Consider the following 54,661-nt stretch of genomic DNA (forward strand, 5'->3'; position numbering starts at 1 on the left):
ATTCTGCATCGAATGCTGCGACTTGCTCACATACTTCGTGTGTATACGACGGGAGGAAATTCAACATGCTGCTGGAAGCCATCTTTCATCAACCGAAACGGAACTGGGCCTACGCCTACGATAAGGATACCATTCGCCTGCGTTTGCGTGCCAAAAAGAATGATCTCACCGAGGTACATGCCCTGACTGGTGATAAATACGCCTGGGATCGCACCAAAGAGCTGGTTCCTTTAACCAAATATACATCCGATTCCATGTTCGATTACTATGAGGGGGAAGTAAAGCCTCCGTATCACCGTCTCAAGTACTCCTTCCTGCTGAAAAATGGCACAGAACAGATCTGGATGACCGAAACGGATTTCCAGACGCATGAACCCGACGATCCCGGTCACATGTTCCAGTTCCCGTATATCCATCCCGGAGCTGTATTTACACCGCCTGCATGGGTGAAGGATGCGATTTTCTATCAGATCTTTCCTGAACGATTCGCCAAAGGCAACCCCGATCTCGATCCAGAGCATGTGGAACCCTGGGGTGGGGAACCAACCCCGTTTAACTTCTTCGGCGGTGATCTTCAGGGCGTCATCGACCATCTGGATTACCTTGAAGAGTTGGGCATTAACGCCATTTATTTCACACCAATCTTCGAGGCAACGACCAATCATAAATACGATACCGAAGATTATCTGCGAGTAGATCGGCATTTTGGCGATGCAGATACAGTCAAACGGCTTGTTGAACTGTGTCATGCACGCGGAATTCGGGTGCTGCTGGATGCGGTATTCAATCATTCCGGCAAGACGTTCGCGCCGTTTGTCGATGTGCAACAGAACGGGGAGAAGTCCAAATACAAGGACTGGTTCCATGTGCATGAATTCCCGCTGGATGTGAAGGATGGCATTCCTACGTATGAAACATTCGGATTCGAAGCCCACATGCCGAAGCTGAACACGGAAAATCCTGAGGTGAAGGCGTATTTGCTGGAGGTGGCCGAATACTGGATTAAGGAAGTGGGCACCGACGGCTGGCGGCTGGATGTCGCGGATGAAGTGGATAATGCGTTCTGGCGCGACTTCCGCCGTGTGGTTAAGGCTGCGAATCCGGATGCCTATATCTTGGGTGAGGTATGGAATGAATCCTCCTCCTGGCTACAAGGCGATCAGTTCGATGCTTCGATGAACTATCCGTTTACGGAAGCCGTAAATCGCTTTTTTGTAAAAGATGTCATGCACGCTGAGCAATTCGTGAGCTCCATCGGTCGACAGCTGTCCCGCTATCCGCTGCAAGCCAGCGAAGTGGCGTTCAATCTGCTGGACAGCCACGATACACCACGGCTGCTCACCTTATGTGAGGGCGACCAGCGGAAGCTGAAACTGGCCGCGCTGTTCCAATTCAGCTATATGGGTGCACCATGCATCTATTACGGTGACGAAATCGGGCTGGACGGCGATCATGATCCCGGTTGTCGGAAATGTATGGAGTGGGATGAGACGAAGCAGGATCGCGAGCTGTTCACCTATTATCAGAAGCTGATCGCACTTCGTCATGCCCACCCTGCCCTGCGTGCAGAAGGCAGCATTCGATTCCTGCAGGCCCGTGAAGGCGGAAGCCAGCTTGTGATGGAACGACAGGATGATGAGGAGCGTATTCTGATCCTGTTCAATCGTTCGGAAGAAACGGCTATCGTCGAGCTGGAGGTGGGCGCCGGGGAATGGACAGAGTTATTTGGCGAGAATTATCGTACAGCCAAGGAAGAGGGAATCCTGGCCGTTGAGCTGCCCGCATATGGATATGTTGTACTAAGTACAGATATCGCGTAGCTTCTTCATATTGTTGTATCCTTTGCAATTCCAACGCATTGAAAGCAACGCCGAAAAAGCAAAAAAAGCCGATATGCTTCTTCACCAGGAAGAATTCATATCGGCTTTCAAATTATGATGGGAGCTTGGATCATTACCGTTAATGATCCAAGCTCCACGAATTAAATTCAGTTCATGTACGTTCATGGATGTTATGCCTTGGTTTCTGGTTCATTTTCAGCAGGAGACTCAGCTTCAATCTCAGGCTCCGCACGCTTCGCCTTCGGTTTGGCAAGCTTCTCCATCATTTTCCGTCCTGTCGGCGTTTGAGCAAGCCCACCTTGGGCCGTTTCACGGTGCCTGCTCGGCATCGCACTGCCCACTTCCAGCATGACATCAATGACTTCGTCAGACGGAATGGCGCTTCGTACCCCAGCCAGGGCCATGTCGGCCGCAGCCAACGCGGTTACGGCACCCAGTCCGTTACGGACGATGCACGGAATTTCCACGAGGCCTGCGACAGGATCGCAGATAAGGCCCAATGTATTTTTTAACGCGAGGCCAACCGCATGAACCACTTGCTCCGGTGTCCCTCCACGCAGCTCCACCATAGCTCCAGCGGCCATACCGATGGCAGAACCCACTTCAGCCTGACAGCCGCCCTCGGCACCGGAGATAAATGAATTGTTGGCAATGACATAACCGATCGCTCCCGCACAGAACAGACCGTTTACCAGGTGCTCGTCACTCCAGCCAAAACGCTCCTGGGAGCTGATAAACACACCTGGAATGATGCCGCAAGAACCGGCTGTCGGTGTCGCTACGATCCGGCCCATGGAGGCATTCACTTCCGATACACAAAGGGCATATGCCATGGCTAGTGCAGAAGCATCTCCAGAACAAGTCTCACCTTTACGAATGTACTCGGCCATTTTTTTGCCGTCTCCGCCAGTCAAGCCGCTGCGTGATGTCGTATCTTCTGTCAGCCCTTTGTGTACAGCTTCTTTCATCACCTGATAATAATCCGACATCTGCCGCACAACATCCGCTTCCGGGATATTCGTCTCCTGAACCTGCTCTTCGATCATCAGCTCGGCAATGGTTTTGGACTCTGCTGTACAGATGGTACTCAGTTCATGTAGATGTTTAAACCGCATCCGGCTCGACCCCTCTCTTCAAATCAATCACGCGAATGTCCAGCATATGATCCAGCGACCGCAGACGGTTCAGCATCTCAGGATTCGGCACACCATCCATCTCCATTGCTGTCAGCGCTTCACCATCCCGGGCTTTCCGATCCACTTGCATATACCCGATGTTCACCCCTGACGAACTGATTGTCGAGGTTACGGAAGCGAGAACCCCTGCTTTGTCCGAATGTCGCAGCACAAGTGTCGGAAACTCTCCGCTAATCTGTACACGGAAGTCATTCAATGCATGTACCGATACACTGCCACCACCAATAGAAGCACCGATCAGTGAGCATTGACGCTCACCATGCCACAGCTCAATCTTGACCGTATTGGGATGAGGAGCAGGCAGGCCACTTGTGAAAAACTCTACCTCCATACCCGCTTCCTCTGCGTATTGTTCTGCATCCGGTATACGTGGATCATCAGTTACATAATCAAGCAGGCCACCGATCAACGCGAGATCCGTACCATGTCCCTGATACGTGTCGGCGAACGAGCCATACAGAGTTAGCCGGGCGCGTTCAGGCGTGCATCCCAGCCACTGACGGGCAATTCGCCCCAATCGTGCCGCTCCAGCCGTATGTGAACTTGATGGACCTGTCATGGACGGACCAATAATTGAAAAAACGTCTTTAAAACGCATCGCAAACCCTCCATTTATAATCGTCATTTTCATCCAGATGCACACCCATAATGTTCCTTTATTACTGAATGATGACATAAGAAAAGGACAGAAGAAGGCCCTAGGCCCTCTCTCTGTCCTCGATACCTGAGAGTTTCATGATAAGCAGCGCGGCGGATTGATGCATTCCCTGTATTCACAGGTTATGTCACCCTGCACACCGTGCTGCTTGACCATATACCCCTTGGGTGGCGCATGTCGCGCACTCTCCAGAGTTGCGTCCAACGATGGTACATTTACCTGAGAGATTAACCGCTGCGCCGGGTGCGTAGCAGCTTGCTCCTTCGGTGCCCGACAGCTGCCATTGTACTCGGCATGCCCAGGTCTCTCCCGCTCGCTATCATTCGCTGTATGGAACCATTCTGATATGTTGTACCAGAATGATAATTGAAGTTTTTAATACTTTCTCATTAAGATTAATCGACCGGAAGATCAGTGTCAACAAACTTAACGATTTCTTTGTGAATACTTCCTTTTTCCCATTTTATACACAAGATAAACTAACGAACTGTAAACTTTCATCACATGAATGAGTTAATGCGTTTCATTTCGAAAGCGTATACATTATTCGTTTTCTACTGGTCAGTATCTGTGATTAATACTATCTATGTTATGTTCCACAGAACGGTTCGGGTAATCAGGCAACCATTATTCTGTACTAGAATTGCCGTATTTTGCCTGTCACCCCACCATCGCCTTAGGCTTCGCCGGTTCATCGAAAAACCTGCTTCGGGAAGGAAGCATACTCGTCACCCACAATCCAAACGCTGCCAACACCATGATCCCAGATACAACCGTATATACCATACGAAGCGACAAATGTTCTGCCACTACTCCTGCAATCAAAATGGAGGCCACCTGCAGCACACTTAACACCAGTCCAAGTACACTGCTCATTCGCCCCATCAGATCGACAGGGATATTATTTTGGTAAAAGGTAACCAGGCCCGTATTCGCCAGTGCGGAGCACAGACCGAGCAGAATAAAAGCAATCGCCGCCAGCTCAAACGAGAATGAACGGGCGAACAGGAAATAACCCAGCGCGACCAGAAGCACACCGCCACCCATCATGTGACGGATCGGCAAATGTTTGGCGAACAGCCAAACCAGCATGGAGCCTGCCAAATAACCGATCCCGGTGATACTCATTAATGCTCCGTACTGCGATTCAGGCAGGTTCATCACCTGACGGATAAACACCACTTCCTGGGCATCGAGCGACATGCCGACCACCAGAATAATCTGGAACAAGGCATATATTCCGACCACGTAGCCGGACTTCCGGCTGAAGCTCAGTACAGCTCTCCAATCCTGGGCAATCATCCGAGGTGTCAGTCTGCTTCCCGTCCCTATATTCTGTTCTCCAATGCCCAGTTTGGGAAGAAACATTAGAATTAATGCAGAAGCAGCAAAGGAAGCCGCATTGGCATAAATAGCTGCCGCCGGAGATAAATAAATCAGCATCACTCCTGCAACTGCCGGGCCGGTAATAAATGCCCCTGAGCTAATCAGGGCTTGTAGGGAATTGAAACGCTTACGCCGTTCAGCAGGTACCAGCCGGGTAATGTACACCTGAGAGGAGGGGACAAATATAGATGAGGACATGCTGATCAGAAACATCACTGCGTACATCATCCATAAGCTGGACATCAGAGGGAGCGTCGCCACCAACAATGCCCGTAGCATATCGGCCCCAATCATCAGCTGTCGCTGATCATAACGATCAATCAGGCTGCCTGACCAAAACTTAGTGCACACCGAAGCAATCGGCGAGATAATCCATAACCCTGCAACTGCCGCTGGGGACTGTGTCATATTCAATACCATCAGGTTAATCGCCACAATATATATGAAATCACCCAGATTAGATATGCCCACTCCGCTAAGTAGCAATCCGGCATGCTTCCAGCCACCAGACTGACCCTTCGCTGCAACTCTCTTTGCACGAATGTTCTTCATAGCGCTACCCACCCACTAGAAATCACAAATTATAACTCATAGAAAATACTCTCGTTCTGTACATATGGTTTGCAAAATTTGCTGCATATAAGAGGCATTCGCTCTTTCATCCATTCGTATCTGGACTCGTTTTCCATCTGAAATGCGAAATAGCCGAACGTAAAGATCAGCATGAATCCTTCCATTAACCGAATATCACGCTTCGTCAGTGGTCCTGTCTGCTCCGTATAACCCGATAGGAAGACATCCCGTTCCTCCCGATTGAAAATCGTAGCTGCACCTCCGGCATCAAACAGATAGTAGCCATAACCGTATAAACAAAAATCAATCATGGATATGCCCTGATCCGTCACTAACAGATTGCCGCGGGTAATATCCCCGTGAATTACTCCCCATGTCTCAGCATTATGCGGATACGTCTCTAGCTGATCGTTAATGTTCTCAAACGTCTCGCGAATTAGATCGAAATCTTCAGGAGTAAAGATGCCACGTCTAACGCCTTCCTCCAATTGCTCCAACATGACAAGATTCTCTTTGATCGATCCGTAGGCTGGTCGTACTCCTGCTTGTCCCATGGCAGGGCTATTGTTATCGGTATATACCTCTGAGATGATTGCCTGATCAGCATGCTGTTCAACGTCATTCGCCCTCTGTCCGCTTTCAGATTTCTGTAAACCTGCCTGTGGCTTGGAAGCTTCCTTTGGTCGTCGTCCATATTGATGCAATATCTGCAACTGTACGCCCAAATCATGAATCTGTGCTGTTGTCAGACGTTCTCCCTGCTTGATATCCCTGCCTTCAATCCATTCCAGAACGGTACAACAGATCTCTTCTCCTGTTTCGTCCAACCAGACGGTGACCCACTCTTCCGATGTATTGCGTACAGGTGTCTGCACTCGCAATGGGCTAGTAGCCCGTAATTCATGAAGTAGATTCATCTCTGCTTCAAGTGCAGGTCGTGTATGCTGGATGCCCGTCATGCTTGCAAAAGCGGCTTTATGTATACGCAATAGGTACTTCTGTCCGGTTAATTGATCAACCACCTGATACGTTAGATTTTCATTATGTCGGATAAAGGAAATTTCAGGTTTTTCTATGGAATAATGCGAGATAATTTCAGTTGCCATGGTGTCATGGGATATCTTATGGGTAGTTATGATCCACATCTCCTTCTCTTGTCAAATGAAAGGTGGTGCTCACGAATATCGTAGCATGATTGTTTTTATTTTGGCAAACTATTCCATATACGTGATGATGTAAAAAAGCATAACCCCCGAACGACCTCGCCCGGGTGCTATGCTTCCTTCTATCTCTATAAATCTATCTCGATCTCATACTCTATCCAATATAACAGTTAACCGAAACGTCCCATAATATATTCTTGAGTCAGACGATTGTCCGGGTTAGTGAAAATATGCTCCGTATCCCCGTGCTCAATCATGCTTCCCAGATAAAAATAAGCCGTATAATCCGAGATGCGTGCCGCCTGCTGCATATTATGGGTAACAATCACGATCCGCAGCTCCTTCTTGAGCTCCGAGATCAATTCCTCCACCTTACCCGTAGATACCGGGTCAAGGGCAGATGCCGGCTCATCGAGCAGCAAAATCTGCGGATCAACCGACAACGCTCGGGCGATACAGAGCCGCTGCTGTTGTCCACCCGAAAGGGCCAGGGCAGACTCGTTCAGTCTGTCCTTCACCTCGTCCCAGAGCGCAGCGCGGCGCAAGCTTTTTTCCACAATTTCATCCAGTGCCTTCTTGTTCTTGATACCACGGTAGCGGGGGCCAAACGCGATATTGTTGTAAATGGACTTGTGGAACGGGTTCGGCTTCTGCCACACCATGCCTATTTTCTGACGAAGCTTGATCACGTCTGTGCCCGGCTCATTCAGATCATTGCCGTCCATCCAGATATGTCCTTCCGTGCGGGAACCGGCGATCTCGTCGTTCATCCGGTTGAGCGACCGCAGGAACGTGGATTTACCACAGCCGGATGGTCCAATGAGCGCCGTTACACTGGCTTCGGGAAACGTCAGGCTGATCTGTTTAACGGCCTGAAAATGCCCATAATATATGCTTAACTGTTCCGTACCAAAAGGTATGGCCATGTTGGTTCCTCCTTATTTCGAAGCTGTCATACGGCGGTAAACCACCCGACCGATCCAGCGTGCACTCAGATTGAACGCCAGTACAAGAAGTACAAGCACGGCTGAAGCGCCAGCTGCTACTTCTTTGGAATCCGGGCCAATGCCTTCACTGTTTACTTTCCAGATGTGCACGGCCAGTGTCTCTGCCGGACGCAATGGATTGATCGGCGATCTTGGACTCGTTGGATTCCAGTCTGTGAAGTCCAGTGGTGGACTACTCATACCCGCTGTAAACATCAGAGCTGCTGCTTCACCGAAAATCCGGCCCGATGCCAAGATCGTACCCGTGATTAAACTGGGCAATGCCACAGGCAGCAGAATGGAGGTGATTATTTTCCACTTGGACAATCCGAGTGCTAGACCCGCTTCCTTCTGCTCTTTCGGAACGGCCCGAAACGCTTGCTCTGTTGTCCGCACCATGAGTGGAAGATTGAATATAGCCAAGGCCATGGCCCCCGATAACAGGGAGAATCCCAGACCAAATGTATTAACAATTAACAAGAGTCCGAACAAACCAATAACGATAGACGGGAACGAGGATAACACTTCGACAACCAGTCGAATAAAGCTTGTAATCCGGCCCGGCTTGGCGTACTCGGCCATATAAATACCGCCGCCCCATCCGAGCGGAATCGTAATAATCAAGGTCAGAACAAGCAGGAATATCGAGTTGAATAATTGCGGTCCAATCCCGCCTCCACCTTTGAGCAACTGTGGTGCACTGGTCAGGAAGTGCCAGTTAATCTGCCCAATCCCACGTACCAGAATGAAGCCAAGCAAACCGAGCAAGAGAACAACAATGAACAGGGCCAGAACAACGATAATGGATGTGGCAACTTTATCTACCGTTTTAGCCTTCATTTTCATACCCGGTTCCTCCTTTCAAGCAGGCGAACCAGAATGACGAAGACAAAGGTCATCACCAGCAGGACAAGCGCCATACTCCACAGTGCATTATTATGAACAGATCCCATCGTGGTGTTACCCATACTCAGGGTGATTACACTCGTTAACGTTGAAGCGGATTCGAGCAGTGATGTCGGTACATGCGGTGCATTCCCGATGACCATCTGTACGGCAAGAGCTTCACCAAATGCGCGGGCCATACCTAGTACAATCCCTGTCAGCAAAGCTGGAAGAACTGTCGGGATAATGACACGATAGATCGTTTGCCAGCGAGTTGCCCCCAGTGCGTAGGACGATTCACGCAGACCTTTCGGCAGTGCAGACAGTGCATCTGCCATAATGCTTGTTACGGTAGGCAAAATCATAACAGACAGAACCAAACATCCGGCTGCAATCCCGACGCCGGCTCCGCCAAACATGCTGCGCAACAAAGGAACGATAACACTGAGACCGATAAACCCGTACACAACGGAAGGGATACCGGACAGCAGCTCAATCGCAGGTTGCAATATCTTTTTACCTTTACCTGGTACAATCTCGGTCATGAAGAGCGCTGCACACAAGCTAAGCGGACTTGCAATCAGAGCTGCAAGCAATGTTGTTATGAATGAACCTGTAATGAACGGCAACGCTCCGAAGGCAGCGGGTTCCCCCGTTGGGTTCCACGTTTTTCCGGATAAAAATTCGCGCAAACTTACGCCATTCTGGAAAAAGGTCGACAAGCCTTTGGACGCTACAAAATAAACGATGGAAAACATGACAACGATCAGGAAAACGACACAAATCGACGTATAGATCCGTCCTGTCCACTCTTCCCAATAATGCTTCTCTCTCAAGGGCCGGCGCGGTTTCAACTTGTTGTTCATTACCGTTCCCCCTTCGGTCTGTTCCATAACAACCATCCTTCTATAGTAGAATTCATGCAAAATATGGGATTATTCCAGAGCAAACCGCGCAAAGAGGCAGGACCTGGGTCCGCCTCTCTCGCTGTATGCGCAAGTTCAAAGATTATTGAGTCACAGTGCCTGCTGCGTCACGTTTTACTTTCATGCCGGATACTGGGATATAACCAAGCTCCGTCACGTCGTTTTGTTGAATTTCGTCACTCAAGATGTAGTCGAGGAATGCTTTTGTTGCTGCATCCGGGTCACCTTTGGTGTACATGTGCTCGTAAGCCCATACCGGATAAGTTCCTGCTTCTACGTTCTCAACTGTTGCTTCTACACCTTCGTATTTCAATACTTGCAGGCTGTCATCCAGGTAGGACAGAGCCAAGTAACCAATTGCGCCCGGAGTTTCAGCTACGAGCTTTTTAACTGTACCTGAGGAATCTTCCTGAATGGAACCTTGGATATCTTCCACTTTTGTTCCCAGTGCAAAGTTCTCGAATGTTGCACGAGTACCCGAGCTGCTAGGACGGTTTACGATAACGATCGATTGATCTTTACCGCCAACATCTTTCCAGTTTGTGATTTTACCAGAGAAAATGTCGATCAGTTGTTGCTTCGTCAAATCTTGTACACCTGCATCTTTGTTGCTTACAGGAGCGATTGCTACAACAGCCACTTGGTGATCTTTCAGTTCGCTTACTTTTGCTGCGTCATCGATTTTCTCTTCTGCGAATACGTCAGAGTTACCGATTGTAGCTTGTCCGTCAGATACTTGTGTCAAACCAGTACCACTACCGCCGCCTTGCACTTGTACCGTTACTTTCTTATATTCATCAACTGCCATAAATTTTTGTCCAGCTTGCTCTACCAGAGGTTGCAGTGCTGTTGATCCAACAGCCAGAATGTTACCGCTAAGTTCAGTAGCAGTTTCTCCTGTGGAACCATTGCTTCCCTCTGTACCAGCGTCATTTTTCGATCCGCATGCTGCGAGCACCAGTACGAACGTTAAGGTCATCAAAATGAACGGCAACTTTTTAAACATGTTTTGTTTTCCTCCCCCAATTTAGTGATGGTGATTTGCTTTTATTTTTGTTCACCATCAACTCTTTTATCATTGTAGTTTCGTTATGTCATCTCAAAATCAATGTTTTGTAAACGCAATGTTAAAAATGTTGGGCTGTGTATTAGAAAAAGCTGGAATGGTATTTTGGCGCTGGTTGGCCGCTTCGGGAACGGACGTTGTTTCAATCGCTGTTATCCCCGGATTTATATGATTTACTTTTCTCAAGGAATACATCCGGGGATAAAGGCGAACGCTTCGCTTTTACACAATCGTTCCGTTCCCTGCGCTGTGTCAGCGCTGGTTGTTTCCCAGCATAGCAATCCTCAGCCTGGGAGAAAGCAAAAAAAGGCCAGCTCTATAAAAGGCTGGCCTTGTGTAAATACTTAATGTAGATATTGAATCAATCCGATATATAGAACAAACAAAAAACTGCCTCACAGCCAGTGCATGGCACCAGCTGGTTAGAGAAGTTATGCAGATTTCATAGTGGTTACGGCTTTCTTTTCTGATGGCTCGTTTGTATTACTCTGTGGTTGGTATACAGGTTTCTTTAACAATCCAATCATACAAGCTGTAATGATGGAACCTACTAAAATACAGACAATATAAAGTAATGGATTACTTGCCGCAATCGGAATAACAAAGATCCCACCATGAGGAGCTTGTAACGAAATACCTAGAGCCATACACATTCCTCCACCAATCGCTGCGCCTACAATATTGGATGGAATAACTCGCAATGGATCATTTGCAGCAAACGGAATCGCGGCTTCTGTAATAAACGATGCACCCATAATATAAGCTGCTTTGCCCGCATTACGTTCTTCGATTGAAAATTTATTTTTGAATATTGTTGTGGCTAATGCAATACCCAGTGGTGGAACCATACCTCCAACCATTAGAGCCGCAGAAGGTTCAAATATCTGATTGGCAAACATCGCCAGTCCAAAAGCAGACGCTGTTTTGTTAATCGGTCCTCCCATATCAGATGCCATCATTCCTGCCAGAAGCGCTCCTAATAAAATAGCATTCGAGCCTGTTAAGCCATTTAGCCAACCTTGTAACGACTCATTGATCCAAGCCATCGGACTGTTGATTACAAAGTACATAATCAAGGCGGTTATAAATGAACCTGCTAATGGCAAGATCAGCACAGGTGACAGGCTTTGCAGTGAATCGGGAATGCCTTTGACTAATTTTTTCAAAGCTAGGATCGTATAACCGGCGATAAATCCAGCTAGCATACCTCCCAGAAATCCTGAACCTCCAAGAGTTGCCAGCATCCCACCAATCATACCAGGTGCTAAACCTGGACGGTCAGCAATACTATACGCAATATACCCTGCTAATACAGGAACCATCAATGCGAAAGCAGCACTACCCCCTGCTGTACTTAAAAAAGCGGCGAAAGCATTATAGTCCGGGCTAGTTGGATCAGCCGCATGAATACCAAACATAAACGAAAGCGCAATCAATATACCGCCTGCGACTACAAAAGGAATCATAAACGATACACCATTCATAATATGGCTGTATATTTTAGGCTGCTTTAAGCGTGTTTTTTCTTTTGCTTCTTTAAGATTATTGTTGCCTTGATTCAAAACGACACCTTTTCCAGCAATCGCATCTTCAATTAACTCTTGTGCATGATGAACTCCATTTTTGACAGATGTTTTGATCACTGGACGATCGCCAAAAACATCCATATCGACTTTGACATCTGCCGCCACAATAATACCATCAGCTTCAGCAATATCTTCAGGAGTCAATTGATTTCCAACACCTGTTGATCCATTGGTTTGCACTTTAATGTGTACACCGAGTTCTTTAGCCGCATTTTTCAATGCTTCTGCTGCCATAAACGTATGAGCGATTCCTGTAGGACAGCCTGTTACTCCAACCACTTTTTTGCCAGCATACTTTTTAGGACGATGAAGCGCCTGCGCATCTTGCTCTTCTGCCTGTTCAAATAAGCAGACAATTTCTTCTTGATCTCGAGCAAGAATAAGCTTCGCTCTAAATAGTTCATCCATCAAAAAGGTCGAAATTTTGGATAATGTCCGCAAATGCTCTGATGAAGAGTCTTGATCCACTGCAATCATAAAAAATAAATTACATGATTCGATACTATATTTTATACCGCTTAATGATCTGCCCATAATAATGGCAGGTGACTGTACTCCAGTAGACTTGGCATGCGGAATGGCTATTCCGAACCCCACTTCTGTAGGAACCTGTTCTTCACGTGCCCAGATATCCTTTTTAAATTGCTCGATATCGCTTAAATAGCCGTTATCGTTTAACTTTTGCGACAATTCATCTATTAATTCAGCTTTGGTCGTAGCGGTGACATCTAATATGATATTTTCTGGTTTTAAGACATTAGAAATCTTCATGATGGATCTCTCCTCTTAAATTTCTCCCAGTTTATAAAGGGATGCTTTACCCGTAGAACCGAACAAATCCATTTTTTTCTTCACCAGCTCTGTTGCCGCTTTGGTCGCTTCGGGCATCAGTTGATCCGGTTCATATGCATTCGGATTCGCATCGAGTGTCGCTCTTAATTGGTTGTAGAATGCTCGCTTCATATCGGTTGATAAATTGATCTTCGCTATCCCATGCTTCACTGCTTCTCTAATCTCTTCATCAGGATTATCTGATCCACCATGTAGCACTAACGGAATTTTTACTTTTTCATGAATTTGTTTCAAACGATCGATTTTGATCGAATGATCTTTGGATTGAGGATAAATACCATGTGAAGTACCTACAGCGACAGCAAGTGTATCGATACCTGTTTGTTCTACAAAAATCGCCGCTTCTTCTGGATTCGTATACAAAATCTCGTCGGCTCCACCTTCTGAACTGCCTTCATTACTCCCGATCGTACCTAGTTCACCTTCTACAGATACATCGACCAGATGAGCCAGTTCAACCGCTTCTTTGGTTGCCGCAATATTTTCCTCAAAAGGTAAGTGCGATGCATCCATCATGACCGAGGTATAGCCGTTACGAATCGAGCGCGTAATATCTTTGATACTGGCTCCATGATCCAGATGAATGACAAAAGGAACTTTAGACTTGGATGCCGCTTCGCGTACATAAGCTACAAATCCGTCAGTGACTAGATCGATTTCATTCGGGTGAATTTGCATAATAGCTGGAGAATTTTGCTCTTCTGCGGCATTGATCACTACTTTCACAAATTCACTATTTGCCACATTAAATGATCCGACTGCAAATTTATTCTCATACGCTACTTTAAGTAAATCTTTCATATTGATTAACATTTTGATTCCTCCTAAATTTTACTTGGAAGACCATACTTCCAAAAATTCATCGTAATTTGTTATATTGAGCAATTTTTCTGTCATATTGGTCTGCTTGAACACATCGTAAATTTCTTCAAAAAACTTGGTGTTATTCACTTTTTGATTTTTCGGCGGAACAAACAGGAAAATAATCTGAGCCATCTGATCGCCCCACAGCATTTTTTGCTTATTGATTGCGACCAGCACTCGTAATTTTTTGTTATCTCCACAATCAAATGGATGGGGCATAGCAACTAAATTACCGATATTTGTACTGGACATTTTTTCTCGTTCCAGAATACTGGTATATAAATGTTGAATATCGCCTAGTTCCGTAAGGGCTTTCAACAAATCGATTGGATTATCCTCGTCTAAGAAAAAAACATCATTTGGTGATAAATAATATTTGAGTAGTCCACGATTTAACTGAATCGAAATATTCTTCATATCATCGCTGGTAATCATTTCGCTTACCAGAATGATATTTTGTACATTGAACTGTTGTAGCTCCGCAATCTCGCTCGTTGCAATAATCGTTTCGATTCCTTCGGGAAGAAGATGTATTTCATGATTAGCTAGTAGACTATCGATTTTAATATTCGGAAAGTAGAGATTAATCTTACGCTCCAACAGCTTGCCGACTAATAGATTTTTGCCATAAATAATCGCAATACGTTTTCTGTTATCTTGAGAGTTCTCAATAATGCCCATAATGTGTAGCGTCAAGTAACCGATCTCATTTTCAGGTATTTTGATATTCAAGCAAAATTGCAATTCTTTTGCCAACACAACCGCGACATTATAAGCATTGGTGTATTCTGATTTTATTTGAGCAATAAAAGGATTTTCGACAGGGAAATAATACTTTAATGGGTATAATAATTTGGTAATATGCGCTAATAATCGATCAAATAACTCTTCGTTTTTGTGGCTGATAAATCCGTATTGCTCTCCAACTTTTTGGATCACTAATTTGATTTTTTGTTCAATTTCATTACCGTGTTCATGCCCAATTTCTTCATTTTTTTTAGGTAAGATCTGCAACGCGATAAGCAGGTAGCCTAAATACTGATACTCATATTCATCAAAAGGAACATCCATTTCTTGAGCCAGACGGATCAGAATAGATTGGGCTATCTTTAATTCTTCAAAACTTGTATGATCCAACCTCATATCTTGTTCAGTTATTTTTTGTGCAAGACTTACCCGTTTAAGACTGATCAAAACATTCACACAGATCGAGAATAATTCTTGAAAACTTAGCAATAAATTATACTCGGCAACCTCTTCTTCAATACAAGCGTAGATAAAATGAATAGAAGATTCGTTGAACCAATCGCCAAAATAGTATTGCAGTGCTTCGTCTATCGGCATGTGTTTGAGACAATCGGTAGTGACTAGTTTTTTGAGCAAAATCCGTTTCTCGACTTCGCTTCCTTTAAGCCGGATGCCTTGAAAAATAATAGCTTCAATCTCGATGTTCTGCTTTTCTGCTTGAATCGTTTGTAATAATTTTTGCACGTCTTTACGGATTGTTTGAGTCGAAAAATAAAGCGTTCTAGCAAGGTCTTCATACGTAATAAAATCAGTCTGCGATAACAGTGCTTTGATAATATGAAATGCTCTTTCTTCGTAATCATCTTCATTTTTATGCAGGCTGGATAAATCCCCGACTAACTTGTATCCTTTGCGAGTATTGCCAGTAATAATTGCTTTATCTAAATAATTTTCATTCATTTCTTTGATGTCATTGCGAATCGTTCTAGTCGTTACACCAAATAGATTAGCTAATTCGCTTCCACTCACAAAATCATGCTCAGATTGTTTTAAATGCTCTAATAGCTTAATGTAACGTTTTCTCATTTGGTTTTCCTCCTCGCATTTATACTAATGCAAGCGCTTTATATTCACCAAGGCTATACTCTTTCCTAATAGTTAGGAAGTGATCGTATATTCGTTTAATGCTACCCTAAAATCTAAGTTAGTATACTATTCTAGAATCGTTTGGGAAGGAAAACAGAACGCAAAAAAACCAACCTTCTGCAAAGGTTGGTTTCTGTATATAGTACCACTACGCCAATGACAATAAGCGCGATCCCTACAACACTACCTGTATTGATCTTTTCTTTCCAGATCAACACAGAAATTAATGCTGTTGCTACAGCACCTACTCCAGACCCTTAACGGTCTGTTCTACTTTTGCTAATGTAAAATACGATTTTATTAACCCAAAATCCATAACCATAACGCCAATCCGGCCAAGGTAATTAAGAGTGTGGGAATGGTTAAGATGATGCCTGCCTTGAAATAATATCCCCATGTAATCTTCACACCTTTGCGGGACAGCACATGCAGCCACAGTAATGTGGCAAGTGAGCCGATTGGTGTCATTTTGGGACCCAGATCCGAACCAATAACATTGGCATAGATCAGTGCCTCACGCACAATACCTTCGGTATGTGCACCCTGAATTGCCAGTGCGTTAATTAACACGGTGGGCAGATTGTTCATTACGGATGACAATACCGCTGCAATCATGCCCATCCCTATTGAAGCAGCCAGCAGGCCATGGTCTGCGATGGCCTCAAGCCAGCGGCTTAGGTGATCGGTTAATCCGGCATTACGCAGTCCATACACCACGATATACATGCCCACCGAGAACACAACAATGGACCATGGGGCTTCCTTGATCACGCGTTTCAGGTCCACGGCTTCGCTTTTTCTTGCCAAAATGGCGAACAAAAGAGCTACTGCACCGACGATAACCGATACTGGAATCGGCAAAAATTCACTGGAGGCATAGGCTACGAGCAGCAGCACCAGCATGAACCAGGCGATGCGGAACATCCGTGGATCACGAATGGCTTCCCGTGGATCACGTGCTGCAGAGATATCGTAGCGAAGCGGGATGCTTTTGCGATAAAACAAGAACAACATCCCCGTACTCGCCACGATGGAAAAGAGATTGGGTATGATCATCCGCACCGCATATTCTACAAATGTAATACCGAAATAATCCGCAGATACGATATTCACCAGATTGCTAACAACCAGCGGTAACGACGTTGTATCCGCGATAAATCCACTGGCCATGACAAAGGCAAGCACCATGCGCTCATCGAACTTCAATGCACGTACCATCGCGAGCACAATCGGGGTGAGAATTAGCGCTGCACCATCATTGGCGAAGAGAGCGGACACCCCCGCCCCCAGCAAAATGGAATAGATAAACAGTCTTCGCCCATTCCCTCCGGCCAACCTCGCCATATGAAGAGCTGCCCATTCGAAGAAACCTGTCTCATCGAGTATTAATGAAATCATAATAATGCCAACAAAAGCGAGCGTTGCATTCCATACAATGGATGCCACATCAGAGGCATCATTCAGACTGACGACACCACACATCAATGCTAGCAAAGCCCCGCCCATGGCGGACCAACCAATACCCAATCCGCGTGGTTGCCATATAACCAGTGTGATGGTCAGTACAAAAATCAGAATTGCTACATATGTCATAAAGCCTCCTGCGCCGCTATATATTCATCATGATTCGAGCAAGATATGAATCGCCTGCCAGATCATAATTACACCGCAATTGTTGCGGATAAACCAGACGCTATAGTTATACATGGCTGCAGGAGAAATGTCTATCTTTATTTCCTTCTAATTTCTATACAAACTGCGGTGGAGGATATCGTCTACTGGTTAGGATTTGTCCCCATCCTTCGGTGCGCCCTCTACCATTTTGAACATACCCAACAACCCTTGTAATTGCTCCGCCATACTGTTCAGATGTGCTGAAGACGAAGCGATTTCCTCCACAGATGCCAGCTGTTCCTGAGAAGATGCCGAGACAGATTCCGTATTCGCAGCAGATTCTTGGGTCACGATCGAAATATCGTTCATTGCTTTGGCAACGTGGGAAGCACCACTCTCCAGCTGCTTCGTTGTTTCAGACAAATCATCCAGCGTATGAACAGCATCCTCCACAGCCTCCCGAATCTGTGCAAAGGATTGTCCAGACGTATTTACAGCCTGAATCCCGTCTCCAACCCGAGTCTGAGCAGCATTCATAGCGTTCAGGGCCGCATCCATATCCTGACGAATATTATGAACGAGTTCACCAATCTGCGCAGCTGAGCTACCCGATTCCTCTGCAAGCTTCCGCACCTCTCCCGCTACGACGGCGAAGCCACGTCCAGCGTCACCCGCTCTTGCCGCTTCAATGGAAGCGTTCAGGGCCAGCAGATTGGTCTGTTTTGAGATCGTGGCAATCACATCTACCATGCTGCCAATCTCAACGGACCGTGCATTCAGTGACTGAACCACCGTTGCCAGCTGTTCTACCGTTTCCTGAATGCTATTCATCTGCTCTACCGCTTGACCCGCAGCTTCATTGCCTGAATAGGCTGCTCCGGATGTATGCCGCATGTTCGTTGTAATGGATTGCACACGCACAGACATCTTGCGAACATCTTCCGCCATTTGGCTCATTTGTCCCGATCCATCCGTTACACTCTTCACTTGCTGCTCGGCACCCTCGGCAAGTTCCTGGATCGCCATCGTTGAATGCTCAATGGCCTTGGTTGTTTGATCCGCACTGGCGGACAATTCCTGCGAAGAGGCAGAGACCTGCTCTGCCGTTTCCTGCACACCCAGAATCATCATGCGCAGATTGTCGACCATCCGTTCGAAGTACTTCGCCAGGTCGCCTACCTCATCTTTGCGTCTTGTTTCCATTTTAACCGTCAGGTCGCCTTTACTTACGGCTCTAGCGGATTCCTGCAGACGTTTGATCGGACGCAGCATCGAACGTGTAAACCAGATAATAAATATCAGCGTTAAGAAGGTTGCTGTCAGAATGACCAGCAGGGTTGCCATCCGAATGTCTTTACTTGCATTGGATACTTCACTTCTCAACATCGTGCCGCCAATCTTCCACCCGGTTTCCTCATTAGTAGAGAAAACCATGGTTTTTGGGTCATCATTATAGATGTAGCTGAACTCGCCTTCCTTGCTTTCATACATTTGATCCAGCGTTGTTGTTTGTTCTTGTGTACCAGCTTCCACGACTGGGGATACGACATAATTTTTGTTCGCATCCAAGATGACGACATACCCTTCCTTGCCAACCTTAATGGATGCCTGTTTTTGAAGCTCTGTTAGATCCATGGACAAACCAACGACACCCGATTGGTCATCAAGCGTTTTGGAGACAAAGACAACAGCAATGCCGTCTGTATTTTTGGATACAGGTGAAACTACTGGAATACCTGGCTTCTTCATCGCGAGCTTGTACCATTCTCGTTCCCGGGGATCATAAGCGGACCCTTGTGAACTTCCCGCAGATTCCTTACCGCGAACCATGACTCCCTCTTTGGTTCCTACAAAAATATTTAAAGCATCCGGATGCAGTCCAAGATACTGTTTTAATTTCGTCTCAAGCTCAGGGCTTTCATTTTGTCCTTTAATCATGTCAGTCACAATCAAACTGGCAAAATAATTGACATCATGGATCTTCGCATCCACATGTGTCCCAATGATTGAATTCGTTGTGTCTACACTTTGTTTGGCACTGTCCATCAACTGGTCTTCCACCGTATTATCAGCGATAAGCAGCGTAACAATCCCAATGGTTAGACTCGGCAAGAGCAGAACCGCCAGGAAGGATACCAATAATTTGTTCCTTATGCTCCAGACGAAGCCTTTTTTCTTTTTGTTTTTCTTTTTCGGTTTATTATCCTTTGGCTTAGCTTGCTTGATTGCTGCCTTTTCTTGCTCATTCCCCCGACTGTTCCCCATTTTGCTTCTCCCCCTCCAAATATAAATCTGCCCTTTTTTCTTTTTATGTAGGACCTCTCCAACCTGATTAAATAAGGTTTCACATAGACACCGATCTAATCTAAAGGCCTATCCTATATATCGGCTGAATGAGCATATTTATTTGATTGAAAAAAATTACATGGCATCTCAAACAAGCCACTCCGATTATGCGAAGTGACTTGTTGGTACATCCTTATTTTATTGCATTCATGCAGAGGTTTTTCCGTAGGGACCTTGTGGCGGATATGCGGTTGGCTTACCAAAATAATATCCTTGTGCCAAATCAATACCCACGGATCGACAGAATTCAAATTCCTCGATGCGTTCAATGCCTTCGGCAAGTACCCGCCCGCCAAATCGACGCGACATCTCAACAATATCGATAATTTGCCGCTGTTTGTTCAAATCATGATCACAATGATCAATGAGACTCCGATCTATTTTGACAAAATCCGGCTCCAGCCGATTCATTACTTCGATCGTCGAGAATCCGGCCCCCACATCATCCAAGGCAACCGACATTCCATGAGAACGATACACCTCAAAAATATGCTGCAAGATGGACATATGCTGAATCTGTTCCGTTTCCACCACTTCAAACACAAAATCCTTAGGGTCTAGCGAAAGGCGTTCAATCGTCTCAAATGTGTGCGTCAGGCAATATTCGGGGTTATAGATGGAGGAAGGCAGGAAATTCACAAAACGTTTGACACCATGCGGTAAAAGAACGGCACTCGTCTCAATGGCAGCAATACGTGCTGTCCGATCCAGAAAAGAATGCAATCCGGTATCCCGTGCAACTTCAAATAATTCATATACACTGAAGGGTCTGCCCTGTTCAGCAGGACGAAGTAAAAATTCAAATCCGATAATCTGTTCCGAAGCATCTACGATCGGCTGCATATGACTGCTAAATTGATGCTCCAGGATAATGGAAACCAGATCAGCATGTTTGAGGCGAGCTTCCTGCATGGAGAGACTAATCCAGCTATCAGCATCTGCCTGGCTATACAGTGGAGTAACCTGGACCGTTAACGGATCTGGGAGAGCCGCCTCAATTTTCCGAATATCCTCCATACAGCACTGTAACGATTCAAGATTCAAAAAATGCATCCAGATGAGTTCATCCGAATGTTCGACATGTCTTCCCTGCGTTTGCAGTGCTTCCAGCAAAGCGGGGGAGATGGGACGCATATACAGGGTACCTTGATCCTCTATAGGATGAATTGGACTGCAGCCACTGCAATTCATGTAGAACCCCCTTGCCAGTTTGTGATTCTATCTCATTAATGTTTACTGGTATATACCCAAAGTTTGTAAATATTATAGCATGGGTCTTCAAATTTATCTCTACTGTTTTGATGACTTCAACGATGATGGTTACTGATGCATGAACGTATCAGCATAGCATGAAAAAGACCGACAGTCTGATGACTGTCGGTCTTCATTTACCGCTAATTAATCTTAAGAAGCGGGAATTACGATTTTCTGTCCAACTTTAAGATTGTGCACATTTGTAATTTTGTTTGCGGAAACCAGCTTGCGCCAGTCCACACCGTATTTCAAGCCGATACGGTAGAGGTTATCTCCTTTTTTCACTACATATACCACTTTGCCGCCTGCTGGTTTCTCAGGTTGTGGCTTGGTTGTAGGTTTAGTTGGAGTTGGGTCTGGCTTCGTAGGCGTTGGAGCAGGCTCCGTACCTGTTTCTGGAGTCGTTGCTGCTTCTCCTGTCAATTTCAAGCCATACTCAGCAAAACCATCTTTGTTAGTCCCAATGAAGGACATCGCCGGGTTCGCTTCAACCAATGCTTTGGCATCTGGGGAAGACGCGAACACCACTTCAAGATCGTTAAGTGCTGCTGCCGTCACCCCTGCAGAAGGCTTAATTGGCGCAAACGACCAGTTGCCGTCTGCTGTCGGATTAATCGTTTTGTTCTCACGGATGTAATCAATGATCACTTGACGGTTCTCATCCGGTGCAGCCAAGACGATACGTTTACCATCCGGGTTAGCCAATTTGGACGAAGAAGCACGATAGTTATTCGTTGCCACGATGAATTTTTGTGCTGGATCAACCGGTTTACCATTGAAGCTCAGGTCTTTAATCCGGTTAGCTGATGCATTTACAATCGTTGCTTTGCCATCGTATTTCGCTGGTTGAGTTACATCAATTTGGTACGTAACACCATCGATAACGTCAAAGTTATACGTTGGGAAGTCCATATTGACCAACTGTTGTTGCCCGCCTTTTGCCGGGTCAATCTGGTTAAATTGGCCAGCAGACCATTCCAACCATTCTTTCAGCTCAGCGCCATTAACCAACACGGCATGTACCGTATTTGGATACACGTACAAGTCAGCTACGTTTTTAATCGCAATGGTGCCTTTAGGGATATTCGTATAATACGAAGCACCTGAACGTCCGCCTGCTTTGAACGGAGCTCCCGCAGACAATACTGGAATATCTTCATATTCTGTTCCTTGCATATGTTTTTCAACATACCATTTCTGTGCATTCGTTACGATCTGAATGGATGGATCATCCTGAACCAGTGCAAAGAAACTGTTGATTGGAGCTGTCGTTTCGCCAACTGGGCCACGTACATATTCAAGCGTACCTTCATGCTCGTCATGAACAGCATCAACGATCTCTTGATCAGCATCTACCAGAGCTTTTTTGTTAGCTGTGTCATAGATAGGGCGTGCCTCCACTTTGGAGTCTGCCACTTTCCATTTGCCGTCTACCAGTTCAAGGTCCAGATCGATAATACCGAGGTGGTCACCCCAGAAGCCTGGTTCAACGGAAGGAACACCATTGATTGTACCTTTTTCAAGGTCTACACCTTTTTTACCGGCAAAATCAGCGCTCGGGAATACTTTGTGGGCATGTCCGAACAGAATGGCATTAATGCCTTCAACCTGGCTCAGATACAATACCGAGTTTTCCATCAGATCCGTTTGTGGAATATCTTCAAAACCGGAGTGAGGAATAGCTACAATAATGTCGGCACCTTCAGCCTTCATTTTAGGAATGAATTTTTTCGCAGTAGCGATAATGTCTTTGGCAATAACTTTGCCTTCCAGATTAGCGCTGTCCCACTGCATTACTTGTGGAGGTACAAATCCGATGACACCCACCTTGATGGTGTGCTCTTTGCCACTCTCGTCGGTCACTTTTTTGTCTAGAATTTTATATGGGGTAAAATAGTTCTTGTCATTCGTCTCATCGTCGTCACCGTCATCTACATATACGTTGGCATTGATGTAAGGGAAGTTCGCACCTTCCAGCGTCATGTCAAGGAAATCCAAACCATAGTTAAACTCATGGTTACCGATGTTTCCTGCATCATAATCCAGCAGGTTCATCGCTTTATATACAGGGTGAGTCTCACCCTTTTTGAGTGGATCAATCTTCGCTACATAATCCCCAAGCGGGTTACCCTGGATCAGGTCACCGTTGTCGAACAGCAGGCTGTTCTTTGCTTCATCACGGGCTTTTTTGATCAGCGTAGCCGTCTTCGCCAGACCATACTGGTCTGTCTCTTTGTCGGAATAGTAATCATAGTTAATCAGGTTGTCGTGAATGTCCGTTGTTTCCATGATCCGCAATTTAACCTTGGTAGCGTCCGCAGCCGATACAGGTACCGGAAATACCGCAAGCACGTTTAATGCAACCAAAGCGGCAGTCAGGCTTGATAATACTTTTTTACTCTTTCTCAAAATAACCCCTCCCGGTTATGTACATTGAATCATGCATTAGTGAGCAAACGAATAAGCGCAGAAATGCGAAAGATCTCATGGGTTGTGCGTACTGATTTTCTGATCATATATATCAGAATTTCAGGTTAGTTTATCTCACATGAACATCTATTCATATCTGTGCGTATCGTTTACATTCCAAATCATAACGCAATGTTCAGCCATTGAAAAGCATTATTTTTTACGTTATCCGCACATACCTGCTCCAGTTTACAATATTATGCGTGATTTCGACATCTTTTGCATGTTTTTGGATGAAAATAGTTTACTCGCGCTGTTAAAAACGTATATTACATGTGGCTTACATCTATATCCATATTAGCTGAATCGGTTCATATCAAAAAACCGTGAAGCCTTCTGGCGTTCACGGTTGGCTATGTCTTTTCCGAATAGTTGGCACGGCCGTCCATTCAGGAAAGGTGATTTTCAATCTCTGAAATTACTGCTCCCACACCTGATGCTCATGATCTTTGCCGGTGTATTCAATCGAGTTGGGGTGATGTCCAGAATGACATAATTGGGATCGTTCAGACCGTCAAACCAAGCTTTTAGTTCATCATTCCATACCTGTTCGCGCAAACCTTCATTTTTCGTAACTTCGCACGTTCCTTCAATCTCGACCACTTCCTTGGAGCCACCCGCTTCATAACCTAGCAAAAGGCTGACGTTCGGATTATTCTCCAGCTCCTCTACCTTGTGCGTACGACGGTTTGTCGCCAGATGAATGTTCATTCCATCGTTGAAAAGCGCCATATAGCGGGATTTTGGTTTACCATTCTCCACCGTGGAGAAACTACAAAAGGGGTTGTTTTCCAATGCTTTTACAATGTTTTGTTCCAATTCAGTCTGGTTCATGGGAAATGCTCCTTTCGATTTGGGAGATATGTTTAACGAGCAGCATGGCAGCCGTTACGGGTGCGGATCGTTCTTTCGATCGCTGTTATCCCCGGATTTTTTTGAAATCCTATTTCATAGGATAAAATCCGGGGATAAAGGCGAACGCTTCGCTTCTACAGAATCGATTCCGTCCCCTTCACTACGTCTACTGTTCTTTCAAATTGAGGAGTGGGTAAGCTAAAGTTCAAACCAAAACCTGTCGTCGCCTCAACTTTGCAGGTTTTGCTTCTTTAGGTTTTATCCGCTCCGCTGCCGTGTATAAGTACAGTCAGCTTACGTTAGGTGTAATAAGCCTGTACTTATAGTGTACCCACCTCATCTATGGTGAATCCATGAACCCATTCGTAAACGTGACAGTTTTGGAAAAGTTGTTTATAAAAATGTTTACATAAAGGATAAGCCTTATTCTGATTTTGGCTGATTTTAATTTAAATCCCCAAGGTAAATGCGTGATGAATTCTTGTTCTGCAACAACTCACCAATTGTTTTCGGATATAAACGAACCTTGGACAGCTCTTCAAGAGAAATCCATTCGACGGCTACCTGATGGTCGTCTGGACTGGAGCCTTCAAAGATTGTAGCTTTCGGATCAATCAATCTGCATTCAAAATAAAATTCAACCTGGTGCACATCGGCATCCCACTCGGCAAATTCGTGGTTTTTTCCAATATACTCCCGGATATGGAGCAGTTCTCCCACGTCCACCGCCTGTCCAATCTCCTCCAGACATTCACGGGCAACGGAATCCTTGAGTTCTTCGCCTTTCTCCTGTCCTCCACCAGGAAAAACATAAGCTGCACCATATTGATCCTCCAACCGGATCACCAGCAAACGTTCGTCCTGTACAATGACGGCCTTTGCCGAATTACGTATCGGTTTCATGCTCTACTTTCACTCCTTACAAATTCGTATAGTTCGACCTCTGGCCCTCTGTTACTGTAGCAATCATCTAGCAATTCCAGGCGCAGACAGAGTAACTCCCTCAGATTCAAGCAACGTGTGTATCTCTTGAGCAAATGCAAGGGCATGCGCACCGTCGCCGTGGATGCAGATCGTCTCTGCCTTTATGGATACAGGTGTACCTTCCGTCGACACAACAATGCCCTCTTTCACCATACGCAGCACTCGAGCAAGAGCTTGTTCCGTCTTCTGAATGACAGCCCCGGCCTGACTGCGCGGTGTTAGTGTCCCATCCGGTCCATAAGTTCGATCCGCAAAAACTTCACTCACACTGCGCAGTCCAATACGATCCGCTGCCTGTATCAGCGCACTTCCGGCCAGGCCGTAGAGATACAGATCCGGTTGTACTTTATAAATGGCCTCCGCGATTCCCTCAGCGAGTCGATCATCTTCAGCAGCCATATTATACAAGGCTCCATGAGGCTTCACATGATGCATACATCCCCCGCATGAACGAACAAACGCATCCAGTGCACCCATTTGATACACAACCATGTCATAGGCTTCCCGTGGTGAAATGTCCATACGTCTTCTGCCAAAACCCTGCAAATCCGGCAGACCGGGATGGGCGCCTATTGCGACTTGATGCTCCAATGCTTGCTGCACCGTATGACGCATGGTTGCCGGGTCACCCGCATGAAATCCACATGCGATGTTGGCTGAAGTGATCAGCGGCAGAATCGCCTCATCCGACGCCATCCGGTACACCCCGTAACTTTCGCCCAGGTCACAATTGATATCCACCGTGTTCATTAATGGTCCCCCATTTCTGCCAATCTCCTGCGAATCAACTGATCGGTTAGCCGCCACTCCAACTCCTGCTCCAGGAATAGTTGCTGTGCTTCTTCATATGTAATCCGTTCAAAAGCAACCCGTGCCCCCGGCCTAGCCTGTGCCAGTATCGGCAAATCTACTCGGGCCACCTGTGCGATCACAGGATAGCCCCCAATGGTCTGATGATCAGCCATCAATATGATGGGCTGACCATCTGCTGGCACCTGAACTGTGCCATAGGTGACGGCTTCGGACAGCCGATCCATCCGTTGACCGAGTTCCAGCTTTGCACCCTCCAATCGATAACCCATCCGATCCGATTGGGGAGAGATCACATATCGTTCTTTGTGGAATCGTTCCAGACTATCTTCATTAAACTCCGCACTGTCTTTGCCCGGCATGACACGAATAACAGGTTCAGCATGGTAGGCGGGCCATTCCTTACTGGACAAATACCAGGCAGGTGCATGCATCCGCCGGTTGTTTTTTTCAGCTTCTACACTCCATCCATGCAACGCCGCTTGCGCTTCACAAGAAGCTTCCCCCGCAGACAATCTGTCGCCCACCTTCAAGGCACGCCCTTCAAACCCACCAAAACCAGTCTTAAGTTCCGTGCTGCGACTGCCCATGATCTCAGGTACTGCGATTCCACCAGCAATCGCCATATAAGACCGCACGCCGGAACGGCATCGCCCAAATCTCAGCACACTTCCAGCAATCAACACGACTGGACGCCATAGCAGAACAGGCAGACCATCCACAGTTGCTGTCAGATCGGCACCACATAAAGAGATCAGCCGAGTCTCATGGAAACGAAGCTCCGGTCCCGTCATCGTCATCTCCAGCACAGCCGTATCACGGGAATTCCCAACCAGTGCATTGGCTGCTCTGGCTGCATAGGTATCCATAACTCCGCCCGGATGAATCCCATATCGGCGAAATCCCGTTCTCCCCTCGTCCTGGACGGTGGATAACAAACCTGGGCGAATGACTTCAATACTCATCGTTCGCCCTCCTTCTGTTCCAGATACTCCTGGATTGATATCGACACAAAACGAACACGATCACCCGCTGCAAGCAGGCTTGGCGGATTTTCCATCGGACGAAATAGCGCCAGCGGCGTGCGGCCGATACATTGCCATCCGCCGGGAGTAGCCACCGGGTAAACTCCCGTTTGTTTGCCACCAATGCCCACCGTTCCCGCTTCAACCCGAAGCCGAGGTGTAGAGCGTCTGGGCGTAGCGATCTTCTCCGATAATCCGCCCAGATAAGGAAAACCCGGTGCAAATCCGATCATGTGTACCAGGTAATCCCTTGATGTGTGAATAGCTATGACCTCATCTGGCGTAAGTCCATGTTCAGTAGCGACATATTCCAGATCGGGACCCAGTTCACCACCATAACATACGGGAATAATGATCGTTCTGGGTTGATTCAGCGTCGCCTCTTCCATCTTGTTCAACTCATGAAGCAGCATCCCGCATACCTCGTGGTACGGAGAAATCAACGGATCATAGAACAGTGTGACCGATGAAAATGAAGGTAACCATTCCAGGATGCCCGGCAGTTGGCTCTTTTCCAGCAAAGCACATACCGACATCACCCTCCGGTGCACCGCTTCAGATATTGTATCCCCACAACGGATCATAACCCCTGTTTCGCCCAGAGGAGACAGCACATCCTCAGTCCATAAATACGGCAGTTCAGTCATGCTATCACCCTCCTTGTCCACAAGTTTATAATCCCTTTATCATTTTTTCTCCAAAGCCTGCAAAATAAGTGAACGAACAGTGGGAAAGGGCTCTGCTTCTTTTGTCTATCACAACTCCTTGGAGGAATCCAGATGTACGCTACAATTGTATAGCTCACATTGCCAGGATTCCGTTTTCCAAGAAATCCGGGTGATTGACGTGTTGGACAGCTTCGCGCTCACATCAAGTTCAGGCACCAGACCTCGCAGTGTATTACGAAGAATGGCGCCATGGCTGACAACGATCACTCTTCCATTGGGATGCTGCCGTACAATATCTTCTAGCGCGGCACTGCCCCGAATTGTACCTGCATCCGCAAGCTCCCGACCCAAATCGAGATCACTCCAATCCGCTCCCCATTGGGCTACACGTTCAGCTTCGGTCGTACCCTCCACCTGCCCACCGCCCATTTCACGCAACCTCGGGTCCAAATGAATCTCCTGTATTCCCAAACGATCTCCAATGATGCGAGCCGTCTCACTTGCACGCTCCAGATCACTTGCATAGATGGCATCCCACGTTTCCTCACTCAGTCTTGCAGCAAGCAATAGTGCCTGTTCTCTTCCTTCCTGATCCAGCGGATTATCCGTCTGTCCCTGCGAACGTTTTTCCTTATTCCACGCCGTGCTTCCATGGCGAATCAATGCGATCTGTGTCATTGCTGTTCCTCACCTTTACCTTTTTCTATGCGTAATTCATCATCTGTAAAATGTTTTCGTGCCTTCATCTTGGCAAATTTGCCACCATTATATTGATCCGAACCGTTTCTCGGAATGGAAAGACTGTTCCACGAGGTTTCTTTGAGCATTTTGGCTGCATAGATAATCTGCCCCACATGATAGGGGTAATGCGCCAATTGCCGGATAATTGCTTCCATGACGGTATGTCCTTCATTGCGAATATATATAATATGAGACAGTTGCTCCGGTGTAAAAGAACGAATGGCTCCAAGCAGACAGTTCCAGCCTTCCTCCCATTTGGCGAGCAGCTCTTCCCGGGTCGAGGTATCATTCACAAATTCCGCATCACGTTCACGCCATGGCTTTTCTCCATCGGTTGTCAGCACATCCGTCCAACGGGACAGCATATTGCCCCATAAATGCTTCACAATAACCGCAATGCTGTTGGCATCTTCATTCCAGGATTGAAATAGCTGCTCGGACTCCAGTTGCGCCATGGCCTTTTCCCCAAGCTGCTTGTAATACAGAAATTGCTTCTCGGCTGTATCCAGAAATACCTGATTCATCTCCACGCGTTCACAACCCTTCGCAAAATGTCTTTATTCAGGAAAAGAAAACGTCCCGTCCTCATTCGGTTCAAAGGAAATGACTTTCCGTACAGCATCCAGATTAAGTTCACCATAGATATGTGGAAATAGTTCATTCAATTCGTATAGGTCCTCATACACCAGTTCCGGCTTCAAGGCCCTCTCATCAATGCCAAGCAATAACAAATCCGTACGCCCTTGATAATATTGAGCCGCTACCCATGGAATCTGTTCTTCAGTGGAACAATGAATGAAACCGTCCGTCTCCAGGCTATCCGGTGCATACACGCTCTGCTTGGATACCTGCTCCCATACCGCTTGGGAAATAATACTGTAGATCATCGTTCCGCCTCCTTCAATTTCTTCTATGTATCCTGCATGTCATTGGAAGTATTATAGATCATCCCGGATACGGGAGTACAATTTTTGATCTGTAAACACACCTTTGATCTTCAATTGTTTACGCAGCAAACCCTCAACCGACATGCCCAGCTTCTCCATCACTCGTGCAGAGCCGATGTTGCCTGCATTGCATTTCCCCTCCAGCCGATTGCAGTCCAAGTCCTGAAAACAATATTCAACAATCGGCTGCATCGCTTCTGCTGCGAGGCCTTTGCCCCAACAACTGCTGGCAATCGCGTACCCCAGTTCAGCACTTTGCATGGATTCATTCAGATGAAAAATGCCACCTCGCCCGATCAGCTTCCCCGTTTCCTTTAGAATAAAGGCCCATAGATAAACCGTTTGCTTCTCATAATTGTCCAACACTCTTTGAATATATTGAACGGAGTCGTCCAACGTCTCATGGCAGTTCCACAAACTTTGCTGACTCACTTTCGGATCGGAGGCAAACATAAAATAATCATCGAGGTCGTTGAGCGTAAGTCGTCTCAGTCTCAACCGCTCTGTCTCAAACTCGGGTGATTCCGCAAAAAGCTTCTCTATATTCATCTAAGTCACTCCCCTTCATCAAGCCTTCTTATTTCTCAGGAAATAACGATCAATCCCATACACACACAGAATGCCGACAACATACCTCAGCAGATCCATCACCAGAAATCCACGTCCCAAAATAAGCGCACCCAGCACCGTTGAACGCACTTCGTTCAGCCAAGGAGTCTGAATCATTTGTGAACACTCGACGACCCAGCTAAAAAGCAGGCTCACCATCAGCGCCAACTCTCTGCTGCGATTAATCCAAACCAAGCGTACCCCAAAATAGATCATCCCTGCCCACAAGGCATCACCGAAATGCTCATGTACAAAATCCGGTAAAAGTTCACCAAAGCGTCTGGACGCTAGTCCTACCGCCATGGTTAAGATAACTGCGATGAAATAAATCAGCCTTCCTTTGAAAAATGCCGTTATCATGAATCAAATGCCCTCATCAAGAACTTGTAAAATAAATTCCGTTTTGGCAGCGGTATAAGCTTCCCTGTCGTCCTTATTCTCATCAGCAAGCTTAACTTTCAAGGCCGAGTAAGCCTCTACCAGATCCGGGCGCTGTCTCAGCACATCCCGAAACTGGATTTGGCGATCCCAACGGTCCTCTCCTTGGCGCATCAGATGAAGATGTACAGCCCTCTTGCCATCTTTTACTCTGACCCAGAAACGTCTATATTCCCGACCATCCAGTTCAGGCGGAACGTAGTTCCAGCCTACCGGATTCAGCTGATCAGCAATCAATTCCATGTCCTCCCATGACTGCACCTCTCCCATCAAGTCAATAATGGGCTTGGCTGGCAATCCCGGAATGGACGTGCTTCCGATATGTTCAAATTTATGAATATTGAGCTGCTGTAATAGATCTCTGAGCTGGCGAATCTCTTCCTGAGCCTGTGAGCCCCACATAGGATTGGCCTCTACAATCTCTACCGATTCTGTCGCCCACGCAGGCCAATTTTCCGGTTGCAGGTGGTCTGTCATTCGGATGCTCACTCCTTTACGTGATTACTTTTTAGAATTTTTTATACCTAAAAGGGGCGTATGTCTACGCCCCATCTGTTTCTGTTCACGATGATGAAATAACCTCAATTGGATATGCTTCATTCGTTGAAAATTTATTTTACCGTCACCGGTATGGTAACTTTTTTATTGCCCCATTTAGCTGTGATCGAAGTTTTTCCTTTACCCACGGCCACAATCTTGCCGTCCGTTACTGTGGCTACACTTGGTTTGGTGCTGCTCCACACGGCACTGCTCGTTACAATCGTGGTTTTGCCTGTATCATACTGCGCCATCACACTCAGAGTTGTACTTGCCTGCGGCGATAACACGAGTGTTTTCTGGCCTGTAATGAGCTTTTTGAGCAAAGGAACAACGGTAACCTCTGCCTTTATTGTCTGATTTTGATAAGTTCCTGTCAAGGTGGCTTGTCCTTCCGTCAGTGTTTTTACTGTGCCATTTTTCACGGTTGCTACATTATTGTTGGAAGAGGTCCACGTCACCTGTTTTGAAAGATTAATCGTTTTCCCATTGGCATATGTACCGATTACCTTCAACGCTTTCGATTTTTTAATATTCAGCTGCATGACAGCAGGTGTTACTTCGACTTTGGTAATCTCGTCCGTGATGGCTACGGGAACTTTAACCGTCTCTGAGCCATATTTGCCTTGTAACAGCACTCTGCCAGGCGTAATTCCTTTAATTTTACCACTCTCCAGCACCGCGGAAGCACTCGATACCGTCCATACAATCTCGGATGTAACATCTTCTTCCTTGCCATTAGCGCGTACAATGCTTACTTTGGGCAGCGTACTTTCACTACCTTTGACAAAATTATAGGAACTTGGCGAAGCTTTGATGCTTTTAATTTTATCCTGAACCTTAACAAGCAATTGCGCTTTGGCTCCATCTACCTGTGCGTATATCGTCGCTTCTCCCGCTGCCACAGCCTTCACTTTGCCTTTAACAATGGTGGCGACTGCTTCGTTACTCGTGGACCATGTGACGCCTCCCGTAACATCCTGCTTGTTATCAAATCCTTCAATAACCGCCATCACTTGAAGCGTAGTTGTCTGGGATACACTCATCTGTTGCGGACTGCTGTTGGTAATCTCGATGGATGTCACGTCACCCGTGGCTGCTAGGGCAAGCGAAGGAGCCAGTACTGCCAATACTAAAATAAAGGCCAAGGTGCCTCGTATTGCTAATTTCATTCCATTCATTGCAATTTTCATCTCCTGTAATCCAATATTTTACTTCTATTATATTATATCGGAAACTCATTACATAAAAGTGAATCATGTTGGAGCAGAATCTCGGATAAGAGGAAAATTCGACATCTTCCTAGATGGTGGTGGGAAATATTGTTAGTAGATGAACTCGCAACCCATGATTGAGGAACAATTTTAAAATTATCAGTGTATAATGAATACAGGTGGAGTAATACTATTTTAGTATAAACCTCAAATGATTGGAGGGGATGTACATGATTGAAGTGAATTTACTTGATATGATGGCCCATTCTACTGATGAAAACAGCTCGCAATCGTTTCAAAAAAAGCCTTGAATCCGAACGAATCGAAATCATTAACGAGCGAGAATGGAAGCTGCGTTAAGAATATGGGTGAACTATGGACCGAATAGAAACGCCTGAAATGCAGGAAAGAATCAAGTGGGCTAAACAAAAGCTAGCGGAACTTGCAGGGGATATGGCAAGAAGTGATTTAAAAGAATTCTATGTAATGGGCATTATTACTCCAATCCTTGATGATTTAGATGCAGATCCTGCTATTATTGTAGGAGGACATGCTGTGGAACTTTATACTTCTGGAAGTTACAAAACAGACAGTCTCTGAACTGGACATCCCAATTGAAATTCCTTCTGATACACTAGAGGGTTATTGCTATGTAATTGGGATAGATGACCTTATTTGGGATCGTTTAAGAGCATCCGAATATTGGAGTGATGCTCGAAGTTTAGAGTGGGCACGTTACCTGATTTATAGCCAATTTGAGTCTATAGACTTAACATACATGAGAGAAGTTGCAGCCAAGGAAGATCCCAAGCTTGCAGCGCGATTTGAACAAGAATACCAATGGGTCACACTCCATATGTTTAAATAACAGGAACCCCAATGAAGGGGTTCCTGTTTGCTTTCTATTTTAGCTGACAACCTTTTAATTCTCTTCATCCTGCTGCGGCAAAAACAAATATTCGGCACCGCTCATATAGGGCTGAAGTGCGGCTGGAATGCGAATGCTTCCATCCGCCTGCTGATGATTCTCCAGCAATGGAATCAGAATGCGTGGCGAAGCCACAGCCGTATTGTTCAACGTATGGCAGTATGCAAGCTTGCCTTGGGCATCACGACAACGAATATTCGAACGCCGAGCCTGGAAATCATGCAGATTCGACGACGAATGTGTCTCTCCGTACGCATTGCGACTTGGCATCCAGGTCTCAATATCGTACTGTTTGTACGTTTTCTGCGACATATCCCCTGTACACACAGCCACCACACGATAAGGCAATTCCAGCAATTGCAGCAATTCCTCGGCGTGTCCCGTAATTTCCTGCAGCATTCGCTCCGATTCTTCCGCATCCGGTGCACAGAGAATGACCTGCTCCACTTTGGCAAACTGATGCACCCGGTACAATCCGCGTACATCCCGCCCGCCTGAGCCAACCTCACTGCGGAAACACGTCGAAACGGCAGCCAGCTTGATTGGCTCTTGCACATCCACAATCTCATCTGCATAATACGAAACCAGCGGCACTTCCGATGTCCCCACCAGCCACTTGTTCTCGCCTTGCAATTCATAGACCTGATCCCGTCCTGTTGGGAAGAACCCCGTGTTCAAGAGAGTATTCTCCCTCACCATCAAAGGAACCTCCATTGGCGTAAATCCATGCTTCAACAGCAGATCAAGCGCAAGCTGCTGTACAGCCCGGTGCAGGAGCAATCCTGCTCCTTTGAGCACATAGCTTCGTGTTCCGCCGATTTTCACCCCACGCGGGATATCGATTAGATCATGCCGTTCACCAAGTTCCACGTGATCCTTGGCCTCATAATCGAATACCGGAAGCTCACCCACACGTCTCAGCTCCACATTATCCTCATCCGATGCGCCCATTGGCGTATCCGGCGATACGACATTGGGTACCAACCATTGCAGCCGTGTCACTTCCTCTTGCACAACGGCAAGCTTGGCTTCAACATGCTCCAACTGGTCATTCAGCTGTTTCACCTGAGCCCTTAAAACCTCGGCCTGTTCACGCTCGCCAGCTTGCATCAGCTTACCGATATCCGCAGATAACGAATTACGTACTCTACGCCCTTCTTCCGTTTCCAGTAAAAGTGCTCTGCGCTCTTCGTTCCGTTCCAACAATTCACGAATACTGATATCCATTCTCTTGCCGACTGCCGCAGCCTGCACCTCTTCTGCATGCTCCCGAATCCACTTCATTTCCAACATGGTCACCGTCTCCTTTGGCTGTAAAAATACAAAGAGCGCCCTCATCCCTTGGGACGAGGAGCGCTCTGCTCGCGGTGCCACCCAACTTGCCGAACCAGAATATTCTGGTTCAGCCTCTTGGTCCGCGATAACGGGCGGTTCCGGTTAACTTGGGGAATGGTTCGCTCCCCTGGCGAAAACGCCTCCGAGTTGGATGCTCTTCAACGGCATGGTCCGATCTGTAATTGTTGTTTTTCAGTATATACGAACTTTCGGTTCCATTGCAAGTTATCCGTGCAGACCCATACATGTCCTGTTATGATAGAGATTGTTTGTTTTTAGGAAATGCTCCTGAATGGCAGACTTACTACATATACATCATATTTAGAAGGAGTTTTTCTTCATGAAAAAATTACTTTGGATTGGATGTTTGTCCTATTTCCTCATCGGACTTGCCCACGTGGTTCTCGGCTCCATCCTACCCGTTGCCCTTGAACATTATGGCAAGGATTATAGTCAGGGAGGCACACTGATATTTGCCCAATTTGCCGGGTTCCTGGGTGGTGTACTGTTATCTCCGTGGTTGAATAATCGCTTTGGCAAACGAGGCGGCCTATTAATTGCCGCTGCTCTGCTCTGCATTGCAGAGTTATCCTATATGCTGCTGCCTCCTTGGGGCTGGATGTTCGTCATTGCACCCGCAGCCGGATTCGGATTCGGAATGATCGAGGCTGTCATCGGTACAATCATCATTGCTGCAATTAAAGATAATACAGCGGTTGCCATGAGCCGACTTGAGGTGTTATTTGGTATTGGGGCCATGGTCATGCCGCTCATTGCCAGCGGTCTGATTTCTGCCGGGTACTGGCGTATGTCGTTTCTCGTGGTTGCCGTCTGTGCAGCGATGACTTTTATCTTCTGGGCCAAAAGTTCATTCGGTGAGCTGGACAGCGAGCTGAGTCGACGCAGCTCAGACCAGACTCCTGGACGCGCTCACGCTGTTGAATCGCCAAATGGAACGAATCCTGGAGATATTAAGTCAACTCGTTCAACCTATCATGGCCGCAATTTGGCTCTTCTGTCTTTATTTGTTCTATTTTTCTTTCTCTATGTCGGCACCGAAATGAGCCTTGCCAACTTCATGCCAGCCATTCTGATTGAGAAAATGAACATGAAGGAAGCAGGTGCCGCGCTTAGTGTTACCTGCTTCTGGATCGCCATGTCTGTTGGACGACTGTTTGCCGGATATATTGCGGAGAAATTCCAATATCGCGTCTACGTTCTGTACAGTTGCCTTGCAGCAGTTGTACTGTTGATGATTTTTCCTTTTACCAACCAGATCTGGTCGGCATTTCTAATCATTCTGTTACTCGGGCTTGCACTATCGGGCGTTTTCTCCATTGCCCTCGTCTTCGCCAGCAAAATGCTGCCTGGTACAGAGGAATCGACACCCAGCATCCTGATTGCATCAGGTGGTGTTGGCGGTGCCATTCTGCCTTTGGTTACAGGCTGGAGTCTGGATCATCTGGAAGTGAACCAGTCCGCATGGATGCTTGCCATTTTTGCAGTCGGTCTGCTCATTATCAGCGTGATCGCGTATCAATGGCAGCGCAGGCATACTGTAAGCTCAGCATCGTAACATCTACGGAACAGATGATAAATTAGATCCAATGAATCTTAGCTGTAAAAAGATAGGCTTCGTAGCGATGAATGCTATGAGGCCTTTATTAATTTAAAAATGAACAATTCCTTTTTTATCTTAGAGCAGTTGACGATTGCCCAGGAAATACTTTCAGGTGATTTAAATCGGAACTAACGTTATTTACGTTGAAGGAACTACACGCCCTTTATCCTTAATGAATTTACTGAATACATATCGAACGAGCGGTCCCAGAATAATAATTTGGTAAGGAAGCGCCAGGCTGAAATTACGAGCAATCGTATGAAGATACGTACTTAGTACGGATGCTCCACTTAACTGATTCGCAAGATAAGCGGAAATCATTCCGTACAAGGACATGATCAGGACCATCCCAATAACCATGAAAAATGACATAGCGAGCACACCCAAGATTTTGCTGGACTTGTCAAAAGGTAAGGAAAATGCAATTTTTCTCGCTACAGGTCCGACAATGAAGGACTCCACCAGGAACGCAATGATAAAGCACAATATGAACTGAAGCAGTATTTCAAGCGCGGACATCTTGCTCAATAACCCATTGTGCCATAAATTGAAGGTCATCATGACGACGACCATCCCTGTGCACATCATCATTCCAAAAACAATCTGTTCTTTCTTCGTTGTTGGCAATTCTCTCATCCTCTCTGTTTACCTTCGTAATTATAGAGATGACGAACCCCTCCACATAAGTGAACATTCTGTGAACAAATATAATTTTTCCAAATTAAAATCGGATTTGACAACCTCGTATTAGAGCCCTATCATATCCCTTAAAATGGTAGAATTATTCTCTACATATAAGGAGGATTTGGATAATGAGTTTTCAAAAGCGCATTGACCACGTCGGCATTGCCGTTCGTGATCTGGAGACCACGCTGCGTTTCTATACGGAGATTGTTGGTCTTGAATTGAAAGACCGGGTAACCCATACCAACGGTGTCATTCAGCTCGCCTTTCTCGGCTTCAACGGAAGCCATGAGACCGAGATTGAGTTGATTCAGGGATACAGCGACAAGCTGCCTTCCGAAGGTACGGTGCACCATTTTGCCATCCATGTCGATGACCTTGAGTCTGAGTACAACCGCATTAAGGAAACCGAGGCCGAGTTTATTGATGGAGAGATTATTACACTGCCTAACGGTTACCGTTATTTCTTCATCTATGGACCTGAAAAGGAATGGATTGAGTTCTTCCAGCGTTAAGAATTGGAGCTGATTTATGAACATTTTAATTACCGGCGCAGCCGGAAAAATTGGACGTGACTTGTCCCAACACTTGTCAGAAGCATTTCACCTGCGACTAACGGATTTGAATATCGATAGACTGCATACGTATCAAGGGACAAGCCATGAGATTATGACACTGGATGTGACAGATCCCGAAGCCTGTCAGCACGCTTGCGAAGGCATGGATGTGGTTGTACATCTGGCAGGCGATCCTTCCCCGCATGCCGGGTTCTATGAATCGTTGTTGGATATCAATATCAAGGGTACATTTAATGTATTCCGTGCAGCTCAAGACCAAGGTGTGCGGAGAATCATTCTGGCAAGCAGTGCACAGACGATCGAGGGGTATCCCATTGATGCTCAAGTCTATCCGGACATGCCGACACGCCCACGAAATTTATACGGGGTTAGCAAATGTTTTGGAGAATCGCTCGCTTCCTATTTTGCGTATACCGAAGGTTTACAAAGTGTAGCAATACGTATAGGTGCATATGATGATTTTCAACCGGATGGACCAGCGCTGGAGGCAAGGGATATGAGCGCGTATATTAGTCCGGCTGACTTGTGTGATTTGATGTTCAAAGCAATTACAGCTCCAGATCTGGAGCCCTTCACCATACTGCATGGGATCTCGAATAATCGGTTTAAACGATTGAATCTGGAAACCACTCAGAAACAGGTAGGCTATGACCCGAAATCCGATGCTTTTGCACTCAGTCAGATTTCCTTATATGATTCGCCACGATAATTATTGAAAATAACACATCTTAACAGGCTGTTATACACATGTATGATGGCCTGTTTGATTATCGCATCCATCTCCTCTATCCAGTTCCTGACTGGACATGCATGGGCCTCTGGCCTATAATTACACCTAGTAATGCCCGTAACTTCATAGTTTCCCAGGGGAGTCGGAATAGGCCGGCTGAGAGTGTATCCCACCAAGATACTGACCCTTAGACCTGATCTGGATCATGCCAGCGTAGGAATCGGAGTATATCGAATTGGCCCAGCCTCTTTGCTGAGTGCCACATCTCTAACGCCTGCACGCGTCCCGGATTACCGGGGCGCTTTTTTAATGTTCTTTTCTATAGTCAGAGAGCTAAAAAAAAGTGACGTCATCCGGATCATAGCTGGTATAAATCTGTTGATTTATGCAAGAAGCTTGGATATGAAGCCAAGGAGTACCCCGTGCCACTGGCCGGACAACATGAAGGAGAGAAATGAAGATGAGATGGCGTAAAATGATGGGCCTAATGCTCTTGTGCGTACTACTAGTGGCTGTGGCCGCATGTGGCGGCAAAGAAGCTGCACCTTCAGGAGAAAATGGCAGCAGCAACACCGAAAACAGCAATGAAGGTGACAACGCAGCCCTCAAGGACATTAAAGTGGTGCTGGACTGGACACCAAATACGAATCATACCGGCCTGTATGCGGCCGTAGATCAAGGTTTTTACAAAGCCGAAGGCTTGAATGTAGAGATTGTACAGCCAGGTGCCGGAGGCGCGGATACCATGGTGGCTTCGAACGAAGTGCCTTTTGGCGTAAGTTATCAGGAGAGTGTGACCCAGGCCCGCACACAGGGCGTACCGCTCGTGTCCATCGCTGCAGTCATTCAGCATAACACGTCCGGATTTGCCGCTCCGGTAGATCGGAACATCAAGTCTCCCAAAGATTTTGAAGGCAAAACTTACGGTGGCTGGGGCTCCCCGGTAGAAGAAGCCGTGATGCAGTCCATTATGGAAGGCGAAGGCGCTAATGTATCCAAAGTCAAAAATATTAATATGGGCGATGCAGACTTCTTCACCGCTGTAAAACGCGATATCGACTTTGCCTGGATTTTCTACGCGTGGACGGGTATTGAAGCCCAACTGCGCGGCGAACCGATCGACATGCTATATGTGAAGGATTATTCTGAAGCGCTGGACTACTACACACCTGTACTCGTGACGAATGAACAGACGATTCAGAACGATCCCGAGCTGGTTAAAGCGTTCTTGAAAGCAACTTCCGAAGGATATCAATATGCGATTGAACATCCCGAAGACGCTGCCAACATTCTGATCAAGGCCGTACCGGATCTGGATAAGGACCTTGTGCTGGCAAGCCAAAAGTGGCTGAGTCCGAAATATCAGGATGACGCACCGCGCTGGGGTGAGCAGAAGCAGGAAGTATGGCAGAACTACACGGATTGGATGTTTAGCAAAAAGCTGCTCGATGAGCAGGTAGATGTATCCAAGGCGTATACAAACGAGTTTCTACCCCAATAAAAATTGTTTAAGTTTAACTTTTATTACACCAGAACGAAGAGTGCAGAACCCATCTGAAGAAGCGAAGCGCTCACCTAAAAGCTTTCTGAAAGAAAGCTCCTTCGAAAGCATATGCTATCCCCGGATTTCCTCCGTTAAAAATCGTTAAAGAAATCCGGGGATAACAGTGATCGGAAGAGGGTACTGCAATCGGAGTGGGAAAGTGTAAAGCTGGTTTAACTCATGCAATTTAACCCGAAAGGAAGCGTGATCTTTCATGGCAAGTACACTACTCAGCATTCAAGTCATTCCCAAAACGCCAAATGGCGAAAATTCTTATCCTTACGTTGATCGTGCCATTGAAGTTATTCAGCAGTCCGGCTTGAAATATCAGGTTAATCCACTGGATACCACGATGGAGGGAGAACTGGAGGAACTGCTGGAGGTTGTCCGAAAAATGCACGAAGTTCTTGTGGAAGCCGGCAGTCCGAGCATCATCTCACAGATCAAGATCGCCCATAGCCCAAGCGGCTTCAGCATGGACACCCTGACGGAGAAATATCGCTAATGCATGCCTATTGGAAAAGCGTATGGCCGCCCTTTGTGGCGGTTATTCTCTTTATAGCGATATGGCAGGGAGCCGTCTCCCTATTCCATATTGAGAAATGGATGCTGCCTGCGCCTTCGGACATCGCCCATGAAGCAGCGTCCCAAGCCGATCGACTTGGCATGCATGCATGGGCAACAATCCAGCTGACATTGATTGGGTTCGCAGCAGGTACGCTCGTGGGATTACTGATTGCGATGGTGCTGCATTTGATTCCATTTTTGAAATCTGCACTCTATCCATTACTTATTCTTAGTCAAAATATACCGACCATCGCGCTTGCTCCGCTCTTGCTGATCTGGTTCGGATTTGGACTGCTGCCCAAACTGATTACCATCATCCTGGTCTGCTTCTTCCCGGTGGCTGTAGCTGCCATGGACGGGTTGACCCGCACCGATGCGGCGATGATGAACTATATGCGCATGGCTGGTGCAAAACGTGGCCAAATTTTCTGGAAGCTCGAACTGCCACATGCGCTGCCTTCGGTGTTCTCGGGGATTAAAATTGCCGCTACGTACAGCGTCATGGGTGCCATCATCGCTGAATGGATCGGTGCAGATAAGGGCATCGGCTATTATATGATGCTGCAAAAATCGGCCTATCGGACGGATCGTCTTTTCGTGGCAATCATGATTATTGTGGCATTGAGTCTGCTGCTCTTCCTGCTCATTGCCCTACTTGAGAAATTGCTCGTTCGCTGGCGGCCGCAGAAGCGATAATGTTGAAATATGCCCCATCTAAAGGTTAGGAAGTGATGACAAAATGACACCCGAACACAACGAGCGGGTAACTGCTGCCCCGGATGAAGGTGCAACCACTCCAACGCGTAACAGAGTTCCTGAACATGGAGCCGTGACCTTAAATGCACATCATTCATCACCAGCGTTAGAAGTGCTGAGCGTGCATGCTTCGTTCCGCGAGCGGCGCAGCATTTTACCCGTTCTGGATGACCTGTCCCTGACCGTGGAACAAGGGGAATTCGTAGCCATCGTCGGCCCTTCCGGCTGCGGCAAAAGCACCCTGTTTCACATCATCGGCGGCCTGCTGAAACCACAGGAGGGCCAGATCCTGATGAATGGTCAGGATGTTACCGGACAACGCGGCAAGATTAGCTATATGCCGCAGCAGCCTGCCCTCTTCCCATGGCGTACCATTGAGGACAATGTGCTGCTTGCAGGTGAAGTGTCTGCGGATGCACCACCCCGGGCTAAGGCGCTTGCAGATGCCCGGGAATGGCTGGGCAGTGTCGGACTGGCCGGATTCGAACAAGCCTATCCGCATATGTTATCGGGCGGCATGCAGCAGCGGGTTGCATTTCTGCGCGCCCTGCTCAGTCCGCAGGAGCTGATGCTGCTGGACGAGCCTTTCAGTGCGCTGGATGCACTGACCCGCAGCGACATGCAGCGCTGGCTGCTCGATATCTGGGAACAGAACCGCCGCTCGGTGTTGTTCATTACGCATAATATCGAGGAAGCATTATTGCTTGCTGACCGTATCTATGTTTTATCGAATCGGCCTGCGGCTGTACTTCACGAGGTCGATGTTCCCTTTGATCGTCCACGTCGCGAAGCGATTACGGAGGAATCTGCTTTTCTTGAACGCAAACGGCAGATTTCCCAGTGGATGAGAGAAGAACAGCAGAAAACCCGCCTATCTAAATAGTGCGGGTTTTTAAGTTATTATTCCCCTTAAATGGGTGATCCAAGACAAACTACTCTGCGTATCATTGATAAAAGACAAAAAGGAGGGGTCCATCCATGCAATCAACAGCTTTTGCACCCTTGATCGATGCTCATCTTCACCTGGACAAATATACACCTGAAGAACAACGTGAGATGCTGCATTCCTTCTCATCCCAGCAGGTTGAAGCCGTCATCGCTGTTTCCATGAATTTGGCGTCTGCCCAGACCAACCTGGAACTAGCTTCACAATACCCCCGCACCGTATATCCGGCCTTTGGTTTCCATCCCGAGCAGCCCCTGCCGTCCCTGGCAGAACAGAATCTGTTCTTCGAATGGATTGAAAAGCATATGGGACAAGCCATAGCGATTGGGGAGGTCGGATTGCCTTATTACAACCGGCAGGAAGCCGAACAGATGGGACAACGCTTTGATCAGAGCCGCTATATTGATCTGTTGGAGCAATTTATCCAGTTGGCGAAACGGCACGGTAAACCGATTGTACTACACGCTGTATACGAAGATGCCGATATCGCCTGTGACCTGCTGGAGCAATATCATCATCGTCGGGCCCATTTTCACTGGTTCAAAGGTTCGACGCAGACTGTTCAGCGGATGGCTGACAACGGCTACTTCGTCTCATTTACACCGGATATCATATATGAAGAGGAAATACGCGAACTGGCCCGCCGGTATCCTGCCGAGCAGGTCATGGCAGAAACCGATGGACCTTGGACCTTCGAAGGGCCTTTTCAGGGAAGAATGACTCACCCTGCCATGACCCGACAGGTCATTCAGGCGTGGAGCGAAGTGACCGGTATGGGAACCGAGCGGGCTGTGCGTCTCTTTTATCAGAATACGAAACGCTTCTACGATCTGCCTTAGATGCATTCGCAGCTCGTGCGAACGAACGGATAAGATAGCAAATCATGATTCAACTTGGCGTCTATCCTTGTGCTGACTTCTCAACGTAATAGGTGCAGCACCAAAAAAAGAAGTCAATTCGGCATCCACCGAACTGACTTCTTTGAGGTTCACCCTTAACGTTTCAAGAATCCTTTGCCTTCGAGGAATGGCTTCATCTGTAGACGTGCCGGCTCTGTGAGACGTTTAGCCATCAATTCGGACCACGGTGTAGAACGTTCCCCTTGGGTGCGCTCCTTCATGTAAGCAGCGGTCGTTTCATCATAGCTCTCGACGCCTTTGAGGGTCTGCTCGGCGTTATAGCGGCCATGGTGTAAGACGGCATCAAGCGGTAGACGCGGACGAATGCCCGTCTCCTGATCAGCAACACCAATACACATGCCGTATACTGGATAGACGCCGTCAGGCAAGCCCAATACTCCGCTCACTTCCTCAATGCGGTTACGCAGCCCGCCAATATATACAATCCCGAAACCCAGTGACTCTGCTGCAAGCGCCGCATTTTGCGATGCGAGTGCAACATCGATTGTGGCCACCATAAAGTTTTCAGTGGAGTCCTCATAGGATTCCTTTTGGGGCAAATGGCGCTTGGCAGCATCACTCAGCCGATAAAGGTCAGCACACCATACGAGAAACACAGGGCATTCGTTGACGTAAGACTGATTGCCTGCCAATTCAGCCAATTTGGCCTTCTGCTCCTGTTCGGTAACAGCAATTATAGTATAGGCCTGCACACTACTTGAAGAGGAAGCCATCTGCCCGGCCGCCACGATTGCTGCCAGCTGCTCCTCACTTACAGGGTCTGGCTTGAATTTCCGCACAGAGCGGTGTTTCATCATCAATTCAATGGTTTCGTTCATTGCTATTCACTCCTAATCCTCGTAGTACGAATTCAATGGTCTGCTCGGCCAGCTCATCTGTGTTCATGTCCTGATAGTCAAAGCTAAACCGTGAGTTCTTGGCCCGTTTGTGTGCCAAAGCCACACCCATGACCTGAAGCATCGCATAAGATACGGACTCGATCTGAAACACGCCCTGCTCCTTGCCTTCTTGCAGCAGTTCCCTCACTTTGGTCCAGACGGGGTCCAAAAAACGAAACACGGTAGCTGTGCGATGGGTACGCAGCGTAATTTCAAGCTGCACAATATCGCTCATCTCCCGGTCCGTCATTGTGAACTTTACAACTTCACCAATGATTCGTCGGATACCCTCCACGGGGGAGGACATGGACTCTTCAGCCAACTCGTTCATCATATGATCAGGAAAAAAGTGCTCAAATAATGCTTCAAACACCTTTTCTTTTCCGCCAAAATGATACGAGACCAGCGATACATTCGCACCCGCCTCATCACAGATTTGACGAACACTTGTCCCGTCATACCCCTGCTGTGCAAAAAGCTTCTTGGCTGCAAGCAAAATCCTCGTTTTTATATCCAATTCCGGTTCCGTCATTCCGTCCGCTCCTCTTGTCCGTTCTATTCATTTGCTCCAGCTCACCGGGCTGCAGCGAGACTACTCTATCGTTTCATTATGAAAGTTTGTGCATCAAAGCGCAAGGTGTGCCGCCTGTGGTCCTGCAAACCTAGCCACCTCAACCTACTATTAAACCAAGCACCCCGGTGAAAATCACCGGGGTGCTTGATCATATCCTATGAAGAACAACCATTATGTCTGCAATATTAGCTGTTCATTTGAGCCGGGCTTGGTGCCCCAGCTGGCATGCGTTGTTTTTTCAACAACGTCACCACCAGGGAGAGGGCTACAGCAACCAGCAATACAATAACAATCGAGCCAGCAGCGGATTGAACTCCAGGTCCGCCCAGTTGAGCGCTCAGAACACCTTGAACGGCATATGTGGCTGGCAGATACTGACCAATACCACTGTAGAAGCTGTTCAGCAATTCACGTGGCACCATTGCACCAGAAGATACCAGTTGCAGCGACAGTGAAATGATGTTGAACAAACTTCCCGCCGGTCCAAAGCAAATCAGGAAGAACTGGGAGAAGAACATGAATGTGCAGAGGAACAACGCCTGGAACAACCAGAATGCGATAAATCCTTGCTCGATCTGTCCGCCCAGCGACACAATCAGTGACGATCCCAGCAGGGAAACCACAAGAGCAGACCCGAGATTAATAACCACTCTGGCACCGAACAATGTCCAGCGGGAGTGAGTAGCGGACAGCATACCCATCGCTGTCTGCAGGTTCATACCCATAATCATGGCTCCCACATAAGAAGCGAGTACCATCATCATCGGCACCATCTGGTTGTTCATGCCGTTAACCGGATTCATGGAAGTGGTTGTCCCTTCCACACGGGTAGTCAGGTTGGCAGCAGCTTCAGCTGCCTGATCTGCAGGAGCTCCGGAAGCCGTAAGAACAGCCTGCACACCTTGAGCTGTTGCTTGCTTGTTAATCGTGTTCGTCACGCTTTGCGAGACGCCTTGCATCATGCTTTTGATCGTAACCGGGTTCGCCTCGTTAATGGTGTACTTAATTTCGGCAGTGGAGCCGGCTGTCTGAATCAGCTCGTTAAATCCTGCAGGAATATTCAGCACCATATGAATCTTGCGATGGTTTAACTGGTCAAGTGCTTCAGCAGCACTCAGATTCGTTACGGTATGAAAAGGAAGCGTCTCAGCCATACGATCTGCGATCCCCTTGGACTGCTCTCCATCCTCATTGACAACGGCAACCGTCAATTCATTCATCCGGTCATTCACTCCGGAATATGCTGTCATCCAGATCACGCTGAAGATCACTTGGAACATAAGTGCCGTCACGATCCCCACAATTACTGGCGGTTTTTTCAACAATATACGTAAAGCCTGCAACATAAATGATGTCCTCCATTACTTATTAGTTCGAATTTGATGTAAACGATTGTTTAAATCAAACGATCGTTTTAAATTTTAAGTCTATATGTCTATATTGTCAATCTATTTCTGAAAGGTTCAGAAAGATAAAGATGTGTTTCACAAACAATGAATTCCATTTCATAAGAGGACATCACTTGACATCCTCACCTCTGTTAACAAGGAAAGGACAGCTCCTTTAGCATATCTCAACCATCTTTCTCCAACAAAAAAAGCACGGTCCGCCGTAGCGGACCGCACCCTATGCTTAATCTTGAGCATAATGAAAAGTTGAATCACGTCCCTCAATGGACATTAGTCATTGCTTTTCAGTTTCATTCGTTGCAGACGCAGCGAATTCAGTACAACCGATACAGAGCTGAACGCCATGGCCGCACCTGCCAACCAAGGAGCCAGGAATCCCACTGCTGCAATTGGAATCCCAATCACGTTATAACCAAGTGCCCAGAATAGGTTCTGTTTGATATTACCCATGGTGCGTCGGCTCATCTCGATCGCATCTGCAATACTGTTCAGATCGCCGCGCATTAGCGTAATATCTGCTGCTTCCATCGCTACATCGGTACCCGTTCCAATGGCCATACCAATATCGGCTGTAGCAAGCGCCGGAGCATCGTTGATTCCATCCCCAACCATCGCTACCTTGAGGCCACGCTCCTGAAGCTTCTTCACTTCAGCCGCTTTACCTTCAGGCAATACCTCAGCCAGAACTTTATTGATTCCGGCTTGCTCCGCTACAGCGCGTGCTGTCCGCTCATTGTCCCCCGTAATCATGATGACATCAATGCCCATGGCATGAAGCCGCTGAATGGCTTCCCGTGAAGTTTCCTTGATGGTGTCAGCTACAGCAACAACCCCGGCCCATTGACCATCCACCGCGACCAGCATCGCTGTGCGCCCTTGTTCTTCAAGGCTGTTCATCTGTTGCATGGTTTCCTCGGATACATTCACCTTCGCATCCGTAAGCAGTCGGCGTGTCCCGACCAGGACCTCTTGTCCCTGAACCCGGGCTCGCACGCCATATCCCGGAATGTTCTCGAACTGCTCTGAGTGGATTATCTCCAGACCTTTACCTCGGATTCCTTCTACAATGGCCTCAGCCAAAGGATGCTCCGAACCCTGCTCTGCTGCTCCCACTCGTTGCAGCAGCTCTGCTTCCGTCCATTCAGGAGCCGTCACCACATCCGTAAGCACGGGCTTTCCTTGGGTGACTGTACCTGTTTTGTCCAGTACAACGGTCTGGATCTGCTGTGCCGATTCCAGATGTTCGCCTCCTTTGAACAACACACCATATTCAGCCGCACGTCCTGATCCAGCCATAATGGACGTTGGGGTCGCAAGTCCAAGCGCACAAGGACAGGCAATGACAAGTACAGCAATCGCCTTCTCCAGCGAACCGGCAAAGTCACCGGGACTGGCGAACAGATACCAGATCAGGAACGTGATCGCCGCGATGCCTACAACAATCGGAACAAAGATGCCTGAGATCACATCGGCAATCCGCTGAATGGGGGCTTTGGAACCCTGTGCTTGTTCAACCACTTTAATAATCTGTGATAACGCCGTGTCCGAACCAACGCGGGTCGCACGCAGTCTTAGTACTCCATTTTTATTCAGCGTAGCGCCTGTAACGGCGTCCCCCGGTTTTTTATCCACGGGCAGGCTCTCTCCGCTTAACATGGATTCGTCGACAGAAGATTGCCCTTCCTCCACGATGCCATCCACAGGAATGCTGTCTCCGGGTTTTACCAGAACCAGATCACCTACTGCGACATACGCCGACGGTACAATAACCTCCTGTCCATCACGAATCACTCTGGCTTCACGCGGAGCCAGTTCGATGAGGCTCTTGATTGCCTGAGAGGAGCGCCCCTTGGCTACAGCCTCGAACCATTTTCCCAATAGGATCAATGTAATCAGAATTGCACTCGTCTCATAATAAAGCTCCACGGTTGGCATGGCTGCTGTTGTCATTCCCGCCCCACCATGATCCATCATGGTCGAAGATACATTACCACTCGTCAGGGTCAGATACAGACTGTAAAAGAAAGCCGCACTTGTACCCAAAGCAACCAGTACATCCATATTGGCACTGCCATTACGGAGCGCTTTATAGGCTCCCACATAGAACTGCCATCCGATCACAAACTGTACCGGCGTTGCCAACACCAGTTGGAACCACGGGTTCATAAACAGATCCGGTACCCAGATCCACGAGGTGAATGAGAAGTGACCCACCATGGCCCAAAGCAGCGGCAAAGATAACAGGGCGGAGATCATCCATTTCCACTTTTTGCGCTGTAATTCACGCTCGCGCACCGATTGGGTATCTTCCTGTGTCTGCTGCAATTCCGCGCCATAACCAAGCTGCTTGATCTTCGCCGTAATATCGGATGCCTTCAATGCTCCCGCTGCAAATTCCACATGTCCCGTTTCCAGTGCCAGATTCACGTTTGCGCGGGATACACCCGGCAACCGGGAAAGACCCTTTTCGATTCGAGCAGAACAAGCAGCACAGGTCATGCCTGTAATGTCCAGATCCACGGATTCCGTTACTGTACCGTAGCCAAGCGCCTCCACCTTATCCCGCAAAGCATTGATGTTCGTTGTCTTCGGATCATAGGATACCGTGGCTTGTTCTATGGCGAGGTTAACATTCGCCTGATTGACCCCTTCCATTCGGGACAAACCCTTCTCAATCCGGGTAGAGCAGGCAGCACAGGTCATACCTGTAATTTGCAGTGTTGTCTGTAATCCCGCTGCTTCCGGTGAAGGTACGGGTTCTGATGCTGTTGCGTTTTCCGTTGCTGATGACTTATCCATGTTGTTAGCTCCTTTCTTTATGAAATATATCCATACGTTCAATACCCCCAAGGGGTATATAAAAGACCAAAATCAGGCTTAAACAATGAACTTATTTAATGGAAAGATCTATTGAAATCCTTCCATGCAAAGGGAAGTTCAGTTTAAGCCTGCAATAATTAGACTACGTCATACCCTTGATCTTCAATGGCTGCCTTGATCTGATCCACATTGACTTTTTGCTCGTCATATTCAACCGCTACAGTTCCTGCTGCCAGATCCACCTGACCATTCGCTCCCGCATTCTTCACGGCTTCTTCAACCGATTTCACACAGTGATTGCAAGACATTCCTGTAACATTCAACGTAATATTAGACATGGGTAGTTCCTCCTTGGATATATAAATGATGAGTTCATTCAAAAATAGTTACTTCATTAACTTCCTTACCGTTACCAACAATTCATCCACAACCTCATGCTCTCCGGCCTGAATGCGCTCAACGATACAGCTCTTCATGTGGCCTTCCAGCAACAGCTTGCCTACCGAATTGAGAGCGGACTGAGCCGCCGCGATCTGCGTCAGCACATCATCACAATAGGTGTCTTTCTCGATCAATCCCTTGATCCCGCGAATCTGTCCTTCAACACGGTTCAAACGGGAAATCAGGTTGCCCTTCATCTCTTGGGAGTGATGGCTCTTGCGCACATGCTTCCCGTCACTGCCTGCCGTATGACATGAATTGGCTTGCTGATCATCTGTCTGTGAGACTTCACTCACTTCTGTTATGGATGAATCCGAAGGTTCCTTGGGATGGCTCTGATGTTCCATCGCGAACACCCCTTTTCTTTCGTTCTGTTATAACCATAACATACCCCATGGGGGTATGCAAGACTGTTTCATTATTTTTCTGAATACGATTTACTTCTCTGCAAAAAATATAGTGTTAGCAAGTGCAGCAGCCTCCGCCGCCATGTCCATTTGAATGGAGATGATCTGGGTGCGAGCCGCTATTTTGCTGAAAAGCTCATGATTTTGATTAGAAGAACTCCTTATTTCCTCCACCCATTTCAACCACTGAGGCACTTCCCACATGCTCCTGGCAGCTACTCCTACACAATAACCATATCTTGCAATTCGTTCGTCTCCCGACCAGCCTGCTGTTCGAAGTCCGTATATGTAGCTCTCGAACAATTTTTCTTTGGCTGGTATAACATCTTTTTCGGCTATGTGACCCAAACTTGCGTTGACACCATATAACTTGCCCAATTCCTCTCCTATTCCAGAAAGACTCATGAATTGCCAATCAATGAGAGTAAGAAGAGTTTCATGATTACGTTCTGACGGCAAAAATATGTTACCTTGTCCCAGATCCTGATGTGACAGCACCCGTGGCAGACGTTCCAATGAGACCAAGAGCTCGTCCATTTGCTCGCTGAACTTCGTAAACCATCGCCAGATAAAATAAGCCTGATCATGTATTTTACTTTCCATACCAGGATATTTCTCTCTACCCTCCGCAGGATCATCTCCAGACCTTTCGAAGCAAGGCTCGATGATTTCAGGAGAATACTGACGACAGCCTCTAACCCAAGACTTCAGCCAAGCCGGACAAACCCACTCATGTTGAGGCAGCTCCGTTTCCGTCAAGTAAGCGCCATGAAACTCACCAAGACATTCAGCAACCCAGCTCCAGTCATCCAAATGCCATACATGAGTGCGTTCATAATGTCCGGCTACGTCTTCCATCCACAGTGCAATGGTATCATCCAATCTATTCTGCACCGCGTAACAATCTGGTGCGACAACTCGCCTTGGTAAATGATCAAGAATTCCAGAAGTGAAAATCTCCGCTTCCCTTTTCCAGTAATTATGGTAGGATACATCTTCTTTTTCCGACGAATCTGGTTTAATGATTTTTAGAATAAGAGACCACGGCCTCACTGCTTCACCCGCCGTAGCCGCTCCATGTATACGATATATGCCCGATGTGGTGAAATTAAGTTGGCCTGGATTGATGGATTCAGCGTCCCACGAATGCACTACCGCGCCAGATTCCCCTAATAGTCTTCGTACAATGAGAGCAAGATATTCTATATCCTCTGCGGATTCCAAAATACGGATTGGTTCCATCTGTTCATTTGAAATAGCTTTCATCGTTTCGCTCCTTTTGTAGACTATGGATTGCTTCAAAGTCCCTTAGAGCAGGACATTATAGTATGTATTCCATTCTACTGCTGCGCACAGCCAGGCCCAATTGCTCATAGAAAGCCTGAGCACCGGTATTAAATGTAGACACGGTTAGTTCAACACTGTCGACCTGCATTTCTTTGCCAAGTTCGATTAATTCTTGCATCAACAGTTTGCCTGTCCCATGTCCGCGATGTTTGCTGCCAACGATGATCTCATTGATATATAACATCTTTCGATCCATTAACAAATCAACATTCTGAATAACATTTAACTGTGCGCTCGCATATCCAACAATCTCACCCTGTTCCAGCCATTCCGCAACATAGAGATAACGATGATCCGTTTCCAGTAGTTGTTCATATTCCTTATGACTCATTCTCGTCTGCAACTCTCTGTATACGTCTGGCCGAGCCTCTACATGCAAATGATGAAGTTCATCCATTAGTGCAGATACTCCCGTGTAATCTCCGATGACAGCCCGTTTAATATTAATCACACTCATCTTCATATTCTCCTCTCACAAACGTTTCCCATGATTATACAACAAGATATCGGGAAGATGATGCTCTGAAACTTGCTGAACCTTTCTGATATAAAAAAGCAGATACCTTAACGGTACCCGCTTCATTTCAAGCTATGTTTGTTTCCTCTTATTCTTTGGATGATTTACCTTCATCAAATGCTACTGGTGACGGCTTGGCAGACCATTCGTCCGCTTGCGGCTCAATATCCACACCGCTCAAAATTTTCTTTTTCTCCATCAAGGAATCCCCGTCTTCATCCAATTTGTTGCGGATTTCTGCCTCATCCTGAGGTTGATTGTTCTGTTGTGTCATGCTGGAGTCCTCCTTTTTCGTATTCATGGTGATGTTCCTATATATAACTTACCCATTTTTTGCATTGTCATTCTGAGGAGCAATGATATCCTCTGATTTATGTATTTTACTTTGATGAAAAATGAAATTCAGCATGCTGCACCCATCTATGAAGCCCTGCTCGTACATTGCGGACTCTGTCATATATTGAAGAAGGGTACTTACGTTACAATAATCCAAAAATAACGTCACTCCCTCTGGCCGCACATATTCACATAGCTCCGTAAATAAACGATCACTTTCTTGCATCAACCTTTTGTATTCTTCTGAACTATACATGATTACCTCTCCGGGACTCTCCGTGCGAAGAGCTTTGAACTCATTAATTACATCCTCTAACCCTTCCATATAAACCCTCCTATAAATTGACGTCACTTTGCATATAAATACTAAAGTGACATCACTTAGATGTCAATATGATTGTATATTGAATAATTTTGTAATGCTACAATATTAATATCATTTTTAGAGGAGTTTTATATTTCATGGCTACAGACAAAAGAGTCTTTACACTTAGGCTGCGAGAAAAGAACTTTGAGAAAATTAAAGTGATTGCTGACAAAAACAAACGATCCATTGCGATGCAAATTGAGTATCTGATTGAGCAGCATATTGAAGCCTATGAAAAGGAGAAAGGCGTTATTTCCCCGGATAAACATAATGACGTATAGATCGTGCGCCCGTTAGTACATGCGCATCATCCATACGTCATTTTTCATGAAATATTTAAAATTTTAATTAAAGACTACCTGTCAGCCAAGCCGAATTATCGCCACATAACTTTATATTTTCGCCACCTTGCTGCCTCTTACTTTAACATTCACGAGCAGGATGCTGGCAATAATCATAACCAGACCTGCGATCAGATTGACCGTCACCGACTCCCCAAGGAACAGTACACTGCATAACAGGGCAATCAGCGGAATGAGGAACGTGAACGATCCTACTTTGCTGGCTTCGCCGGAGCTGACCAGTTTGAAGAACGCGAGCCAGCCCATAGCAATGACAAACACCGAAATAAACAGCATATCGAGTATAAAAGGAAGCACCCACTGCACATCAGCCCAGCTCTCTGTGACCGTACCCGTCAACGTCAGAACAACTCCGCCGATCAGAATCGGAATGGCTGTCATCCAGATTCCATCGACCTTCATTGAAGTTCGCTTCATATATACGGTCCCGATCGCCCAGCTAATTGCACTGAACAGCCCAAGCATAACCCCTTCAGGGGATACTTTGCCTGTCATGCCACCAATACTGATCGTAGCCACCCCTGCAAAACCGAGCACCAATCCGGCAATCTTCAGTCCATACATGGACTCGCCCAGCCACAGCCATGCCCCAATTCCGAGCAGCACAGGCTGCAGGAACACGATGGATGAAAATAATCCTGCCGGCACTTCCGTCAGCCCCACGGTCTGAAAGCCGTAGAAGAAGATGATATTAAGCACCGCAGATATGGCATAGATATGCCAGGTTTGCTTCAGTCGCAGTGTTTTGTAGCGGGGAAAAGCATACAACCCCAGCACCAAGCCCCCAATTAACAGGCGCATGCCTGCGAATATAAGCGGCGGTGTAAAATTTAATGCGTATTTGGTCAGGGGCCAGTTTACGCCCCACATGAGTACCAGAAAAGCCAGGACCCACCCTGCTTTTGCACGTGATAAAGCCATATGTTTATTCTCCTATCCGGCACACATCTATAGGCGCAGTTTAATCAATCGTACACATTATCCTGCGCTCTTTCTGTGCCTGTAAACCATTTGGACTCCGATCCAGACCCGTTTTACATCCGTTCTTTGATCGCTCCGTGTCTCCATGATACAATAGTGATCGAAATAATTGAAATGCATGTTAATCATAAGGAGCATACCATATTTGTTATGAACAACTCACAGTTGCAGTTATTTGTGAAAATTGCAGAGACGGGAAGTTTCACCCGTGCAGGCCAGGAACTGAATATGACGCAGCCCGCAGTCAGTCGGGCCATCTCTTCGCTGGAGAATGAACTGGATGTCACTCTAATCATACGGGATCGCAGGAACGGCATTGTGCTTACGGATGTGGGACAGCGAATTTTGGTCATTTTCCGCCGGATTTTACAGCAATTTGATAAAGTACAGCAGGTCGTTGCCGCCGAAAAAGGGTTGGAGATCGGTACGATTCGTATTGGCTCATTCCCCATGTCATCCGCCCATCTGCTGCCAAAAATCATCCGCTCGATTCGGGACCGCTATCCTCAGATTCAGTTTGAGCTGCACGAGGGGAACATCCTTGAAATTCAGGAATGGCTAAGCTCACGGGCCATTGATGTGGCTCTTATTATTGCAACAGACAAAGAGTCAGTAGATGTTGCTTATGAGACGCTTCCGCTTTATAGCGAGGAGATGTTGGCCGTGTTCCGGGACGATGAACCTTTTGCGAATCAGGAAATTCTGCCCGTACAGATGCTGGACAAGCATCCCATGATCATCTGCAAAGGCGGCTACGAGGTACCGATTGTAGATCTCTTCCATCGAGCAAATGCAGAATTACATTTCGGGTTTGTGGTCTATAACGTAAACACTTGCCTTAGCATGATTGAGCAGGGACTCGGAACCGCCATGCTGCCTGCAATCTCGCTGTCCTGGCTGCCTCCGGGTGTCAAAGCACTCCCCACAGAGCCAAAAGCCTACCGCAATATTGAAATTGCCGTTCCTTCACTTGTCGATGCTTCTCCCGCATCCCGGTTATTTATTGAAACGGCGCAGCAATTGTTTGGACAACGCTAACGAATCGATTTCACCTTCCAATGTAGCGCCAGTCACTCCTATTTTTAAATTCAAAAGGGCGCCCCTAGGTTAAATTGTACCCTCTGTAAAGGACATTAAAAAAAAGGTTAGGCAACTTCTTTAAGCTGCTGTCTGTATTTTGCAGGCGGTAGCTTTTTTAAATTCCATTGCCCTCGATAATGATTGTAGT

The 54,661-nt window shown here is 46.9% G+C and carries 52 protein-coding genes, 2 pseudogenes and 3 riboswitches; of the genes and pseudogenes, 13 read left to right on the forward strand and 41 right to left on the reverse strand.

Annotation, left to right across the window (positions count from 1 at the left end):
• The first annotated feature begins 65 nt into the window (after nucleotides 1-65).
• Nucleotides 66-1,820, forward strand: a complete 1,755-nt coding sequence (locus tag ACFVQB_RS24465; protein WP_379445330.1) for an alpha-glycosidase — start codon at nucleotides 66-68, stop codon at nucleotides 1,818-1,820.
• Nucleotides 1,821-2,011: 191 nt separating this feature from the next.
• Here the strand turns inward: ACFVQB_RS24465 and sdaAA are convergent, their stop codons facing one another.
• From sdaAA to ACFVQB_RS24605, 28 genes and pseudogenes are all read right to left on the reverse strand, one after another.
• Complete coding sequence (sdaAA, locus tag ACFVQB_RS24470) at nucleotides 2,012-2,956, reverse strand: L-serine ammonia-lyase, iron-sulfur-dependent, subunit alpha (protein WP_379445332.1); 945 nt, start codon at nucleotides 2,954-2,956, stop codon at nucleotides 2,012-2,014.
• Nucleotides 2,946-3,635 carry an L-serine ammonia-lyase, iron-sulfur-dependent subunit beta gene (gene sdaAB / locus ACFVQB_RS24475; RefSeq protein WP_379445336.1) on the reverse strand — a complete coding sequence of 230 codons (690 nt, stop codon included), beginning with the start codon at nucleotides 3,633-3,635 and terminating at the stop codon, nucleotides 2,946-2,948. Before sdaAB ends, sdaAA begins: the two co-directional genes overlap by 11 nt.
• A 111-nt stretch (nucleotides 3,636-3,746) precedes the next feature.
• A riboswitch (glycine riboswitch) is annotated at nucleotides 3,747-3,889 on the reverse strand.
• 4 nt (nucleotides 3,890-3,893) lie between these two features.
• Nucleotides 3,894-4,017, reverse strand: a riboswitch (glycine riboswitch).
• A 338-nt stretch (nucleotides 4,018-4,355) separates the two neighbouring features.
• The gene (locus ACFVQB_RS24480; RefSeq protein ID WP_379445340.1) at nucleotides 4,356-5,633 is read right to left on the reverse strand and encodes an MFS transporter; all 1,278 of its coding nucleotides are present in this window, start codon (nucleotides 5,631-5,633) and stop codon (nucleotides 4,356-4,358) included.
• Nucleotides 5,634-5,662: 29 nt separating this feature from the next.
• Entirely contained in the window at nucleotides 5,663-6,799 is a 1,137-nt protein-coding gene (locus ACFVQB_RS24485; protein WP_379445344.1) for a phosphotransferase enzyme family protein, read from the reverse strand.
• 188 nt (nucleotides 6,800-6,987) lie between these two features.
• The gene (pstB, locus tag ACFVQB_RS24490; protein WP_063566217.1) at nucleotides 6,988-7,743 is read right to left on the reverse strand and encodes a phosphate ABC transporter ATP-binding protein PstB; all 756 of its coding nucleotides are present in this window, start codon (nucleotides 7,741-7,743) and stop codon (nucleotides 6,988-6,990) included.
• 12 nt (nucleotides 7,744-7,755) lie between these two features.
• Nucleotides 7,756-8,643: a phosphate ABC transporter permease PstA gene (gene pstA / locus ACFVQB_RS24495; protein ID WP_024632234.1), complete on the reverse strand. Its 888-nt coding sequence runs from the start codon at nucleotides 8,641-8,643 to the stop codon at nucleotides 7,756-7,758.
• 2 nt (nucleotides 8,644-8,645) lie between these two features.
• Nucleotides 8,646-9,554: a phosphate ABC transporter permease subunit PstC gene (gene pstC / locus ACFVQB_RS24500; RefSeq protein WP_379445350.1), complete on the reverse strand. Its 909-nt coding sequence runs from the start codon at nucleotides 9,552-9,554 to the stop codon at nucleotides 8,646-8,648.
• A 142-nt stretch (nucleotides 9,555-9,696) separates the two neighbouring features.
• Nucleotides 9,697-10,620: a phosphate ABC transporter substrate-binding protein gene (locus ACFVQB_RS24505; RefSeq protein WP_379445354.1), complete on the reverse strand. Its 924-nt coding sequence runs from the start codon at nucleotides 10,618-10,620 to the stop codon at nucleotides 9,697-9,699.
• A gap of 491 nt (nucleotides 10,621-11,111) precedes the next feature.
• Nucleotides 11,112-13,037, reverse strand: coding sequence for a PTS fructose transporter subunit IIABC (locus tag ACFVQB_RS24510; RefSeq protein WP_379445358.1), 1,926 nt, complete (start codon nucleotides 13,035-13,037; stop codon nucleotides 11,112-11,114).
• A gap of 15 nt (nucleotides 13,038-13,052) precedes the next feature.
• Entirely contained in the window at nucleotides 13,053-13,931 is an 879-nt protein-coding gene (locus tag ACFVQB_RS24515; protein WP_379445362.1) for a ketose-bisphosphate aldolase, read from the reverse strand.
• 18 nt (nucleotides 13,932-13,949) lie between these two features.
• A complete protein-coding gene (locus ACFVQB_RS24520; protein WP_379445366.1) occupies nucleotides 13,950-15,815 on the reverse strand; it encodes a BglG family transcription antiterminator in 1,866 nt (621 codons plus the stop codon).
• A 200-nt stretch (nucleotides 15,816-16,015) separates the two neighbouring features.
• A pseudogene (locus ACFVQB_RS24525) lies at nucleotides 16,016-16,129 on the reverse strand (DMT family transporter); the annotation flags it as partial.
• Nucleotides 16,130-16,175: 46 nt separating this feature from the next.
• Entirely contained in the window at nucleotides 16,176-17,468 is a 1,293-nt protein-coding gene (locus tag ACFVQB_RS24530; RefSeq protein ID WP_379445370.1) for an arsenic transporter, read from the reverse strand.
• Nucleotides 17,469-17,657: 189 nt separating this feature from the next.
• Nucleotides 17,658-19,754, reverse strand: a complete 2,097-nt coding sequence (locus ACFVQB_RS24535; RefSeq protein WP_379445374.1) for a methyl-accepting chemotaxis protein — start codon at nucleotides 19,752-19,754, stop codon at nucleotides 17,658-17,660.
• A gap of 228 nt (nucleotides 19,755-19,982) precedes the next feature.
• A complete protein-coding gene (locus ACFVQB_RS24540) occupies nucleotides 19,983-21,026 on the reverse strand; it encodes an EAL domain-containing protein (RefSeq protein WP_379445384.1) in 1,044 nt (347 codons plus the stop codon).
• Between the two features lie 213 nt (nucleotides 21,027-21,239).
• A complete protein-coding gene (locus ACFVQB_RS24545) occupies nucleotides 21,240-23,498 on the reverse strand; it encodes a bifunctional 2',3'-cyclic-nucleotide 2'-phosphodiesterase/3'-nucleotidase (protein ID WP_379445389.1) in 2,259 nt (752 codons plus the stop codon).
• 478 nt (nucleotides 23,499-23,976) lie between these two features.
• A pseudogene (locus ACFVQB_RS24550) lies at nucleotides 23,977-24,392 on the reverse strand (pyridoxamine 5'-phosphate oxidase family protein).
• A 465-nt stretch (nucleotides 24,393-24,857) separates the two neighbouring features.
• On the reverse strand, nucleotides 24,858-25,316 hold the full coding sequence (locus ACFVQB_RS24555; RefSeq protein ID WP_379445393.1) for an NUDIX domain-containing protein: 459 nt from the start codon (nucleotides 25,314-25,316) through the stop codon (nucleotides 24,858-24,860).
• A gap of 63 nt (nucleotides 25,317-25,379) precedes the next feature.
• Nucleotides 25,380-26,147 (reverse strand): LamB/YcsF family protein, encoded by a 768-nt coding sequence (locus tag ACFVQB_RS24560; protein ID WP_379445398.1) that lies wholly within the window; start codon nucleotides 26,145-26,147, stop codon nucleotides 25,380-25,382.
• Nucleotides 26,147-27,172, reverse strand: coding sequence for a 5-oxoprolinase subunit C family protein (locus ACFVQB_RS24565; protein ID WP_379445402.1), 1,026 nt, complete (start codon nucleotides 27,170-27,172; stop codon nucleotides 26,147-26,149). Before ACFVQB_RS24565 ends, ACFVQB_RS24560 begins: the two co-directional genes overlap by 1 nt.
• A complete protein-coding gene (pxpB, locus tag ACFVQB_RS24570; protein WP_379445411.1) occupies nucleotides 27,169-27,879 on the reverse strand; it encodes a 5-oxoprolinase subunit PxpB in 711 nt (236 codons plus the stop codon). Before pxpB ends, ACFVQB_RS24565 begins: the two co-directional genes overlap by 4 nt.
• 108 nt (nucleotides 27,880-27,987) lie before the next feature.
• Nucleotides 27,988-28,578 (reverse strand): histidine phosphatase family protein, encoded by a 591-nt coding sequence (locus tag ACFVQB_RS24575; protein WP_379445413.1) that lies wholly within the window; start codon nucleotides 28,576-28,578, stop codon nucleotides 27,988-27,990.
• Nucleotides 28,575-29,165, reverse strand: coding sequence for a DUF1572 family protein (locus tag ACFVQB_RS24580; RefSeq protein WP_379445519.1), 591 nt, complete (start codon nucleotides 29,163-29,165; stop codon nucleotides 28,575-28,577). The genes ACFVQB_RS24575 and ACFVQB_RS24580 overlap by 4 nt, the downstream gene beginning before the upstream one ends.
• 33 nt (nucleotides 29,166-29,198) lie before the next feature.
• Nucleotides 29,199-29,528 carry a DUF952 domain-containing protein gene (locus tag ACFVQB_RS24585; protein WP_379445415.1) on the reverse strand — a complete coding sequence of 110 codons (330 nt, stop codon included), beginning with the start codon at nucleotides 29,526-29,528 and terminating at the stop codon, nucleotides 29,199-29,201.
• A gap of 51 nt (nucleotides 29,529-29,579) precedes the next feature.
• Nucleotides 29,580-30,137 carry a GNAT family N-acetyltransferase gene (locus ACFVQB_RS24590; RefSeq protein WP_379445418.1) on the reverse strand — a complete coding sequence of 186 codons (558 nt, stop codon included), beginning with the start codon at nucleotides 30,135-30,137 and terminating at the stop codon, nucleotides 29,580-29,582.
• A gap of 18 nt (nucleotides 30,138-30,155) precedes the next feature.
• Complete coding sequence (locus ACFVQB_RS24595) at nucleotides 30,156-30,557, reverse strand: ribosomal maturation YjgA family protein (RefSeq protein ID WP_379445420.1); 402 nt, start codon at nucleotides 30,555-30,557, stop codon at nucleotides 30,156-30,158.
• A 3-nt stretch (nucleotides 30,558-30,560) separates the two neighbouring features.
• Nucleotides 30,561-31,112, reverse strand: a complete 552-nt coding sequence (locus ACFVQB_RS24600; RefSeq protein ID WP_379445423.1) for a GrpB family protein — start codon at nucleotides 31,110-31,112, stop codon at nucleotides 30,561-30,563.
• Nucleotides 31,113-31,246: 134 nt separating this feature from the next.
• Nucleotides 31,247-32,353, reverse strand: a complete 1,107-nt coding sequence (locus tag ACFVQB_RS24605; RefSeq protein ID WP_379445425.1) for an Ig-like domain-containing protein — start codon at nucleotides 32,351-32,353, stop codon at nucleotides 31,247-31,249.
• Between the two features lie 408 nt (nucleotides 32,354-32,761).
• Between ACFVQB_RS24605 and ACFVQB_RS24610 the strand changes: the two genes are divergently transcribed.
• Nucleotides 32,762-32,986, forward strand: a complete 225-nt coding sequence (locus ACFVQB_RS24610) for a hypothetical protein (protein ID WP_379445427.1) — start codon at nucleotides 32,762-32,764, stop codon at nucleotides 32,984-32,986.
• A complete protein-coding gene (locus ACFVQB_RS24615) occupies nucleotides 32,937-33,254 on the forward strand; it encodes a hypothetical protein (RefSeq protein WP_379445429.1) in 318 nt (105 codons plus the stop codon). The genes ACFVQB_RS24610 and ACFVQB_RS24615 overlap by 50 nt, the downstream gene beginning before the upstream one ends.
• A gap of 54 nt (nucleotides 33,255-33,308) precedes the next feature.
• On the opposite strand, the gene serS is transcribed toward ACFVQB_RS24615, so the two are convergent.
• A complete protein-coding gene (serS, locus tag ACFVQB_RS24620; protein WP_379445431.1) occupies nucleotides 33,309-34,607 on the reverse strand; it encodes a serine--tRNA ligase in 1,299 nt (432 codons plus the stop codon).
• 382 nt (nucleotides 34,608-34,989) lie between these two features.
• On the opposite strand from serS, the gene ACFVQB_RS24625 reads away from it, so the two are divergent.
• Complete coding sequence (locus ACFVQB_RS24625; RefSeq protein WP_379445433.1) at nucleotides 34,990-36,225, forward strand: MFS transporter; 1,236 nt, start codon at nucleotides 34,990-34,992, stop codon at nucleotides 36,223-36,225.
• 183 nt (nucleotides 36,226-36,408) lie between these two features.
• Here ACFVQB_RS24625 and ACFVQB_RS24630 read toward each other — a convergent pair whose 3' ends face one another.
• Nucleotides 36,409-36,897: a DUF2798 domain-containing protein gene (locus ACFVQB_RS24630; RefSeq protein ID WP_379445435.1), complete on the reverse strand. Its 489-nt coding sequence runs from the start codon at nucleotides 36,895-36,897 to the stop codon at nucleotides 36,409-36,411.
• A gap of 185 nt (nucleotides 36,898-37,082) precedes the next feature.
• Between ACFVQB_RS24630 and ACFVQB_RS24635 the strand changes: the two genes are divergently transcribed.
• The 7 genes from ACFVQB_RS24635 to ACFVQB_RS24665 all read left to right on the forward strand — a co-directional run bounded on the left by ACFVQB_RS24635 (nucleotide 37,083) and on the right by ACFVQB_RS24665 (nucleotide 42,913).
• Entirely contained in the window at nucleotides 37,083-37,469 is a 387-nt protein-coding gene (locus ACFVQB_RS24635; RefSeq protein WP_379445437.1) for a VOC family protein, read from the forward strand.
• A 16-nt stretch (nucleotides 37,470-37,485) separates the two neighbouring features.
• Nucleotides 37,486-38,241, forward strand: a complete 756-nt coding sequence (locus tag ACFVQB_RS24640) for an NAD-dependent epimerase/dehydratase family protein (RefSeq protein ID WP_379445440.1) — start codon at nucleotides 37,486-37,488, stop codon at nucleotides 38,239-38,241.
• A gap of 146 nt (nucleotides 38,242-38,387) precedes the next feature.
• A riboswitch (TPP riboswitch) is annotated at nucleotides 38,388-38,500 on the forward strand.
• A gap of 222 nt (nucleotides 38,501-38,722) precedes the next feature.
• On the forward strand, nucleotides 38,723-39,763 hold the full coding sequence (locus ACFVQB_RS24645) for an ABC transporter substrate-binding protein (RefSeq protein WP_379445443.1): 1,041 nt from the start codon (nucleotides 38,723-38,725) through the stop codon (nucleotides 39,761-39,763).
• A gap of 256 nt (nucleotides 39,764-40,019) precedes the next feature.
• On the forward strand, nucleotides 40,020-40,310 hold the full coding sequence (locus ACFVQB_RS24650; RefSeq protein ID WP_024632265.1) for a thiamine-binding protein: 291 nt from the start codon (nucleotides 40,020-40,022) through the stop codon (nucleotides 40,308-40,310).
• A complete protein-coding gene (locus ACFVQB_RS24655) occupies nucleotides 40,310-41,068 on the forward strand; it encodes an ABC transporter permease (protein WP_090904114.1) in 759 nt (252 codons plus the stop codon). The genes ACFVQB_RS24650 and ACFVQB_RS24655 overlap by 1 nt, the downstream gene beginning before the upstream one ends.
• Before the next feature lie 43 nt (nucleotides 41,069-41,111).
• Nucleotides 41,112-42,011 (forward strand): ABC transporter ATP-binding protein, encoded by a 900-nt coding sequence (locus ACFVQB_RS24660; protein WP_379445447.1) that lies wholly within the window; start codon nucleotides 41,112-41,114, stop codon nucleotides 42,009-42,011.
• A gap of 95 nt (nucleotides 42,012-42,106) precedes the next feature.
• Nucleotides 42,107-42,913, forward strand: coding sequence for a TatD family hydrolase (locus ACFVQB_RS24665; RefSeq protein ID WP_379445449.1), 807 nt, complete (start codon nucleotides 42,107-42,109; stop codon nucleotides 42,911-42,913).
• Nucleotides 42,914-43,068: 155 nt separating this feature from the next.
• Here ACFVQB_RS24665 and nfsA read toward each other — a convergent pair whose 3' ends face one another.
• The 10 genes from nfsA to ACFVQB_RS24715 all read right to left on the reverse strand — a co-directional run bounded on the left by nfsA (nucleotide 43,069) and on the right by ACFVQB_RS24715 (nucleotide 52,048).
• Nucleotides 43,069-43,812, reverse strand: a complete 744-nt coding sequence (gene nfsA, locus ACFVQB_RS24670; RefSeq protein WP_379445451.1) for an oxygen-insensitive NADPH nitroreductase — start codon at nucleotides 43,810-43,812, stop codon at nucleotides 43,069-43,071.
• Nucleotides 43,796-44,404 carry a TetR family transcriptional regulator gene (locus tag ACFVQB_RS24675; RefSeq protein WP_379445454.1) on the reverse strand — a complete coding sequence of 203 codons (609 nt, stop codon included), beginning with the start codon at nucleotides 44,402-44,404 and terminating at the stop codon, nucleotides 43,796-43,798. Before ACFVQB_RS24675 ends, nfsA begins: the two co-directional genes overlap by 17 nt.
• A gap of 227 nt (nucleotides 44,405-44,631) precedes the next feature.
• Complete coding sequence (locus ACFVQB_RS24680) at nucleotides 44,632-45,792, reverse strand: YhgE/Pip domain-containing protein (RefSeq protein WP_379445456.1); 1,161 nt, start codon at nucleotides 45,790-45,792, stop codon at nucleotides 44,632-44,634.
• Between the two features lie 333 nt (nucleotides 45,793-46,125).
• Complete coding sequence (locus ACFVQB_RS24685) at nucleotides 46,126-48,654, reverse strand: heavy metal translocating P-type ATPase (RefSeq protein ID WP_483874960.1); 2,529 nt, start codon at nucleotides 48,652-48,654, stop codon at nucleotides 46,126-46,128.
• 158 nt (nucleotides 48,655-48,812) lie between these two features.
• Nucleotides 48,813-49,013: a copper ion binding protein gene (locus ACFVQB_RS24690; protein ID WP_053779829.1), complete on the reverse strand. Its 201-nt coding sequence runs from the start codon at nucleotides 49,011-49,013 to the stop codon at nucleotides 48,813-48,815.
• Nucleotides 49,014-49,061: 48 nt separating this feature from the next.
• Entirely contained in the window at nucleotides 49,062-49,463 is a 402-nt protein-coding gene (locus tag ACFVQB_RS24695) for a metal-sensitive transcriptional regulator (RefSeq protein ID WP_379445459.1), read from the reverse strand.
• A 90-nt stretch (nucleotides 49,464-49,553) separates the two neighbouring features.
• Nucleotides 49,554-50,789 (reverse strand): phosphotransferase, encoded by a 1,236-nt coding sequence (locus ACFVQB_RS24700; RefSeq protein WP_379445461.1) that lies wholly within the window; start codon nucleotides 50,787-50,789, stop codon nucleotides 49,554-49,556.
• Nucleotides 50,790-50,844: 55 nt separating this feature from the next.
• Entirely contained in the window at nucleotides 50,845-51,327 is a 483-nt protein-coding gene (locus ACFVQB_RS24705; protein WP_379445464.1) for a GNAT family N-acetyltransferase, read from the reverse strand.
• A 148-nt stretch (nucleotides 51,328-51,475) separates the two neighbouring features.
• Complete coding sequence (locus ACFVQB_RS24710; protein ID WP_062322497.1) at nucleotides 51,476-51,661, reverse strand: hypothetical protein; 186 nt, start codon at nucleotides 51,659-51,661, stop codon at nucleotides 51,476-51,478.
• Between the two features lie 48 nt (nucleotides 51,662-51,709).
• The gene (locus tag ACFVQB_RS24715; RefSeq protein ID WP_379445466.1) at nucleotides 51,710-52,048 is read right to left on the reverse strand and encodes a DUF6809 family protein; all 339 of its coding nucleotides are present in this window, start codon (nucleotides 52,046-52,048) and stop codon (nucleotides 51,710-51,712) included.
• Nucleotides 52,049-52,185: 137 nt separating this feature from the next.
• On the opposite strand from ACFVQB_RS24715, the gene ACFVQB_RS24720 reads away from it, so the two are divergent.
• Complete coding sequence (locus ACFVQB_RS24720) at nucleotides 52,186-52,371, forward strand: hypothetical protein (protein ID WP_090999551.1); 186 nt, start codon at nucleotides 52,186-52,188, stop codon at nucleotides 52,369-52,371.
• A gap of 111 nt (nucleotides 52,372-52,482) precedes the next feature.
• Here ACFVQB_RS24720 and ACFVQB_RS24725 read toward each other — a convergent pair whose 3' ends face one another.
• Nucleotides 52,483-53,373, reverse strand: a complete 891-nt coding sequence (locus ACFVQB_RS24725; protein ID WP_379445469.1) for a DMT family transporter — start codon at nucleotides 53,371-53,373, stop codon at nucleotides 52,483-52,485.
• A 210-nt stretch (nucleotides 53,374-53,583) separates the two neighbouring features.
• Here ACFVQB_RS24725 and ACFVQB_RS24730 point away from each other — a divergent pair, with 210 nt between their 5' ends.
• Entirely contained in the window at nucleotides 53,584-54,471 is an 888-nt protein-coding gene (locus tag ACFVQB_RS24730) for a LysR family transcriptional regulator (protein ID WP_379445471.1), read from the forward strand.
• Nucleotides 54,472-54,661 lie beyond the last annotated feature (190 nt).

The sequence above is a fragment of the Paenibacillus sp. NPDC057886 genome, from assembly GCF_042796655.1.
Classification (GTDB): domain Bacteria; phylum Bacillota; class Bacilli; order Paenibacillales; family Paenibacillaceae; genus Paenibacillus.

Coding starts and splice junctions, on each gene's coding strand:
- ACFVQB_RS24465 (WP_379445330.1), top strand. CDS start 66: ATGCTGCTGGAAGCCATCTTTCATCAACCGAAACGGAACTGGGCCTAC.
- sdaAA (WP_379445332.1), bottom strand. CDS start 2,956: ATGCGGTTTAAACATCTACATGAACTGAGTACCATCTGTACAGCAGAG.
- sdaAB (WP_379445336.1), bottom strand. CDS start 3,635: ATGCGTTTTAAAGACGTTTTTTCAATTATTGGTCCGTCCATGACAGGT.
- ACFVQB_RS24480 (WP_379445340.1), bottom strand. CDS start 5,633: ATGAAGAACATTCGTGCAAAGAGAGTTGCAGCGAAGGGTCAGTCTGGT.
- ACFVQB_RS24485 (WP_379445344.1), bottom strand. CDS start 6,799: ATGTGGATCATAACTACCCATAAGATATCCCATGACACCATGGCAACT.
- pstB (WP_063566217.1), bottom strand. CDS start 7,743: ATGGCCATACCTTTTGGTACGGAACAGTTAAGCATATATTATGGGCAT.
- pstA (WP_024632234.1), bottom strand. CDS start 8,643: ATGAAGGCTAAAACGGTAGATAAAGTTGCCACATCCATTATCGTTGTT.
- pstC (WP_379445350.1), bottom strand. CDS start 9,554: ATGAACAACAAGTTGAAACCGCGCCGGCCCTTGAGAGAGAAGCATTAT.
- ACFVQB_RS24505 (WP_379445354.1), bottom strand. CDS start 10,620: ATGTTTAAAAAGTTGCCGTTCATTTTGATGACCTTAACGTTCGTACTG.
- ACFVQB_RS24510 (WP_379445358.1), bottom strand. CDS start 13,037: ATGAAGATTTCTAATGTCTTAAAACCAGAAAATATCATATTAGATGTC.
- ACFVQB_RS24515 (WP_379445362.1), bottom strand. CDS start 13,931: ATGTTAATCAATATGAAAGATTTACTTAAAGTAGCGTATGAGAATAAA.
- ACFVQB_RS24520 (WP_379445366.1), bottom strand. CDS start 15,815: ATGAGAAAACGTTACATTAAGCTATTAGAGCATTTAAAACAATCTGAG.
- ACFVQB_RS24530 (WP_379445370.1), bottom strand. CDS start 17,468: ATGACATATGTAGCAATTCTGATTTTTGTACTGACCATCACACTGGTT.
- ACFVQB_RS24535 (WP_379445374.1), bottom strand. CDS start 19,754: ATGGGGAACAGTCGGGGGAATGAGCAAGAAAAGGCAGCAATCAAGCAA.
- ACFVQB_RS24540 (WP_379445384.1), bottom strand. CDS start 21,026: ATGAATTGCAGTGGCTGCAGTCCAATTCATCCTATAGAGGATCAAGGT.
- ACFVQB_RS24555 (WP_379445393.1), bottom strand. CDS start 25,316: ATGAAACCGATACGTAATTCGGCAAAGGCCGTCATTGTACAGGACGAA.
- ACFVQB_RS24560 (WP_379445398.1), bottom strand. CDS start 26,147: ATGAACACGGTGGATATCAATTGTGACCTGGGCGAAAGTTACGGGGTG.
- ACFVQB_RS24565 (WP_379445402.1), bottom strand. CDS start 27,172: ATGAGTATTGAAGTCATTCGCCCAGGTTTGTTATCCACCGTCCAGGAC.
- pxpB (WP_379445411.1), bottom strand. CDS start 27,879: ATGACTGAACTGCCGTATTTATGGACTGAGGATGTGCTGTCTCCTCTG.
- ACFVQB_RS24575 (WP_379445413.1), bottom strand. CDS start 28,578: ATGACACAGATCGCATTGATTCGCCATGGAAGCACGGCGTGGAATAAG.
- ACFVQB_RS24580 (WP_379445519.1), bottom strand. CDS start 29,165: ATGAATCAGGTATTTCTGGATACAGCCGAGAAGCAATTTCTGTATTAC.
- ACFVQB_RS24585 (WP_379445415.1), bottom strand. CDS start 29,528: ATGATCTACAGTATTATTTCCCAAGCGGTATGGGAGCAGGTATCCAAG.
- ACFVQB_RS24590 (WP_379445418.1), bottom strand. CDS start 30,137: ATGAATATAGAGAAGCTTTTTGCGGAATCACCCGAGTTTGAGACAGAG.
- ACFVQB_RS24595 (WP_379445420.1), bottom strand. CDS start 30,557: ATGATAACGGCATTTTTCAAAGGAAGGCTGATTTATTTCATCGCAGTT.
- ACFVQB_RS24600 (WP_379445423.1), bottom strand. CDS start 31,112: ATGACAGACCACCTGCAACCGGAAAATTGGCCTGCGTGGGCGACAGAA.
- ACFVQB_RS24605 (WP_379445425.1), bottom strand. CDS start 32,353: ATGAATGGAATGAAATTAGCAATACGAGGCACCTTGGCCTTTATTTTA.
- ACFVQB_RS24610 (WP_379445427.1), top strand. CDS start 32,762: ATGGACCGAATAGAAACGCCTGAAATGCAGGAAAGAATCAAGTGGGCT.
- ACFVQB_RS24615 (WP_379445429.1), top strand. CDS start 32,937: ATGCTGTGGAACTTTATACTTCTGGAAGTTACAAAACAGACAGTCTCT.
- serS (WP_379445431.1), bottom strand. CDS start 34,607: ATGTTGGAAATGAAGTGGATTCGGGAGCATGCAGAAGAGGTGCAGGCT.
- ACFVQB_RS24625 (WP_379445433.1), top strand. CDS start 34,990: ATGAAAAAATTACTTTGGATTGGATGTTTGTCCTATTTCCTCATCGGA.
- ACFVQB_RS24635 (WP_379445437.1), top strand. CDS start 37,083: ATGAGTTTTCAAAAGCGCATTGACCACGTCGGCATTGCCGTTCGTGAT.
- ACFVQB_RS24640 (WP_379445440.1), top strand. CDS start 37,486: ATGAACATTTTAATTACCGGCGCAGCCGGAAAAATTGGACGTGACTTG.
- ACFVQB_RS24645 (WP_379445443.1), top strand. CDS start 38,723: ATGAGATGGCGTAAAATGATGGGCCTAATGCTCTTGTGCGTACTACTA.
- ACFVQB_RS24650 (WP_024632265.1), top strand. CDS start 40,020: ATGGCAAGTACACTACTCAGCATTCAAGTCATTCCCAAAACGCCAAAT.
- ACFVQB_RS24655 (WP_090904114.1), top strand. CDS start 40,310: ATGCATGCCTATTGGAAAAGCGTATGGCCGCCCTTTGTGGCGGTTATT.
- ACFVQB_RS24660 (WP_379445447.1), top strand. CDS start 41,112: ATGACACCCGAACACAACGAGCGGGTAACTGCTGCCCCGGATGAAGGT.
- ACFVQB_RS24665 (WP_379445449.1), top strand. CDS start 42,107: ATGCAATCAACAGCTTTTGCACCCTTGATCGATGCTCATCTTCACCTG.
- nfsA (WP_379445451.1), bottom strand. CDS start 43,812: ATGAACGAAACCATTGAATTGATGATGAAACACCGCTCTGTGCGGAAA.
- ACFVQB_RS24675 (WP_379445454.1), bottom strand. CDS start 44,404: ATGACGGAACCGGAATTGGATATAAAAACGAGGATTTTGCTTGCAGCC.
- ACFVQB_RS24680 (WP_379445456.1), bottom strand. CDS start 45,792: ATGTTGCAGGCTTTACGTATATTGTTGAAAAAACCGCCAGTAATTGTG.
- ACFVQB_RS24685 (WP_483874960.1), bottom strand. CDS start 48,654: ATGGATAAGTCATCAGCAACGGAAAACGCAACAGCATCAGAACCCGTA.
- ACFVQB_RS24690 (WP_053779829.1), bottom strand. CDS start 49,013: ATGTCTAATATTACGTTGAATGTTACAGGAATGTCTTGCAATCACTGT.
- ACFVQB_RS24695 (WP_379445459.1), bottom strand. CDS start 49,463: ATGGAACATCAGAGCCATCCCAAGGAACCTTCGGATTCATCCATAACA.
- ACFVQB_RS24700 (WP_379445461.1), bottom strand. CDS start 50,789: ATGAAAGCTATTTCAAATGAACAGATGGAACCAATCCGTATTTTGGAA.
- ACFVQB_RS24705 (WP_379445464.1), bottom strand. CDS start 51,327: ATGAGTGTGATTAATATTAAACGGGCTGTCATCGGAGATTACACGGGA.
- ACFVQB_RS24710 (WP_062322497.1), bottom strand. CDS start 51,661: ATGACACAACAGAACAATCAACCTCAGGATGAGGCAGAAATCCGCAAC.
- ACFVQB_RS24715 (WP_379445466.1), bottom strand. CDS start 52,048: ATGGAAGGGTTAGAGGATGTAATTAATGAGTTCAAAGCTCTTCGCACG.
- ACFVQB_RS24720 (WP_090999551.1), top strand. CDS start 52,186: ATGGCTACAGACAAAAGAGTCTTTACACTTAGGCTGCGAGAAAAGAAC.
- ACFVQB_RS24725 (WP_379445469.1), bottom strand. CDS start 53,373: ATGGCTTTATCACGTGCAAAAGCAGGGTGGGTCCTGGCTTTTCTGGTA.
- ACFVQB_RS24730 (WP_379445471.1), top strand. CDS start 53,584: ATGAACAACTCACAGTTGCAGTTATTTGTGAAAATTGCAGAGACGGGA.